This window comes from Pseudoclavibacter sp. RFBI5, from assembly GCF_002931395.1.
GTDB lineage: Bacteria > Actinomycetota > Actinomycetes > Actinomycetales > Microbacteriaceae > Pseudoclavibacter.
This window is the reverse complement of the sequence record NZ_PSYA01000002.1, coordinates 56,005-111,628: the sequence shown is the minus strand read 5'-3', so window position 1 is coordinate 111,628 and position 55,624 is coordinate 56,005. Positions and strand designations below refer to the sequence as shown.

Genomic DNA, 55,624 nt, shown 5'->3' with positions numbered 1-55,624 from the left:
GCTCGAGCCCCTCGACCGCCGCACCGACGGTGACATCGCGCGGCTCGTCGAACGCCTCGAATGTGCCCTGCGCGCGCCAGCGCGGGTTGGGGAGGTAGGTGGGGGTGCCCGAGTAGGCGGCCAGGTAGTCGTAGTCGGGGTCGCGGGGGCGCACGATCGTGAAGCCTCCCCGCTTGGCGATCTCGATGAGCACCCTGCCGGCGCGGGCGGTGACCCCGTCGCGCTCGGCGATGCACGGGAACCGGTGCAGCCGGGGCCCCTGCAGCAGGAGGCCGTCAGCCTCGAGGGTCTCGCCGTCGGCAAGATCGACGATCGCCTGCCCGTCCTCGAGCGACCAGGAACCGGGGATGCCGTCGATGGCCTGCGGATCCTCCGACAGGAAGTTCAGGCTGGTCACGGCTAGGAACCCGTGGCCATCGGTGCGCCGCTTCTCGTGCTCGACGTGCCACGCCTCCCAGTCGCGGTTGAACTGGGCGCGGTCGACGTCGCGGACAAGGGACGGGGAAGCCGAGATGCTCATGCCGGGATGGTAGGCAGACGCCGCCTGGAACCGTAAGACGGGGGCTGCGCCGGACTACTCAGGGCGTCACATTGTGCAAGGCGGGCGGTGCGTTTCAGGGGACACACCGGAAACACGACTGCAACACACTTCGTTCGTTCGCGTAACACCACCGCCGCGCAGGCGAAACAGCACGAGCGCACCATGAGTGCACCCCGACGCCCCACGTGCGTCCCTTGCAGAGAGGTCTACAACGATGGATCAAGGAAATACCGCATTCATCCTCTTCGCGGCGGCGCTCGTGCTGCTGATGACACCAGGACTGGCGTTCTTCTACGGAGGCCTGGTCAAGGCGAAGAGCGTGATCAGCATGATGATGATGAGCTTCGGAGCGATCGGCCTGATCGGCGTGCTCTGGGTGCTCTTCGGCTACTCGATCGCCTTCCCGGCGGCTGAGGGCCTGAGCCCGCTCTTCGCGATCGACCCGTCCGCGATGGGGCTCTCCAGCCTCCTCGAGGTGCCGGAAGACGCCGCCTACCCACCGCTCGCGTTCGCCGCCTTCCAGGCGACCTTCGCGATCATCACCGTCGCCCTCGTCTCCGGAGCCATCGCCGACCGCGCGAAGTTCGGCTCGTGGATGATCTTCGCCGGCATCTGGGCGACCGTCGTCTACTTCCCCGTCGCGAGCTGGGTCTTCAACTTCGGCCTCGCCGATGACGGCTCCTTCGCCTACGGCGGATGGACGACCTACGGCCTGCAGGAGACGTTCGGCCTCGGCGTCATCGACTTCGCCGGCGGCACGGCAGTGCACATCACGGCCGGCGCGGCAGCCCTCGCCCTCGCGATTGTCCTCGGCCGCCGCGTCGGCTTCGGCAAGGGAGCCCACGTCCCCCACAACCCGCCGTTCGTGCTCCTCGGCGCCGGCCTCCTCTGGTTCGGCTGGTTCGGCTTCAACGCCGGGTCCGAGCTCGCCGCTGACGGCGTCGCAGCCCTCGCCGTCGTCAACACGATCGCAGCCCCCGCGGCCGCGCTCCTCGCCTGGCTGGTCGTCGAGAAGATCCGCGACGGCAAGCCCACCTCGGTCGGCGCAGCATCCGGTGCCGTCGCGGGCCTGGTCGCCATCACCCCCGCCTGCGCATCCCTCGACCCCGTGTGGGCGATCCTCCTCGGCGTCATCGCCGGAGCCGTCTGCGCCATCGCGATCGACCTGAAGTTCAAGCTGGGCCTCGACGACTCGCTCGACGTCGTGGGCATCCACCTCGTCGGCGGCCTCATCGGAACCCTCTACCTTGGCTTCTTCGCCAACGGCACCGGCCTGTTCCTCGGTGGAGACGGCACGCAGCTCCTCGTGCAGGCCATCGCGGCCTTCGCCATCATGGCGTACTCCTTCGTCGGAGCCCTGGTCATCGGATTCATCATCCACAAGACCATCGGCTTCCGTGTGAAGGACGAGGACGAGATCGCCGGTCTCGACACCGTCTCGCACGGTGAGGCTGGCTACGTGCTGGAGGACACGCGCGTCTAGCGTCGCCCCGTTCACCGACCTCGAAGGTGGCGGCACAGTTCACAGACTGGCCGCCACCTTCTGGCCTTCCCCCACCAGGGCAGCGCCAACCCCAACTGAGCTACACGCAGATTGGACGCCGTTCGATGAAGATCGTCACGCCGCAGTCGCTGCCCCGGGAACGACTCGGCACCGACCTCCGCTCGGGAAGCGTGCACGAGATCTGGCGCGACCCGGACGACGAGGTCGACCCCAGGTGGAGCCTCTCCCTCGTCGACGTGAAGCGAAACGTGAAGTCGCTGCACCGACCTGAGGGAACGGTCGACCACTGGCTCGGCATCAGCGGGCCGCAGCTGCGACTCGTGGATGGGACACGGCAGGAGAAGGTGCGCGCCGACCACCAGATCGTGGTCGAGTCGACGACGCCGCTCCTCCTGCTGCGCAGCTCCATCGGACGCGCGAAGAGCACCCGGCTGCTGCGGGTGACCCGCAAGTCGGAGATGCAGCCCATCATCCTCGGCCGCGTGTTCGTGAGCGACCCCGTCGAGTTCGACCCGGACGTGCGGGCCATCTACCTGATCAGCGGGCGCCTCCGCGTCGCCGACACCGACCTGGCTGAGGGCGAGGCGGCGATTTTCGACGACACCGTCCCCCCGGTGATGCACTCGGATGGCGCCTTCGTCGCGACCATGGCGATCCCCTGCGTCGAGGTGCCCCAGGGCTCGTGACCGGGCTGTGACAGGTACGCGCTTGATCGTGCCGAACCGTTATCGCAAACGTCGCCGCGCATCTGCTCGCTCCCCATACGGTGGTGAGCGACAGCTGGCAGAGAGCCGGCAGACGGGGAGCATCAATGCGCGTCGACTTCTTCCGTCTGGCATCCCTCGTCGCTGGGCTCGCAATCGCCCCACTAGCGCTCAGCGGTTGCACGGCGCTCGATACTGCACAGGAGGCAGAGCCCAGCCCGACCGCGACGCTCGTCGCGGAGTACACGATCGAGCCCGCGCTTGAGCTGACTCGCGAAGAGGCGATCAGCAAGTGCGTGACCGCGATCAAAGACAAGTACGCCGGGCCGATCTTCGGTAGCGACCCGGAGGTGTCTTCCTACGAGGCGATCTTCGGACACCTCGCGCCTCAGGTGCACCAGGACGGAATGAATTGGGTGGTCTCCTACTCAGGCGCAGAAGCGTTCTCCCTGAAATGCACGACACAAGGCGATCAGGTCAAGATCTCACTCCCCGGCAACTGAGCCCGCATTCCGCTCCCCGTTCGACGCATTCTCGCCTCCCTCCGCGGTTGCTCTGAACCCCTACGGGGCGTAGAGCACGGCGTAGCCGGCGACCTCGCGTGCGTACTCGGCCGGGAGGTTGTAGGCGGAGATCGCGGTGTTCCAGCCGTCATCGCTCGTGAGCTCGCCACCCCGCTCGCACAGGTAGGCGGCCGCCGTCTGCACGGCGTCGTCGATGTGGTGCGGGTCGGCGACCCCGTCGAAGTTCGCGTCCTGCCCGAACTTCGCCCACGTCTCCGGGATGAACTGCATGGGGCCGACGGCGCGGTCCCATTCCGTGTCCTCATCGAGGGCACCGCCGTCGGTGTCCGGGATGGCGAGGAACCCTGCGCTGCCATCGAGCGGCACGCCGATGATGCGCGGCTCGACCTGACCCGAATCCAGTACCTGAGACCCGCCGTACGTGCCGTGTCGGGACTCGACGGCCCCGATACCGGCGAGGGTGTTCCAGCCGATGCCGCACTCCGGACGTGTCTCCGAGACGCGGATCGCGGCTCCCGCGTACGCCGAGAGCGCCCTGGTCGGGATGCCCGTCGCCTCCGAGGTCGCCTGCACCCAGGCCGGAGCTGCGAGCTCGGCGAGCGGCACATCCCAGATCCCGTACCCCGCCGACTCGGGCAGGGCCTGCGCAGGCGCCGCCGGGTAGCCCTCGGCCGCGGGGTCGAGTTCCGGCTCCGTCTGCACCTGAGCCTCCCCGCTGCCGACCTCGTCCTCGCCGTAGGCGGGTGAGAAGAAGGACCCGGCGCATCCCGTCAGCAGCGAAGCGGACGCGACGCCGACACCCAGGGTCATGAGCAGACGGGTGCGAGCGGGGGTGCTGGCAGACGAGGCGATGATGCTGGCCCTTCCTGGGGTCGGCGGCGGGGGTCGGCGGCTGGCTGGGGCCGAAAGGCTCAGCGTACGTGCGACCACGGACACCCGACTGGATGCGCGCCGAACGCGCTCAGGCGCGTTCGGCTTCTTCGGCCAGCCCAGCCTTCTTCTCCGGCACGAGCTTCAGCCCGATGACGGCCAGGATGATGCCGGAGATGAACACGGCCTTCCACGGAGAGAACGCTTCGTCGCCCGTCGCCATCGCGTAGATGACGGTGAGCGCCGCCCCGATGCCGACCCACACGGCGTAGGCGGTGCCGATCGGGATGCGAGCCGCGGCCCACCCGAGGCCCAGCATGCTGAGCACGACCCCGACGAAGAAGACGATCGTCGGGCCGAGCTGCGTGAACCCGTCCGACTGGCCGAGGGCGGTGGCCCAGACGGCTTCGAGGATGCCGCTGATGACAAGCGCGATCCACGCCATGGTCAGCTCACCACCTTGAGGCCGATGACGGAGCCGACGAGCAGGAGGAGCAGGAGGACTCGGGCGACCGAGACGCGTTCCTGCTTCGTGACCATGGCCCAGACGACGGTGAGGGTCGCGCCGATGCCGACCCAGACCGCGTAGGCGGTGCCGGTGGGCAGCTGCGTCATGGCCCAGGCGAGGCCGGCCATGCTGATCGTGAGCGACACGAGGAACACGACGACGGGGACGGGCTTCTTGAAGCCCTTCGAGGCGGAGAGCGCTGAGGCCCAGACGGCCTCCAGCATTCCAGACAGAATCAACACGAACCAAGCCACGACGGCTCCTTCTGAGTCAGTCTTGTCGTGGTGCGGGTACTGCTCCCTCGTCCGCAAGCCCGATTCCGGGGCTTCAACATCCAAGGGTAGCAACAGCCAGGACCATTGGCCAGGCCTGAGGCGCGGTCGCTGCGGATGCACAGGGGCTGCCGATCCACACCGTCGGATGCACACCACGGCGCACCTGACAAGGGGCGGGGGCATCCATCCCGACGCGGCACAGACTCTGAGCATGTCCCCAACCACGCAGCCCCCATCGCAGACTCCGGCACTCAAACGCGACGTCACGGGGCTGCTGCTCTTCGTGTTCATCCTCGGCGACGTGCTCGGGGCCGGGATCTACGCCCTCGTCGGCACGATCTCAGGCGAGGTCGGCGGCGTCACCTGGCTGCCGCTGCTCGTCGCCCTCGGCCTGGCCTTGCTCACAGCGGCGTCGTACGCGGAGCTCGTCACGAAGTACCCGAAGGCGGGCGGCTCCGCGGTGTTCGCGCAGCGCGCCTACCGCTCGGAGTTCGTGTCCTTCATGGTGGGCTTCTGCATGCTCGCGGCCGGCGTCGTGAGCGCGGCGAGCCTCGCACTCGCGTTCAGCGGCGACTACCTGGCCACGTTCGTCGATCTGCCGCCCGTGGTCGGCGCATCCCTGCTGCTTGTGCTCATCGCCCTCGTCAACCTCCGCGGCATCAAGGAATCGCTGCGCTCGAACATCATCATGACGTGCATCGAGCTCACCGGTCTCGTCTTGGTCGTGGTCCTCGTGGGGGTGCTCGTCAGCAACGGCGGTGGTGACATCGGCCGGGCAGTGTCATTCGGCGACGGCATCAGCCCGCTCCCGGCCGTGCTCGGCGCGGCCCTGCTCGCCTACTACTCCTACGTCGGATTCGAGACCTCGGCGAACCTCATCGAGGAGGTGCGCGAACCGTCGAAGGTGTACCCGAAGGCTCTCTTCTTCTCGCTGCTCACCGCCGGCTTCATGTACATGCTCGTCGGCACCGCAGCATCCATCGCCGTGCCAGCTGGCGAGCTCGCCGAGTCCACCGGCCCGCTGCTCGACGTCATCGAGGCGACCGGTGTGCCGGTTCCGGCTTGGCTGTTCAGCGCGATCGCCCTCATCGCGGTCGCCAACGGAGCGCTGCTGACCATGATCATGGCGAGCCGCCTCACCTACGGCATGGCGGGGCAGGGCCTGCTGCCCCGGATGCTCGGGCGTGTGCTCCCCGGGAGGCGCACCCCGTGGGTCGCCATCATCGTCACCACCGTCTGCGCCATCGTGCTCACCGCAACCGGCGGCATCGCCGTGCTCGCCGAGACCGTCGTCATCCTGCTGCTCATCGTGTTCATCAGCACCAACCTCGCCGTGCTCGTGCTGCGTCGCGACAAGGTCGAGCACGCCCACTTCCGAGCCTGGACGGCGCTGCCCGTGCTCGCGATCATCTCCTGCATCGTCCTGCTCACGCAGCAGAGCGGCGAGGTGTGGCTGCGCGGCGGGATCATCGTCGCGGTCGGGCTCGTCACGTACGTCGTGCTGCGCTTCGCGCGGCGAACACGGACGAGGGACTGAGGTTCTACACCCCCGCGGGCATTCGCGATACCCCCACGGGGAAACACAGGGCGGCTTGGTCTGGTTGCGACAGCGGCGTCTTCTTGGCGTCGCGCTCGATGACGAGGAGACACCCATGTACTTCCACGCACAGACCTGGATCAATGACATCGCCGACGGCGAGCCAGACCCCGCAGCGGCGAACGCGCTCCAGGAGGGGCTCGGTGGGCAGTTCGGCGAGATGCGCACCATGATGCAGTACCTCTTCCAGGCGATGAACTTCCGGGGCCCCACCGCGAAGCCCTACCGCGACCTCATCCAGGGCATCGGCACGGAGGAGATCAGCCACGTCGAGCTCATCGGGACGACGATCTCGCGCCTCCTCGACGGCTCCCCCGAGTACACGGGCAAGCTCACCGACCCAGTCGACAAGCCGGGCTCCGGCGGCGCGACGCCGCTGAAGATCGCGCTCGACACGAGCAACATCCACCACTATCTCGTGGGTGCGCAGGGTGCGCTGCCGGTGGACGCGGCCGGCAACCCGTGGAGCGGCAGCTACGTGTACAACTCCGGCAACCTGCCCCTCGACCTGCTGTACAACCTCATGCTCGAGTCGACGGGGCGCCTGCAGAAGTGCCGCATCTACGAGATGACCGACAACCCGACGGCGCGCGGCACGATCGCCTACCTCATCGTGCGCGATCAGGCGCACGAGAACGCCTACGCGCGGGCGCTGGAGACGCTCGGCGTGAGCTGGAAGTCGCTGCTGCCCATCCCCAAGACGAACGCCGAGGCGTTCCCCGAGGTGAAGGAGCTCCTCGACCTGGGGTTGCAGAGCAAGCAGTACTCGTTCGACCTCGACGGCAAGTCGGAGGCGGGCAAGATCTTCCAGGGAGCGTCGCCCTCGAACGACGGGACGACGCTGGACGCCTCCGAGCAGTCGCCGGCAGGTGCCCCGTCGTTCATCGCCGACGCGCGTCTCGAGGAGTTCGCGCCGGGGCTCGACGCCGAGCTGCTCGCCCTCATCCAGGCGACGGCCGAGCTCGAGCTGTCGGAGGTCAACGGGTTCTACGGGCCGACAACGAAGTAGAGCGAAGACAGGGCAGCGCGACCGGCCCCGGTCAGAACGGCGGAGGGTCGACGCCAGAGGCTGGGTCAGGCGACGGGCCGGTCGCCGGGCCAGAAGCCGGGCCGGGCGCCGGGCCAGCGGACGGGCCGGTCGCCGGGCCAGCGGACGGGCCGGGCGCCGGGCCAGCGGACGGGCCGGGCGCCGGGCCGGTCGCCGGGCCAGCCGACGGGCCAAGCGCCGGGCCAGAAGCCGGGCCGGTCGACGGGCCAGAAGCCGAGTCAGCGTCTGGGCCAGCGACTGGACCAGAAGCCGGGCCAGAGAACGGGCCGGAGAACGGGCCAGGCGCAGATCCCGGCGGTTGCACCCGGTAGGTGCTCCCGCGGATCTCGATGCCGGGCGCACCGCCCGGCGAGGGCCCGAAGGTGACGCCGCGCGGTTCAGGAGCGTCGACCAGGACGATGCCGCTGGGCGAGGTCCACTCGAGGACCCCGCCCGGCAGCTGGCGGACCCGCCAGGCCGTGTTGCCTTTCACCGTGTGGTTCCAGCGACACAGCCCGGCGAGGTTGACGAGGCTCGTCGGCCCGCCCTCGGACGCCGGGATCGTGTGGTCGAGGTCGCATTTGTCGGCGGGGAGGCGGCACCCCGGGAACCGGCAGTGCACGTCTCGAGCGCGCAGCCACGCACGCATCTCCTTGGTCGGCCGATAGCGGTCGACCTCGACGACCGTTCCCGTGATCGGGTGGGTCAGGATGCGCTCGAAGCTCGGTGCGTTGGCGGCGAGGGCCTTGGCGACGCTCATCGGGATCGGCGTCACGCCGTCCAGAAGCGCGGGAGTCGTCTCGAGCGAGCTGCCGTCGCCTGCCCTGGCGTCGAGCATCGTCAGCACCGGCATCGTGACCGATGCCTTCGCGGTGATGCCTGCCGCAGCCGGGCAGGACGTCAGCTCGCCGGTGAGGAGCAGCTCGGCGAACACGTCGGCCCGCACCTGGTGGAAGGTTCGCGGGTCGTCGGATTCGCCGCCCCTCGCCGCGATGATGGACTTCGCAATTTCGGACAAGCGCCCGTCGATCGCCGTGAGCACCGGCAGCGAGTGCCGCGCGCCAAGCGACGCCATGCCGTCCGCCTCGCGCGTGACGAGCACAGCCCGCGACCCCATCGCCTGGTCGTAGCGTTCCTCCAGCGACGAAGCCGTCAGTCGCTCGGCCTGCTTGATCGCGAAGTCCTTCAACCTGCCCGGCGACGTCGACCGGGCCTTCTCGAGCGCAACCTGCACGAGCAGCTCACGCCGCGCGGCCTGTTCCGCTGGGTCTTCGTGCACGATGATCGTGCCCGCCTCGCACACGATGCGCGCGTGCGCCATCGACACCTCACCGGCCGCGAGCGCCGCGTGCACAAGCGGGAAGTCCTCCGTGAGAACCGCCGAGCGGCCCATGATGCTCGCGACGGCCTGCCTCGAGGTGTTCGTGACCGCCGCGATCTCCGCCTTCCACGACCGCAGCGCCCACTCCTGCTCGAGGGTGCCCGCTCGCTCATCTTCAGCGACCCCGGTTCGTGCCGCCAGCGCGTAGACGCGCGCCTGCTCTGCCTGCGCGCGGGCCACGTCGGCGTTCGCCTCGGCGATCAGGGAGACCAGCAGGAAGCGCTCGAGGTTGCGCACGCGCTCGACCATCTGGGCAGGTGGCATCCACCCTTCCGGGATCCTCGTTGCGAGCGCTTCATCGATCATGCGACCAGCTTCCCCCGAACCACCGACATTCTTGGTCCGGTCCGACGACACGCTCGAAACTCACCGCTGAAGATGAGGAGTTCTGCTGCGCTCCCTTCCCCGACGCCGACGCCGACGCCCGACCACGCCAACGGCGAGGTCGACCAGCAGGAACGCGGCGAGGCTGGCTCCCATGAGCGGCAGGAACACCCCGACCGCTGCCGCACCCGCCAGCACGAGCAGGACGCCCCACCACGGCGCGCGCCGGAGCGCTCCCCGCGGTGGAGACGCGCCGACACGACGCGACGGGTCGTGCTTCGGGCGCCGCTGCCACCACATGGCGTAGCCCCACACGACCATCGCCGCGATGCCGATGGCGACGGCGAACAGCACGAGCTGGTTGGCGAGGCCGAACATGGAGCCCATGTGCAGGTCGATGCCCCACCGACTGAGCTTCGCGACCGGCCCGAACTCGGCGAAGTCGACCCGGTCGACGACCTGCATCGTCGCGCCATCGATGGCCACCGCATCCACCTCGGTCGGGAAGCTGCGCTGGATCTCCTGCACGACCCACGCCGTGCCCGGCTCGGCCGGCGGCCTGATCTCCACGAGCCCCGTGTTGACGTTCACCTCGTGCGCGACCGACAGCACCGAGTCGTAGGCGCGCGGGCTCAGCGCTGCGACGTCGGCACTCGGCGTCGGCGCACCGTGACCGTGCCCGTGCCCGGCGTGCTCGTCGTGCTCGTCGTGCTCGCCGGCAGCAGGGCTGCCCGCGCCGTCGAGGCTCGTACTGACCGACGGCGTCGTCCAGCCCACGGCGGCGCGCAGCTCACTGAAGTTCGCCCCGCCGTACTGCGACCAGGTGATGCCCGTGACCGACAGGAAGAGGGCCCCGACGAGCACCCAGATGCCGGTGGATGCGTGCAGGCTGCGCGTGCGAACGAACCCTTTCGCAGCGAGGTTCGGCCGCAGCAGCTCGCGCTGCTGCGACGTCCGCTTCGCACGGCGAGCCCGCCGATACCTGGTGGCCCAGAGGCCAGCTCCGGCGAGTGCGACGACCCCGAGCCAAGACGCCGCGAGCTCGCTGTAGAGCCTGCCGGCATCGCCGAGGTGGAGGCTGCGGTGCAGGTCGGAGACCCAGGTTCGGAACGGCAGGGAGCCCGAGGTGCCATACACGGGCAGGTCCCCGCGCACCTCGGCGGTCGCGGGATCGACGAAGACGGCTCTGGTCGTGCTCTCCCCCAGCCCGGCATCCGCGTACATGACTCGCGTCGTGTCGCCGGGTTCCGGGGCCGGCCGCACCGCGACGATCGCCGGGGCTGCACCGTCCGCACCGGCCGCACCGGCCGCACCGTCCCCGATGTAGGCGTCGGCCGCCTCGATCTGCTCGGCGAGCGGCAGGTACTCGTCCGCCGTCGGCGCGTGCAGCTCGCGGTCGTACACGAGCTGCTCGATCTGCGGTGTCAGCGCGTACAGTGCGCCGCTCAGCGCCGCGATGAGGATGAACGGGCCGACGAACACGCCGGCGAAGAAGTGGAGGCGCATCAGCAGCTGAGCGAACCAGCCTCGCCGTGGAGTCGGACGCGCAGCGCTCACGCGAGGATCCCCTCTCCGATGTAGCCGCCTTCCGCGCATCCGGGTGGGATGGCGAACACCGCGGAGCCGATCGGCGTCGTCCACTCGTTGAGCAGATCGAGCTCGTCGAGGCGCCGCTGCACGGGCACGAACTGCGCGTCCACGTCCGCCTGGAATGAGATGAAGAGCAGGCCGGAGTTCGAGATCTGCTCGCCGCTCGGGGCGTCGTCGTAGTTGTAGCCGCGGCGGAAGAACCGCTCCGCCGTGTTCTCCGACCGCGCCCGCCGCAGGTGCGAGAACTCGGCGATGACGGGGAATCCCGCGGCGTTCTTGGCGGTGAAGTCGGGCTCGTCGTGCTCCTGGGTTCCGGTGAGCGGGGCCCCGTTCGCGAGGGTGCGCCCGACCGACTGCTCGCGGCCGCTGCGGTCGAGCCTGTCCCACTTGTCGAGGTCCATGCTGATGCGCCGCACCACCATGCCCGTCCCTCCCGCGAACGCGCCTTCCGTGATCCACACGAGCTGCTCGAAGTCGACGGTCGGCGGCGCGGGGTTGACGGTGCCGTCGACCTGCCCGAACAGGTTCCGCATCGTCGTGCCGGATGCCTCGGAGCCGCGTGCCCGGCGGAATCCGGGCTGCGTCCACCGCACGGTCGCGAAGCTGCGGGTGTCCTTCAGCAGCATCCGCAGCGCGTGGGCGACGGTGAACGGGTCGTCGGCGGCGACCTGCAGGAGCAGGTCGCCGTCGTTCCACGCGTCCTCGAGGCGGTCGATCCCGAAGGCGGGGAGTGGCCTCAGCCAGGCGGGGGCCTGCGTCGAGGAGGTGGAGGCGCGGCGGACGAACTCCGGCCCGAACCCGAACGTGACCGTGAGGTTCGCGGGCACCTGCGCGAGCTCGGGTTCCGAGTCGGCGAGCGCCGGTTCGCCGCGTGCGAGCCTCGCCGCGTCGTCGGTGAGGAGCTGCATGAGGCGGCGCAGCGCGTCGCGGTCGGTGCCGTCGCGCAGGTAGAGGGCCACGAGTGTCGCGTGCGCCTGCGGCGGTGTCGCGATGCCGGCCTGATGCTGGCCGTAGAACGGCACGGTGTCGTCCCCCGGCAGGGGAACGGGAACGCTGTCGTCCTGGCTCGCAACGGGTGCCGCGAGGCGGAGCGCCTGGTCTGCGCCGATGGCCGCGGCCGCGCCGAACCCGGCGACAGCTCCTCCGAAGAGGAGCTGCCGCCGGGTCGGGCGGGTGCGACCAGGGCTCTGGTCGCCGTGCATCAGCTGTTGTCCGCGTGGTCGCTGTGGTCGGCGTGGTCGCTGTGGTCGGCGTGGTCGCTGTTGTCCATCTCCATGTTGCCGCCCATGTCATCCATGTCGCCGTCTTCGTAGGTCTCGTTGGCGCCCGCGTAGTCCTTGGCAGGGGCGGTGAAGTCGAGCGTCGAGTCGTCCGAGAACGTGAGGGTGAACGTGATCTCGTCCCCCGCGACGATGGGCTCCGGCAGGTCCATGAGCATGATGTGGTTGCCGCCGGGCTCGAGGGTGAGCGCTTCGCCGGCGGCGATCGTGAATCCGCCGCCCTTCTCGCGCATCGTCATCTCGCCGGTCTCGTTCGCGACGGTCTCGTGCAGCTCGAGGGCGGTGGATGCCGGGCTCGCGACCGAGACGATCGTCACGTCCCCGGCCCCCGTGTTCTCGATCTCGCCGAATGCGGCGGACATGCCGGAGTCCTCGGCCTTGACCCAGGTGTTCTCGACGGTGACGGAGTCGGCGGCGGGCGTCGCCGAATCGGCATCAGCCCCGGTCGCGGTGCTTGCCGTCGCGCACCCAGTGAGGGTGAGTGCGGCGGCCGCGAGGAACGCCGCTGCTGCGAGGGGGCGGGTGGTGGTGGTCGTCATGCTGGTCGTGCTGGCCATGAGTGGGGTTCCTTTTCGGGAGGAGAAGTGAAGGTGTTGGGCGGCCGAGTCAGCGCGCATCGGCGTCGCCGTCCTGCTGGGCGCCCTTGCGGGAGCGGACGATCACCCAGGCGACGCCGAGCGCGACGACCGCGCCCAGCCCGCCGATGAGGAGCAGCCGCGGCACGTCGAACGCCGACCGGGAGGTGACCTCGGCCGTGGGCCCGGTCGTCGCGCCGGAGTCGGACTCCGAGGCAGGGGCCGAGTCGGCGTCCGGCACGGCCGCCTCGCTCGGCACCGGTGTGGCGGCCTCGGCGGCGAGCGCATCCGCTGCACTCGCATCGCCGACCGTGAACGGGATCGTGCCAGTGATCGGGTGCCCGTCTGACGAGACGACGCGCCAGTTGATGGTGTAGGAGCCGTCCGGCAGCGCGTCGTCGATGGTGCTCGTGACCGCGGAGCCGTCGATGACCGGTTCGCCGGTCGCCCAGGCGGTGCCGTCGGCGTCCTCGAGGACGATCATCGGCCCGATGTCCATGATGTCGGCGGAGTAGCGGAGCGTGACGTCGGCGGGTGCCGCGTCGAGCGCCGCCCCCGGCGCTGGTGCGCTCTCGATGAGCTGGTCGTGCGCCTGCGCGGGGGCCGCGCCGGCAAAGCCCAGGAGGCAGGCCACGAGCAGCGCGAGCACTGCGGCGGCCGCGCGGAGGGCGCGCTTCGGTTCGGTGGTCGGTGGGAGGAGTGCTTGGGTCGTGGAAAGGGAAGTTGAGTCGATTGACATCTCGAGAATTCCTCGGGTCTGTCCGACCGCACGCGAACCGAGCGCGCAGTGGGCGCGCGGCTGCCGCGGACGGAGAAAGTTCGACGCCGACCCGCACCGGAGTGCCTCCCCCGTGGAAGAGGAGGTGAGGGAATGCGGTGCTAGCTCGGGGTCGCGAACGTTGAGGGTCGCTGGGGCGCGGGCGGGCCGCGTCGCGGCTGCGTGCGCCCGGCGCGAACCGTCAGCGACGGCACCCAGGGCAGGTCGAGTGGCGCCGAGTCGACGGTCGCCATGGGGCGCGCGCCTCGGGCGAGGAGGAGGAAGATCGTGCGCAGCAACGGCAGCAGCAGTTCGACTGCCGCGTCCTTCGCCCTGGCGAGGCTCGCGACGAGCGTCTCGCCGAAGAAGAGGGCGAGGGCCGTCAGCACCGCGGCCACGGCGTGCATCGCCCACATGAGCGCGCCGTCGTGGGCCAGGTGCAGCGCCGCGCCAGAGGGAACCGCGCTGCCCGCGCTCGACGCGAAGTCAGCCATGGCGGAGGCTGCGGCGAGCTGGCCGTGGCCGGCGTGCGCATCCGCCGCCGACCCCGCGCCGACGGCCGCGGACGGCGTGCCGAGCACGAAGAGCGTGTGGAAGAGGAACTGGCTGGCCCCGACCGACAGGGCCAGGCGCAGCGAGTCGGTGCGGATGCGCGCGAGCAGCAGGCACGCGAGCACGGCAAGGCCGAACGGGAAGGCGACGCCGAGGAGGCCCGGCATCCCGCCACCCGCGAGGACGTGCGAGGCAAGCGCGATGAACGTGGAGACGGAGGCAGCGACGAACGCGAGCTGCACGCGGCGGACCCGGGCGGCATCGCGCGGGCGCTGATCGACGGGCGCGGCCAGGCCGGCCTCGACGTCGAGATCGGTGCCGAAGTCGAGATCGGTGCCTCGCAGCTCCACTTCACCCATGGCGGGTGTCAGCAGGCCGGTCGAGGTCACCCCTCAAGTCTAGGCGGCTCTTCTACGCCTCGTAGACGCGGCCCTTCCATGCGACACGGCGTCGCCCGGCCAGCGCGTAGACGGGCAGCACGAGCAGCGGACTGATCGGGCCCAGGATCCCCTCCGCCAGGTCGAGCGGCCGGTATCTCCCCGTGATGACGCTCACGAGGGTGCGATCGAGGAGCCCGGCGATGCGGACGAAGTGCAGGATGCGGGCAGTCGCGCCCCTGCCCGCGCTGGCTTGGGCACCCGGCCACACGCGCAGCACCCAGGGCAGCGTGTAGACGCAGACCGTGAGGAGGCTCGTCACCGCCATGAGCGCTCGCGAGCCGTGGTGGAGGCCGAGGAGCGACTTCGCGAAGCCGCGCACGGAGCTGCCGTAGCCGTCGTACATGCGCACGGCGATGGCGGTTCCGCCGCGCGCGACGACAACCCGCCCGCCAGCGGCGCGCATCCGCTCGGCGAGGCGCATGTCCTCGACGAGCTCCCCGCTCACGGCGGTGTGGCCCCCGATGCGGTCGTAGGCGGCGCGGGTGAACGCCATGACCTGGCCGTTCGCGACGACCGGCGCGCGCCGGTGCTGCAGGGCCACGGGCACCGAGCCGAGCACGACGGCGTCGTTCAACGGGGTGATGAGCCGCTCGCCGAGCGTCCGCGTCTCCTGGCGCGGGAACACCGTGAGCAGATCGGCGCGGGACTCGCGCATGGTGGCCAGCAGCGCATCGAGCGCGCCGGGGCTCCAGCGCACGTCGGCGTCGGTGAACACCAGCACGTCGCTCGGGTGCCGCGCGACGGCGTCTGCGTCTGCGTCTGCCTCGGCTGCTTCAGGATCTCCTGACCAACATCGGTGCGATTCCGAGTGTTCTCGGCCCGCAGCGGGCGTTGCGGGCGGATTCTGCACCGAAGTTGGACACTGGCTTGCGCGACCAGCGGGACCGGGAGCGGCACGACCGGGAAAAGGAGCGGGAGCGGGAGCGGGAGCAACTGCCTCTGCGAGCTGCGCGCACGACCAGTTCTTGCCCGTCCAGCCGTCGGGGCGGGGCGCGCCGCCGAGCACTCGGGCGCCCGCCGACTCGCTGAGGGCCCTCGTCGCATCGCTCGACTCGTCGTCGAGCACGACGACCTCATCGGCGCCCTGCCCGAGGAACCCTGGCAGCGTCTCCTGCAGGGTCGCCTCCTCGTCGCGGGCGGGGATCAAAAGCGAAACGCGAGGAGCAGGCTCCCGAGCTGGTGCGCCGGCCCGCAGGCTCGGCTGCGTCAGCAGGTTCGCGAGCAGCACGACGGACCGTGCACCGAGGTAGGCGAGCGCGATTCCAGCGACGGCGCGGCTCGCGAGCCCCCGGTTCACCCGCGCCCCCTGCCGCGCGCCCCGCCGCGGCGCATCCCGAAGCCCTCGGGCCTCGTCAGGTAGGCGAGCATCCGCCCGGCGATCCCGACCCGGTCTCGGCGGAAGCGCTGCGCGTCGAACACGACCCGGTACCCGGGGAGCGGGCGGGCGGGATCGGCGGCGTCGAGCGCCCGGTCGAGCTCGTCGAGCATCGACGCGAGCGCCGCCCGGAGCTGCTCCGGGCGCACTGGTGCGCCGAAGCGGATGAACGCCTCCGGCTTCGCGGCGCCCCGCAGGACGACGCGGATCGCGACGGGCACAAGCGGCACCCCAGCTCGCTCCGCGACCCACTCGGCACCAGGGTGCAGGGCGGACAGGCCGCGTCCGGCGCGCAACTCGCCCTCGGGGAAGATCAGCGCCCAGTCGCCCGCACGGGCGCGGGCGACGAGGGTGCGGAGCGCGCGCGGAGGCACGGCCCCGACCAGCCTCAGGAACGGGAAGCGCTGCAGCTGCTCGTCGCCCATCATGACCGCCACGTCGGAGCCGACGTTCCTGGCGAAGAGGCCGATGAGATAGGCGTCCCACCAGGAGCCGTGGTTCGCGGCGAGCACCGCCCCGCCCGCCGGGGGCGTGCCCGTGACGGCGATCGAGAGCAGCCCCGTCCGCACGTCGCGCACAGCGCTGCGCACGAGCAGTGCGCGGGCCAGGCGAAGCATCATGGTGTGCTCGACGCTATCGCAGGCGAGGGAGCGACAGGCCGGTCGGGTGGATGCTCACCAGCCGCGCAGGCCGGCGGCGACGATGCCCCCGACGACGAGCAGGAAGACCAGCAGGTCCGTCCAGGTGGCGACGAGCTCGTTCGTGCTCTTGCCGCGCTTCGCGAGGTGGCGCAGGCCCGCGAGGCCGAGGTAGATCGCCCCAGGGAGCGCGCCGATGAGCCCCCAGCCGGGGACGAGCGACGAGACGAGTGCGACCACGCCGAGGCTGAGGTTGGCGAGGCCGAGCTCTTGCACGACCTGCGCGGTCGCCGCTCCGGTCTTCATCATCGTGTCGGTCGCGGCACCGGTTCCGGTTCCGGTTCCGGTTCCCGTCTCGTCCCGCACGGCGGCGTCGTCGTCGTCGTCAGGAGCGTCTTCCGCGTCGTCGTGCGCCGCCCCGAGAATCGTCTGCGTGGTGCGCCGCGGGTTCGTGAGCTGGCTGATGCCGGCGACGATGAGGCGTATCCCCACACCCCAGAACGCGAACCAGATCCCGAACACGATGGCCGGGTTCCCGCCCGCGACGCCCAGGTGGACGCCGCCGAAGATCAGCGGCAGCACCACTGTCTGGAGGATCACGAGGAGGGCGTACATGCACGGTCCGATCGGCGTCGGGATGCCCGCAGCACCACTGCCGATCTGAGCGGTCAGTGCTGCATCGCTGCATCGAGGGAGGGGTGATCTGCACGCTATTGCATGCCGAGTACCGCCGACAACACGGCGACGTGCGTTTACATGGACCGCGGTACTGAAAGAATGGCCGGGTGAGCATCCACCCGAGTGTCACGCCGAAGAAGCCCTGGTACCGCCGGAAGAGCAGGACGGTGCCCCTCGGCGTGCTCTCGGCCGGGCTCGTGGGCGCGATCATCTGGGTGTCGACCCCCTGGCCAGCTGCCATGCTCATCCGCGCCCTGTTCGAGCTCGACGCGAAGCGCACCATCACCGAGATGGAGGCGTTCGCGCCGACCGCCGACACCCTGCAGGCGCAGCTCGACGTCCCCTACGGCGACGACGGATCGGACACGAGCTTCGACCTGTACTCCCCCGCTGGCACGAGCGAGGCACTGCCGACGGTCGTGTGGATCCACGGGGGCGCGTGGATCTCCGGCGGCAAGCAGAACGTCGACCCGTACGTGCAGATCCTCGCCGCCGAGGGGTTCACGACGGTCGCCCTGAACTACACGGTGGCCCCCGAGGCCACGTACCCGACGGCGCTCACGCAGCTGAACGACGCGCTCGCGCACCTCATCGAGCACGCAGCCGAGTACAACATCGACCCGAACCGTATCGTCCTCGCCGGCGACTCCGCGGGCGCGCAGCTCGCGAGCCAGCTCGCGACGCTCGCCACGAACCCCGACTACGCCGAGCTCGTCGGTCTGACGCCAGCGCTCGCCGGCGAGCAGATCGCCGGGATGGTGCTGAACTGCGGCATCTACGACGTGAGCGGCATCCCGGACGCGCCTGGCCTCGGCGGCTACGGCTTCCGCGTCGCGCTGTGGGCCTACCTGGGTGAGAAGGACTGGTCGCAGACGCCCGGCGGCCTCGAGATGTCGACCCTCGACTCGGTGACCGCCGACTTCCCGCAGACGTGGATCTCCGGCGGAAACGCAGACCCGCTCACCTCGAACCAGTCGCAGCCGTTCGCGGCGAAGCTGCAGGGGCTCGGCGTGCCGGTCACGACCGTCTTCTACCCGGACGAGCACCAGCCCGCGCTGCAGCACGAGTACCAGTTCAAGCTCGAGGGGGCGGATGCGCAGAGCGCGCTCGCCTCGACGATCGACTTCCTGAAGTCGGTCACGTCGGCTGCCTGACCGCCGCCGCGCCGCCCGCCGCCCGCCGCGCCGCCAATAGGTCGCTTTCACCCCGTTCTCGGCGTCGAAATGGGGCGAAGCTGACCTATCCGGCGGCGTGGTTGGCGGCGGCGGCGGGGGTGGCGGCGGCCGAGATGAGCAGCGCCCCGAGCGATGCGGCGATCGTGATCGACGCGGCCGCCCCGAACGCGAAGCTCGCCGGCATGTTCGCCCCCACGGCGAGGTAGGTGCCTGCGTAGACCGAGAGCGCCAGGGCCGCCGCGAGGCGTTGGCTGAGCTGGAAGAATCCGGCCGCGACCCCATTCACCCCTGGCGGTGCCTCGTTGAGCGTCAGCGATTGATTCGATGGGATGAAGAGCCCGGAGAAGAACCCCTGCAGCGTCCCGGCGCCCAGGATCCCGAGCACGATGAGCGGCTCCGATCCGGTCGTCACCAGGGCGATCTCGACGGTCACCACGATGAGCGCCAGGCCGAGGACCCACGTGATCCCGCTGCGGCCGAAGCGCCGCACGAGCCGCCAGCTCAGCATCGACCCGACGACCATGCCGAGGGCGCGGGGCGTGAGCAGCAGCGCCGCAGCGAACGGCGAGTAGCCGAGCCCCTCGATGAGGAACAGCGTGGTCAGCAGTCCGATGCCGAGGGCAGAGCCGAACGTGAGCGCGGCGACGGCGGTCCCGAGCAGGTAGCCGCGGTTGCGGGCGAGCTCGGGATGCAGCACCGCGGCGCCACCCCGCGCGTATACGTGACGCTCCCAGAGGGCGAAGAGCACGAAGAGCGCAACCGCAGCCGCAGCCAGCGCTGCGAGGAGGACCCCGTCGCTCACCGCCGCGACCAGCAGCGCGAGCGTGCCGGTGCCGAGCAGCACGACGCCCACCGCGTCCACCTGTCGCAGCGCACTTCGCACACCGCCCGGCACGGCAGACGGCCGCGGCAGCACGAACACCGCCGACACGATGAGCACCACGGCCAGCGGCACGGCGAGCAGGAAGACGAGCCGCCATCCCGTGTCGTCGGGGAGGACGGTCAGCAGGATGCCCCCGCCGAGCGGTCCGACGAGCCCGGCGGCCGAGCCTGCGGTCGTGTACCCGGAGAGCGCGCGCGAGCGCATGATGCCGCGGAAGGTGTCTTGGAAGAGCCCAAGCACCTGGGGGTTCACGACGCCGGCTCCGAACCCCTGCACGAGGCGGGCGATGATGACGGTGGTCGTGTCGTCCGCGAGCGCGGCCGCGAACCCGGCGACCGCGAACAGCGCGAGCCCGAGCAGGTACAGCGAGCGTCGCCCGAGCAGGTCGCCCAGCCTCCCGGCGCCCACGAGGGCGAGCCCGAACGCGAGTGAGTACGACGACGTCAGCCACTGCACCTGTGCGCCATCGGCGTCGAGGGAACGCTGGATGCTCGGCACGGCGAAGCTGAACACGGCTTGATCGAGGAGGGTCGTGAAGGCCGTCGCGACGCCGAGCGCCAGTATGAGCCCGTCCGGGCGCCCTCGACGACGGAGAGCTGAGGGCGCGGCGAAACCCGCCGCGCCCTCAGCCTTCGAGGACGCGACGGGTTCCGTCGCCATGGGGTGCGCGGCGATGGCTACTCCTCGCGCGGGAGGCCCGCGGGGTTCACCTCGGAGACGTCGATGCGCTCATCCTGCAGTCCCCAGCGGTCGAGGATCGCGTCGTACTGGCCGTTCTCGATGGCGTGGTTGATGACGATCGAGACGGCTTCGATGAGGCCGTTGTCCTTCGCGGTGCCTGCTGCGATCTGCGCGTTGGCGGGGAAGCCGCCGTTGAGGGTGCCGACGAGCTTCGTCTCGCCGTCGCTCGCAGCCTTGAACGCGGCGGTCGCGTTCGGGCCGAAGTTCACGTCGACTCGACCAGACTGCAGCGCGAGAGTGCCCGCCGCGTCGTCTTCGAAGTACTGGAAGTCGACCGGCTCGAGCCCTGCGGCCTTGTTCTCCTCGTCCCAGGCGACGAGGATCTTCTCCTGGTTCGTGCCGGCGCCGACGATGACGGAGAGGCCCGCGACGTCCTTCGCCTCGGTGATCGACTCGATCTCGCTGTCGGCCTTCACGTAGAAGCCGAGCACGTCCTCGCGGTAGGTGGCGAAGTCGAAGAGGTCCTTGCGCTCTTCCGTGACCGTCACGTTCGAGGTGATGAGGTCGTACTTGCCGGACTGGATTCCGAGGGGCCAGTCGGCCCAGGCGGCGACCTCGCCCTTCAGCTCGAGGCCGAGCCCGTCGGCGATGAGCTGCGCGAAGTCGGCCTCGCTGCCGAGGCGCGTCACGTTGTCGTCCTCGGCGAGGAAGCTGAGCGGCGGGATGTACGCGCTGCCGACGACGGTGAGCTTGCCGGCCTCGGCTGGCTGCCATCCGGAGGCCTCGAGGGCGGCGATGGCTTCGGGAACCGGGTCGATCTGCGGGCGGCCGTCGACGTTCGCGCTGGTCAGGTCGAACTGGATGAGGTCGCTCGCGGGGGCCGCGCCGTCTGGCTCTGCTGCCGTGACGGGGGCCGACTGGCCGTTGACGATGAGGGTCGTGGCGACGACGCCGATGACGGCGAGTGCTGCGACACCGCCGGCGATGACGCCGACCTTCTTCTTGTTGAGCTTTGCCATGGGTGGCACCTTTCGGGTACGTGCGTTGCTGAAGTTGTGGGGTGGGAGATGAGCGACAGGCCAGGGTGTGGCTAGAGCACCTTGCGGATGAAGTCCTGCGTGCGCGGATGCTGCGGGTTCGTCAGCACCTGCTCCGGTGTGCCCTGCTCGATGACGCGGCCGGCGTCGAGGAACACGATGCGGTCGGCGACCTCGCGGGCGAAGCCGATCTCGTGCGTCACGATGACCAGCGTCGTGCCGCCGTGGGCGAGCTCGCGGATGACGTCGAGCACCTCCCCGACCAGCTCGGGGTCGAGTGCGCTCGTCGGCTCGTCGAAGAGGAGCACGTCCGGCTTGAGCGCAAGCGCTCTGGCGATCGCGACGCGCTGCTGCTGGCCGCCGGAGAGCTGCCGCGGGTAATGGTGTTCCTTGCCCTCGAGGCCCACGCGCTGGAGGAGCTTGCGCGCCTGCGCCTCTGCATCCGCTTTGGATGCTCGCTGCAGCGCCACCGGCGCAGCCGTGATGTTCTGCAGCGCCGTGAGGTGCGGGAACAGGTTGAAGTTCTGGAAGACCATGCCAACCCTCGTCCGGCGGCGAAGCGTCTCAGCTTCGCGCAGCTCGAAGAGGCGGTCTCCCTTCCTGACGTAGCCGATGTACTCGCCATCGATGAGGATCGATCCGCCGTCGACGGACTCGAGGTGGTTGATGGTGCGCAGGAGCGTCGACTTGCCGGAGCCGGAGGGCCCGAGGAGGGCGACGACCTCGCCTGGTTCGATCTCGAGGTCGATGTCGTGCAGCACCTCGTGGGTGCCGTACGACTTGCTGACGCCGCACACGCTGACCTGCCCGGATGCTGCGCTGCTGCGCTCGAGTTCCGCTTCGGCGTTCCGGTTGATGGTTGCCTGGCTCATGCTCCGCTCACGTCCTTCCGTGCTGGTGTTGGCGCTGGTGCTTCTGTGGGGCGGGCTGTCGCGCCCGCGGGGATGCCGTGCTTCTTCCGGTCGAGCGCCTTCGCGCTCTCGGCGCTCTCTCCGTCCGGCTTCTCTGGGTCCTCGCGCTGTTTCTCTCTGCCTCCGCTTTGCTCACCGTCGTCGAGCAGCGCCCACTTCTCGGAGATCCACGCGCGCGCCTTCTGGATGGGCGTCGGCGGCAGTTCCCGGTGCGCGCCCTTCGAGAAGTGCCGCTCGATGTAGTACTGCGCGATCGAGAGGAGCGTCGTGATGATGGCGTACCAGACGACCGCGACGAGGAGCAGCGGGATGATGCGCTGGTTGCGGTTGTAGATGACCTGCACCGTGTAGAACAGCTCAGGCAGGGCGACGACGAACACCACGGAGGTGCCCTTGACGAGGCCGATGATCTCGTTGAAGGCGTTCGGCGTGATGGCGCGGGCCGCCTGCGGCAGGATGATGCGGAAGAAGCGGTACCGGCGGGGCAGGCCGAGCGCGGCGGATGCCTCGAGCTGGCCCTGGTCGACGGACAGGATGCCGGCGCGGATGATCTCCGCCGAGTAGGCGGCCTGGTGCAGGGAGAGGCCGAGCGTCGCCGCGGCGAACGAGGAGATGAGCTGCACCGTCGGGAACTCGACGAGCCAGAAGTCGGTCGTGAAGGGCGTCCCGAGCCCGAGCGTCGGGTAGAGGTAGCCGAGGTTGTACCAGACCACGAGCTGCACGACGAGCGGCACGGACCGGAAGAACCAGATGAAGCTCCACGAGAACGAGTTCAGGAGGGGCGACTTCGAGAGGCGTGCGACCGCGAGCAGGGCACCGAGGATGAAGCCGATCGCGCCGGAGAGCACCGTCAGCTGGAGCGTCAGGACAAGCGCGTTGAGCACGATCTGGCTGAAGAAGTACTCGCCGAAGACGTTCCACTCGTAGCGCTGGTTCGTGACGAGCGACCACGCGAACTGGGCGACGGCGAACACGGCGACGGCGGAGAGGATCCACAGCACCCAGTGCTTGGGGTGGACGACCTTGAGGTGCTCGCCCGGCCCGAGCGTCTGCATCCGCCGGCTCGCGAGTGGCTTCGCGTCGTCTGGCGGCGTCGACGACGGGCTGTCGGTGGTCGGTGCGGTGTCGAGTTGTGACATCGCGTTCTCCTCTCGGCGGACCCTCGATTCGAGGGGCTCACCCTCGATTTCGAGGGCATGTCGAGAAGGTATGGGCACGCGGATGCGGGGGCGACGGCCTCCCTTCACGGAAGTTCCGACACGGTCGCGCGGCGAAGCTCCGCGTCACATTCGGTCACCTGCTCGTCAGGTGAGGGGCCAGCGAGGGGTGCATCCGCGGCGTAGCGTTGAGGTCTCCCCCCTCCGGCCGCCCCACCCGCACGACAGGAGCCCCCGCATGCCGACCGTCCTCCTCACCGGCTTCGAACCCTTCGACGGCAACACGAGCAACCCGTCGTGGACGGCCGTGCAGGAGGTGCGCGATCGCTGGGACGGCGACGCGGAGATCCACGTGCGTCAGCTCCCCGTTGACTTCGCGAGGGTGGACGACGCGCTGCGGGCCGCCCTCGCCGAGGTCGACCCTGACATCGTGATCGCCGTCGGGCTCGCCGGCGGCACCGACACGATCAGGGTGGAACGGGTCGCGATCAACGTCGACGACGCGCGCATCCCCGACAACAGCGGCTTCCAGCCGATCGACGAGCCCATCGTGGGCGACGGCCCCGCCGCGTACTTCAGCACCCTGCCCATCAAGGCCGCGGTGGAGGCCGTGCGCTCGAGCGGCATCCCTGCCGTCGTCTCCCAGACCGCCGGCACCTACACCTGCAACCACGTCTTCTACCTGCTCCTGCACGAGCTCCGGCAGCGGGCCGGCGCACGAGGCGGCTTCGTGCACATCCCGTACTCCGCGGAGGAAGCCGTCGGCACCGACCGCCCCTTCCTGCCCATGGACCAGCTCGCGAGCGCGCTCACCGCCGTCGTGCGAGCGACCCTCGCGCACGAGAGCGACGTGCGGGTCGGCGGCGGCACCCTCGACTGAGCAGGGCCTCAGAGCCGGTACGCGATGGCATCGGAGGCGGCGAAGGCGAACCACACGCGAGTGCCGGGCGCCAGGTCGAGCTCAGCGACCCTGCCAGGCGGCACGTCGGCGGAGAACTCGGCGCTCCGGACCCGGATGATGTCCCCTCGCGGCTCGAGGTCCGTGACGATGCCGGGGAGCACGTTCCGTGAGGCACTCGGCTCCGCCGGGTCCTCGGTGGTGACGGCGACCTGCGTCGGCCGCACGGAGATCCCGACCCGCGTGCCGGCCGCGAGCGTTTCGACGAAGCTCGCCGCGAGGCGCTGCCCACCGTCGGCTCTGACGGAGGCGGCGTCGAGGGCGGTGCCGGTCACGAGGTTGAGCGCGGCGAGGCCGGCCGCGAACTGCGTGGTGGGCCGCTCGAGCACCTCGCGCGTGGGGCCGACGTCGACGATGCGCCCGCCCTCGAGCACGACGACGCGGTCGGCGAGCATGAAGGCGTCGAGCACGTCGTGCGTGACGATGATCGTCGTCTGATCCGCCAGGACGTCTCGGAGCATCCGTCGGATCGCCGGCGCGACCGACACGTCGAGGGCTGCCATCGGCTCGTCGAGCAGCAGCAGAGCGGGGTCGGACGCGAGCGCCCGGGCGACGGCGATCCGCTGCGCCTGGCCCCCGGAGAGCTGAGCGGGCCTGCTCTGCGCCAGTCCTCCCGCATCGACGCGGTCGAGCCAGCCGGATGCGCGCGAGTTGGCCTCGGCACGCGAGCGTCCCTTGCTGCGCGGACCGAAGGCGACGTTGTCGAGTGCGGTGAGGTGCGGGAAGAGCAGCGCGTCCTGCGCGAGCATCGAGACGCCACGAGCATGAGGTGGCAGCCAGCGTCCACGGCCGCGATCGCCGATGTCGAAGAGGACCTCGTCGTTGAGCCGGGCCGTGCCGGTGTCGGGGCGGACCAGGCCCGCGATGAGCGTGAGGAGCGTCGACTTCCCGGCGCCGTTCGGCCCGAGCACCGCGACGGTCTCGCCGTCGGCGATCGTGAGCTCGACGTCGAACGCCCGCGCGCGCACGGTGGCGGCGAACTCGAAGCTCACGACGCGCTCCGCCGGAGCCTGAAGCCGTTGGCCTCGCCGGCCTGGTGGGCCACCGCGACCACGATCACCGCGACGGCGACCAGGACGAGCGACAGGGCGACCGCGGCATCTGGATCGGTTTCACGCTGGAGGTAGATCTCGAGCGGGAGGGTGCGCGTGACGCCCTGCAGCGAGCCCGCGAAGGTGAGAGTGGCCCCGAACTCGCCAAGCGCGCGCGCGAAGGAGAGGACCGCGCCGGAGATCACGGCGGGCAGCACGAGCGGCAGCGTGATGCGGCGCAGCACCGTGGTGGGCCGTGCACCGAGCGTGGCGCCGATCGCCTCGTAGCGCGTTCCGACGGTGCGCAGCGCCCCCTCGAGGCTGAGCACGAGGAACGGGAGCGCCACGAAGGTCTGCGCGAGGACGACGGCCGTCGTCGAGAACGCGATGGTGATCCCCATGGCCTCGAAGCTCTGGCCGAGGAGCCCGCGCCGACCGAAGGTGGCGAGGAGGGCGATGCCGCCGACCACGGGTGGCAGCACGAGCGGGAGCAGCACCAGGGAACGGAGGAGCTTCTGCCCCCAGAAGTCGGTGCGGGCGAGCACGATGGCCATGGGTACCCCCAGGAGGACGCAGAGCACTGTCGCGCTGAGGGAGGTGCGGAGGCTCAGCAGGAGCGCGTCGATCGACGACTCCGACGTGACGAGCGGAACGAACTCGGCCCAGTTCACGCGGGTGACCATCCCGATCAGCGGAAGCAGCACGAAGGACGCGCCGATGATCGCGACGGTCAGCACCCAGCTGGGCACGGCGGCAGCGGCGGAGCTTCTTCGGGGCACTGGATGCGTTCCTACGGCTGGCCGAACCCGGCGGTCGCGAGCACGTCCTGGCCCACTGCTCCCGTGACGAAGTCGATGAACGCCTGGGCGACCTCGGGGTTCGTCGACGCGGCGACCGGGGCGATCGGGTAGGTGTTCACGGCCTCGCTCGACTCGGGGAACCGGATGCCGGTGACGGCGTCTCCTGCGGCGATGATGTCGGTGACGTAGACGAGTCCGGCGTCCGCTTCTCCGGAGGTGACCTTGCCCAGCACGTCGGTGACCGACGACTCCTCACTCACCGGGGTGATGTCCACACCGGTCGCCGTCTCGACGGCGAGCGTCGCGGCGCCGCACGGCACCTGGGGAGCGCAGACGACGGTCTTCGCCTCCGGCTTGGCGAGGTCCGCGAAGGTGGCGATGCCGGCCGGGTTGCTCGGCGGGACCGCGATCTCGAGCACGTTGGTGGCGAAATCCACCGGAGCGTCTGGCGCGATGAGGGTGGCGTCCGTGAGCTTCGCCATGTTCTTCTCATCGGCCGAGGCGAACACGTCGGCCGGGGCGCCCTCGGTGATCTGGGTGACCAGGTCGGAGGAACCGGCGAAGTTCAGCTCGACCGTCACGCCCGGGTTGCTCGACTCGAACTCGTCGGCCAGCTCCGTGAACGTGCTCTTGAGCGACGCCGCCGCGAACACCGTGATGGATCCCTCGAGGGCGGACGCGCTCGCCGGGGCAGTTTCCGCGGCGGGAGCTGCGGGGGCGCCACTGCCCGCGCAGGCCGAGAGGCTGAGAGCAACCGCCGCCGTCAGCAGCGTCGCCGCGATCTTCCTGGTGGGGGTCATGCGTCGAGACCTTTCGGGCAGTGGTTCGAAGATCGAGGCACGGGAGCTTCTGAGTGATCCTGGATCTGAGGAACCAGTTTGGCCCAGGGCCCGAATTTGCGCCACGAAGCCAACTCTACTGCCGCAGCTGCGGTTCTGCCGTGCCTGCCGGAGACCCGAGGGCACGCCGGCCGAAAGCACCCACGCACGACACCCCGCACCTCACGACCACCCCTAGGGCTGTGCGACCTGGATGCTCCAGGGCTGCGGGGTGCCGTCGATGCGCCTCGCCTCTTCGACCTCGACCACCATCGGACCCGGCTGCCAGGTGCGCGAGACGGTCTCGGGAAGCTCGACCTGCGTCAGCTCGGGCGTCGCCCCGTGCGTGGTGATCTGCAGCTTCCCGTAGTCGCCGGCACTGATCGCGGCCTCCCCGCCAGCCCCCGTATAGAGGTACAGACCGGCGCCCTCACCGGAGAGGGTCGCATCGAACGTCGGAAGGACGTCGACAGCGGAGAGCGTCATCTCCCACACGCCACCCGAGATGACCTGGATGCTGTTGGTGGCCACGGGCGTCGGGTCTTCGCCCCGAGCCGCGGCGTCCGCACCAGCCGTGTTCACGAGCCATTGCGTGGTGTCCCCCGGGATGCCGCTGCTGAACTCCACGTCCTCCGTGGCCTGCGGGTTCGCGACCAGGAAGGTGACGTCGCCCATGGTGTCGACGACCTCCAGCACCGCGAGCTCTCCGGCGCCGGAAGGAAGCAGGACGTCGATGTTCGCCTCCCCGTATCCGCTGAGCGGCACCCCTGGCTCGAGCGTGAGCTCTGGCACCGGATCGGTCACGACGGCGTCGCCCTCCAACCCGACCGGCGTCGACGTCGCGCTGCTCTCGGCGGCAGAGCTCTCCCGCGAGTCGGAGGCGAACTGCAGCAGCTGGATGCCGGCGGCCACCACGAACAGGAGGATTGCGAGGATCGAGACGGCGACGCCCTTGGCGCCCGAGCGGAAGCCGCGCCTGATGGACGGGGCCGCGAAGATCAGAGCCAAGACGATCCCGAACCAGAGGCCCACGAGGGCCGCGACGATCGCGGCGACGCCGGCACCCACGGCGAGGCCCGGCTTGAGCCCGGGTTGATTGCCGGTCGGCCTGCCACCCTGGCGAGCCGCGCGACCAGACGGCGCCGGCGGGAGTGGGGGTGGCGGGGCTTGCCCCGCGGTGGTGGGCTGCGGTGCGTCGGCCGCCTCGAAGGGAGCCGACACCGAGGGAGACGCGGGCCCGGACCCGCGCCGCAGGGCGTCCTGCGAGCCGCCGTGCGTGTAGGCGAGGCCGCGCTTCGCCTCCTCACCGAGCCGGTCGAGGTCGTACGTGGCGCGCGCTGCGGTGCTCGTCGCGGCGCGCCCCTCATCGCGGGCGAACTGCTCGGCCGCGCGCTGCGCATCCCGCGCCGACTGGCCAGCCGAGCGCTGGGCGTCCTGCGACGTCTGATCGAGGGCACGCTGTCCGTCCTGCGCGCGCTGCGCGGCGGCCCGCTCGGCGTCCCTCGCCCGCTGCTCGCGCTCCTGCTCGATGCGGTCTGCGCCGCGACTCGCGGTGTCGGCCCACTGCCGCACGAAGTCAGGCGCCTTGTAGTCCGCCGGCGGCGTGTACCCGTTCTTGCTCTCCACCACGGTCGCACCCCTTTGTCACTGTCTGCGCCCATTCAACACCACACCCCCGACAGGCGAGCCGTTGTCACCCGGGCACCCCTGACGTAGCCTTGTCCTGTCATTAGAACGAATCACAGCAGCGCAGAATCGAGAGCACCATGAGCGCGTCCACCCCCGCACGCATCGGCGTCGTCGGCTACGGGGCTGGCGGCCACCGCTTCCACGTGCCCTACATCCAGGCCGTCAAGGGCTGGGAGCTCGCCGGCGTCGTCACCCGCTCAGCGGAACGCCGCGCGATCCTCGCCACCGAGGCACCGGGCGTGCCAGCCTTCGATTCGCTCGACGCCCTCCTCGACGCCGGCGTCGACGCGGTCGTCATCACCACCCCACCGGACACACGCCGCGAGCTCGTCCTGCGAGCCCTCGAGCGCGGCGCGCACGTCGTCGCCGACAACCCCTTCGCGCCCACCGCGCAGGGAGCGCGCGAGCTGCAGGCAGCCGCGGAGCGCAGCGGTCGCATCCTCACCGCCTACCAGAACCGCCGCTGGGACACCGACCTCGTCACGCTCAAGCAGGTCATCGACGAAGGCCAGCTCGGGGACATCTGGCGCGTCTCCTCCCGCATGGACCAGGACGACTCCGGCACCCTCGAGACCGGCCCAGCCCACGGACTCCTGCGCGACCTCGGCAGCCACCTCGTCGACCAGATGGCCTTCCTCTTCGGCCCCGTCGAGCGCGTGAGCGCCCACCTCGACATCACCGAGGTGGACGGCGTCGAGGTCGACTGCGGCTTCGACGTCGCCCTCCACCACGCGAACGGCGTCTTCACCCGCGTCGCCTCCAGCAAGATCAACCACCTCGACGGCCGCGAGCTCATCGCGTACGGCGACCTCGGCGCCTACGAGTCGCGCATGGACGACGTGCAGACGGCGCAGATCGATGCCGGCCTGCGCCCAGCATCCGCCGCCGCCGGCTGGGGAGTCGAGGCCGAAGCGCGCTGGGGCACCCTGCACACCACCGAGGGCAGCCAGCAGATCCCGTCCGCGCGCGGCGACTACGCCGAGTACTACCGGATGCTCCTCGCCGCAGTCCGGGGCGAGTCCGCTCCCCCGGTTCCCATCGAGCAGGCCGTGCACACCGTCGAGATCCTGGATGCGGCACGCGAGAGCGCGCGCACCGGACTCACCGTGGAGATCTGAGCCGCACCCCTCGCCCCTCCACCCCGCTACCATCAAGGCACGGGGTGCGACGGCGGGCCAATGGGGGCTCGCCTGCGAAGGGGGAAGCATGATCCACGGAACCGAGTTCACCGGACTGCGCGAGGCGCTCGACGACATCGAGCCGAGCTTGCGGACCGGACTCGAACGGCTCATCGACGACGTCGACGCCGACGACATCGCCACGCGCGAGCCACGCGACATCGTGGGCGCCGCGGCGACCATGCGCCGGCTCGCCACACGACGCAAGACGGGCGAGACCCTCATCGCCGTGTTCACGCCGACGCTCAAGGAAGAGGGCTGGAGCTCCCGGCGCACGATCGTCGACATCTGCACCGCGGATGCGCCGTTCCTCGTCGACTCCGTCACTGCGGCGATCGCGCGCCAGGGCCTCGCCGTGCACCTGCTCGCGCATCCCGTCGTCTCGGTTCGCCGCGACGACGCCGGCGAGCTGCTCGAGATGCACGCCCACGGCGGCACCCTCGAATCGTGGATCCACCTCGAGGTCGACCGCATCCCCACCGAGGAAGGCCGCGACGAGCTCGCCGACCGGCTGCAGCACGTGCTCGACGACGTGCACACCGCGGTCGCCGACTGGCGGCCCATGCGCCGAGCCTGCCTCGACCTCGTCACCGACCTGCGCACGGAGCCGCCCACGAGCGTCGACGACGGCGAGGTCACCTCCGCCGTCGAGTTCCTGACCTGGCTCGCGGAAGACAACTTCACGTTCCTCGGCTACCGCGAGTACTCGCTCGAGACCGATGAGCGGGGCGAGGAGGTGCTGCGCCCGCTGCCGCACACCGGGCTCGGCATCCTGCGCCGACCGTCCACCGCGACCACCCATCTCACCCCGGAGGCCCAGCGCACCGCCCGCGAGCCGCGACTCCTCACCATCACCAAGGCGAACTCCCGCGCCACCGTGCACCGCGACGTGTACCTCGACTACATCGGCGTCCGCAGCTTCGACGAAGCGGGCAACGTCACCGGGGAGCTGCGCTTCCTCGGCATGTTCACGTCCGTCGCCTACGCCGCCTCCGTGCTCACCCTGCCCATCGTGGGTGCCAAGGTGCGATCCGTGCTCGCCGCATCCGGCCACGCGCCGAACTCCCACTCCGGCAAGGACCTCCTGCAGATCCTCGAGCAGTACCCGCGAGACGAGCTGTTCCAGGACAGCACCGAGCACCTCCACGCCGTCGCGTCCGAGATCAGCCGGCTGCGAGAGCGCAGGCGCTACCGCATCTTCCTGCGCCGCGACGAGTTCGGCCGGTTCGCGTCCGCACTCATCTACCTGCCGCGAGACCGCTACAACACGACCGCGCGCCTCCGCATCGAGCAGGAGCTCCGCACCGCCTTCGACGCGAGCCAGGTCGATCACGCGACGAAGGTCGGCGACTCCCCGCTCGCCCAACTCCACTTCGTCGTGCGCGCCGCCAAGGGCGTGCACCTGCCAGAGGTCTCCGAGCAGGACATCCAGCCCCGCATCGAGCGCGCCATCCGCGGCTGGGATGAGGAGCTCGTCGACGCCCTCCACCTCGACCACGATGAGGAGCGGGCAGCCGAGATCCTGAGCACCTACGGCTCGGCCTTCCCCGAGGGATACAAGGAGAACATCCCCCCGAGCGACGCGGTGAAGGACATCGCCCTCCTCGAGCAGCTCGACGAGGACACCACCTTCGCCGTGCACCTCTACGCGCCGGAAGAGGACGAGCCCGGGAAGCGCTACTTCACGTTCGCGTCGCACGACGTGTACCCGCTCACGATGGTGCTCCCCACCCTCACCGATCTCGGCGTCGACGTCGTCGACGAGCACCCGTACGTCGTTACCCTGCCGGACGGGCGCAACCTGCACATCTCCGACTTCGGGCTCACCGCGCCGAGCGCGTCCGTGTGGAACGACGCCGAATGGGGTACCGAGCTCGAGTCGGTCTTCAGCGCCGTCTGGTCGGGGGCCGCAGAGAGCGACCGCCTCAACTCGCTGGTCCTCCTTGGCGGGCTGCGCTGGCGGCAGATCGTGATCCTCCGCGCCATCAGCATGTACCTGCGGCAGGTCGGCACCACGTTCTCCGTCGACTACATCGAGCAGGCCCTCATCGCCAACCCCGTCATCGCCGCCGACATCGTGCGGTTCTTCGAGACGAGGTTCGACCCGGACTTCGCCGGCGACCGAGAAGCGGCGCTCGCCGCGCTCGCCGAGCAGCTCCAGGAGGCCCTCGACAACGTCGCCAGCCTCGACTACGACCGCATCCTCAGCTCCATGATCGGCATCGTCGACGCCACCTGGCGCACCAACTTCTACCAGGTGGATGCGCAGGGCGAGCCCAAGTCGTGGGTGTCGATGAAGCTCGACTGCACCCGCGTGCCCGGCCTCCCGAAGCCCCACCCCATGGCCGAGATCTGGGTCTACTCGCCAGAGGTCGAGGGCGTCCACCTCCGCTTCGGCCGCGTCGCCCGCGGCGGGCTGCGCTGGAGCGACCGGCGCGAGGACTTCCGCACCGAGGTACTGGGCCTCGTTAAGGCGCAGATGGTGAAGAACGCCGTCATCGTGCCGACCGGATCGAAGGGCGGCTTCTTCGCGAAGCAGCTCCCCGCGCCGAGCGACCGGGGCGCGTGGCTCGAGGGCGGCCGATCCGCCTACCGCACCTTCATCCGCGGGCTCCTCGACATCACCGACAACCGCGACGGCACCGACATCGTGCCGCCGCCACGGGTCGTGCGCCACGACGGGGACGACTCCTACCTCGTCGTCGCCGCCGACAAGGGCACGGCCTCGTTCTCCGACATCGCGAACGGCATCTCCGAGGAGTACGGCTTCTGGCTCGCGGATGCCTTCGCGTCTGGCGGCTCGGCCGGCTACGACCACAAGGGCATGGGCATCACCGCCCGCGGCGCGTGGGAGTCCGTGAAGCGGCACTTCCGGGAGCTGGGCCACGACACGCAGACGCAGGACTTCACGGTCGTGGGCGTCGGCGACATGTCGGGTGACGTGTTCGGCAACGGCATGCTGCGCTCGGAGCACATCCGCCTCGTCGCGGCGTTCGACCACCGGCACGTGTTCGTCGATCCGACCCCGGATGCGGCGGCCACGTTCGTGGAGCGTCAGCGGCTCTTCGACCTCCCCGGCTCCTCGTGGGACGACTTCGACCGCAGCGTCATCTCGGAGGGCGGCGGCGTCTTCCCGCTCTCCCAGAAGTCGATTCCGGTGACGCCGCAGATGCGGGAAGCGCTCGGCCTCGACGCCGACGTGCGGCGCCTGACCCCGCTCGAGCTGAAGAAGGCCGTACTGCTCGCCCCCGTCGACCTCCTCTGGAACGGCGCCATCGGCACCTACATCAAGGCCAGTGACGAGACGAACGCGGAGATCGGCGACCGCGGCAACGACGCGGTCCGCGTCGACGGCCATCAGCTCCGGCTACGCGTCGTCGGCGAGGGCGGCAACCTCGGCGTGAGCCAGCGCGGTCGCATCGAGGCGGCCCTCGCCGGGGTGAGCCTCAACACCGACGCGATCGACAACTCCGCTGGCGTCGGCACCTCCGACCGCGAGGTCAACATCAAGATCCTCCTCGGCGCCGTGGAACGCGACGGCCGCCTCGACCGCGACGCCCGCAACGAGGTACTGCGCGCCATGACCGACGAGGTCGGTACGCAGGTGCTGCGCGACAACTACGAGCAGAACGTGCTCCTCGGCAACTCGCGCTCGAACGCCGCCAAGATGCTGCCTTCCCACAAGCGGCTCATCACGTGGCTGGAGGAACGCGACGAGCTCGACCGCGACCTCGAGTTCCTGCCGAGCAACGCCGAGATCAGGCGCCGCATCGACGAGGGACGCGGCCTCACGAGGCCCGAGTTCTCGGTGCTCGTCGCCTACGCGAAGCTCGCGCTCAAGAGCGACCTCGCCGAGACCGACCTCGCCGAGGACCCGTGGTTCGCGAACACCCTCGCCGAGTACTTCCCGGCCGAGGTTCGCGAGCGCTACGCGGACGACCTGCACGCGCATCCGCTGCGCCAGGAGATCATCGTGAACTCCGTCGTGAACTCGATGGTCAACCGCGGCGGCATCACCTTCGCCTACCGCGCCCAGGATGAGACGGGCGCAACGAGCGAGGAGATCGCGCGCGCCTACGTCGCCGCCCGGGAGATCTTCGACCTGCGCGGCTTCGTCGTCGAGATCGAGGCCACCGACAACCTCGTGCCGGCGTCCATCCAGACCGAGCTGTACCTCGGCTTCCGTCGACTCCTCGACCGGGCGACTCGCTGGATCGTGCAGCACCGGCCCGACAGCATCGACGTCGGTGCGGAGATCGAACGGTTCAGCGGCCCGGTCGCGCAGTTCGCCAGCCGGATGGGCGAGCTGCAGCAGGGCGAGGAACGCGAGCGCTTCGACGCCCGCGTGCAGGAGTTCGAAGACGCCGCCGTCCCGCGTGCGCTTGCGCTGCGCGGGGCCGGCCTCCTCGAGCTCATGCCGCTGCTCGACATCATCGAACGCGCGGACCAGCACGGCTGGGACCTCGAGGAGTTCGTCGGCCTCTACTACGTGCTGTCGGCGCGCGTCAGCTTCGACGACATGCTCGTGCGGGCGACGGCACTGCCGCAGGACGACCGCTGGGGGTCCATGGCGCGCGCCGCCATGCGCGACGACCTGTACGCGGTCATGATCGAGCTCGCCGCCTCCGTCATGACGCAGACCGAGCCGGCCGAGCACACCGCGCGCATCGACGCGTGGATCAGCCAGCTCGGCCCCAGCGCCGCCCGCGCGCTCGACGAGGCTGCGGATGCAGTGCACGCTGGCGACGACACGGGTCTCGCCACGCTGTCGGTCGCGCTGCGGCGCCTGCGGTCGCTCGTGCGCTGACCGCGGGCGCGGGCGCGGCCTCGACGCCGGCCCTCATCGCTCAGCGGCGAGCGCGCGGAATACTGGCACGAGCGAGTCGGGCACCGGCTCGTAGGAGAAGCGATCGGGACCGGAGAATCGTGATCCCTCGTTCCACATGGCAGCCGTGACACCTGACGTTGCGGGGTCGTAGTCGATCTCGAAGCGACTCAGCTCCGAGACGTGCTGCATGAAGAGCTTCGATGCGCGCCCGTTGCCTTCACGGAACGGATGCGCATGGTTGACGTACGCGAACACCTCGGCAGCCGCGGCCGCGAACTGGTCGATGTCGAGCTCCGACCAGTCGAGCTCGTCGATGATCCGGGCGGCGTCCTCGAGGTATCTGGGGATGTCGTCGAGCTCCGCGAACCCGAACTGGTCTTTGTAGATGGGCACCGTGCGGTACTCCCCTGCCCACTCGTAGATGTTCCCGAAGAGCTGCCTGTGGAGCGCTTTCACGTGTGCAGCGTCGTATGTCTTCGGGATCGACAGCAGACCCTCTTCGACGAGCGCCTGCTGCGCATTCGCCTCGGCGAACTCCGCCCTCGCCAGATCGGCCTTGTCCCGCAGCCCGAAGAGGTTGCGCAGCACGGAACCGCCCGGCTCCCAGAGGTACGAATCCCAGGCGGCGCAGTCGGCCGCCATCAGCTCGCGGCAGCGTGCGCGTGCGTGCGCTCGATCGCACCGGCGACTCGACGGTCGTACTCGGCCTTGTCGATCGCTCCGCGCAGCAGGTCAGTCAGGTTCTCGACGTCTTCGCGATTCGGCACCCAGCCCTCGTGCCAGCTGGAGGCGAGCGCGTTCACGACGATCTTGCGCTGCTGTGCGCTCAGCGGGGCGAAGAGCTCCGGCCAACGCTCCTGGATGTCGAATTCGACGGCCATCTCGAGCCTCTCGCTCAGTGGGCTCCAAGTCTACCAAGCAGCCCATCCCGCACCCTGGCTTTACCGATCGATACAGCGTACCCTCTGTACCAATCGGTAAAGAGCCGGTGGCGACATCGAGGAGCTTCCATGGACGAGCGTCCACCCCTTCCCCCGTTCACAGCAGAGACCGCTGCACGCAAAGCGCGAGCGGCCGAAGATGCCTGGAACACGCGTGATCCCGAGCGGGTCTCCCTGGCCTACACCGTCGAGAGCGCCTGGCGGAACCGTGATCGGTTCGTGAACGGGCGCGCCGAGATCGTGGCGCTGCTCACAGAGAAGTGGAGCCGGGAGCTCGACTACCGGCTCATCAAGGAGGTCTGGGCCTACGAAGGGAACCACATCGCCGTCCGCTTCGTCTACGAGTCCCACACCGCGACGGGGCAATGGTTCCGCTCGTTCGGCAACGAGAATTGGGAGTTCGATGAGCACGGCCTGATGCGTCGTCGACTCGCGGCGATCAACGACGTTGCGATCGACGAGGCCGACCGACTCTTCCACTGGCCCCTCGGCCCGCGACCGAGCGATCACCCGGGGCTGACCGAGTTGGGCATCTGAGCGTCATGGCCAAGCCGTCGACGACTCGTGAAGCCGTGATCCCCCTCCTGACGGAGACATTCCGCGAGCACGGATACGAGGGGGCCAGCATGGCCATCCTCCAGGACGCGACCAGCCTCGGCCGCGGGAGCCTGTACCACTTCTTTCCCGGTGGCAAGGAAGAGATGGCGGCGGCAGTCCTCGCCGACATCCAGGCATGGTTCGACGAGCGCATCTTCACACCGCTGCGCGCCACCAGCACCAACGCGGAGGAGGCGCGACAGGGCATCCACGCCATGATCGACGAGGTACGGGCCTACTTCCGCTCCGGTCGGCGCGCGTGCCTCCCCGGCGCATTCGCCACCGGCCGCGAGCGCGACCAGTTCGATGAGGCCGTGCGCGGCTACTTCACCGAATGGGTCGACTCGCTCACTGCCGCCCTGGCCGCCGCGGGGTCGCCGGAGCCCCGCTCGCACGCGCTCCAACTGGTCGCTGCCATTCAGGGCGGCATCGTCCTCGCCCGCGCACTTGATGATCCCAACGCGTTCGACACCGTTCTCGACGCAGCATCGCCAGCGCGCAGGCGCTAGCGGCTCACTGCCGCTGGCGGTCACTCATCCTGAGTTCGGCCCGCGCCTGCGGCGATGCGATCGTGACGATCGTCTACTCGTCGAGCGCCCGCAGCGCGCGCAAGTGCACCCCTGCCCACGAGCGGAACGGCTTCCATGCCTCGGCGATCTCGTCGATCGAGCGATCAGCGCCGTAGCGCTTCATGACCTCCTCGCTCAGTCGACCCTCGTTGCGCGGCAGCACATCGGGGAAGTTCGCGCCGCGAATCACGACGAGCTCGGCCGAGAACGGCCCCATCCCCAGGATGCTCTGCACCTGGACGAACGCCTCGGACGACTGCAACGAGCGCAGGTAGGAGCCGGAGAGCTGGCCGTCGAGCGCGGCCTCGGCGATCGCGTGCAGGTACTCCGCCTTGCGCCCGGGCAGGGTGAGTGACGCCGCCCGCAGCGTGGCCGGAGACGGAAAGGCTCCGTCGTCGCCGAGCTGCAGCGTGAGCCGCGTCTTGATCGCCACCGCCTGGCGCATCTGCAGCCGTTGCGACAGCACCGACCACACGGCCGCCTCGTATGGCGAGAAGAAACCGCACGGCCTGAACCCGGGGAGCCGAGCCTGCGCTTCCGCGACGACCTCATCGCGCGCCGCGACATCGGGCCAGCCGCGCGCATCGATGTCTATCGACAGCAGCCGACGGACTTGCTCGGTCGCGGCATCCAGATCACCCGGGCCCTCCACCACGATGCGGACGGATGGCCCGTCCTGGGTGATGACGGCATCCACTCGCTGCCAGTCGGTATCGCAGAGAAAAGTGGTCTGGATGCCCGCGGTCTCCGTCTGGGAAGCGAGCCTGCCGGGGGCGACCCCCTCCCAGAAACGCTTGCTGGTGGCGAGCGACCAGGGCCCGACGATCTCGTGAACCGTCTCGAGTCGAGTCATGTGTCCGACCTTGTCGTGGAGAGTGATGGCAGTGCCGCCGGGCTCGGTGGAGGTCAGCGTGCGGCCAAAGGCTCCGTCGACGGGCGCTGGGAACGATCGCAAATATAGGGCCATCCACCTGGATCGAGACTCGGAGGCGGCCGACATCGGCCACCACCAGTCGATGGGCACGCCAGCAGGGAGGGCGCCGCTGAGCCGACGACGCCTTCCCTGCCCAATGCACCTCAGCGCCGAGGCTGGTCAGCCGATGCGCAGTGACAGAGGATCGTTCACGGCATAGATCGGGCTTTCACCGCGCAGTGCCCTCGCAACGTCGTCGAGCGCCTTGGACTTCGTCTCGGCGAGCGACTCCACGCTGTAGTGAGCAGAATGCGGGGTGAGGACCACGCGCTCCAGACCACGCAGCGGATTGGTTACCGACATGGGGGCCGGTTCGCCCTCACGAGCGTCGATCCCTGCCCCGGCGAGGCGCCCGGAACGGATCGCAGCAGCAAGCGCGCCCTCATCGACCAGGCCGCCTCGCGAGACGTTGATGAGTGCTGCGCCGGCGGGCATGCGATCGATGACGGCACTGCTGATGATGTTTCGCGTGGACTCGAGGAGGGGGACGTGCAGCGAGAGGATGTCCGACGTCTCCACCAGCTCGTCGAAGCTCACGGGAACGAATCCGAGCGCTCGGATGTCGTCGGCCGAGACACCCGGATCGTAGGCCTGGACGTGATATCCGATCGCCGAGGCCATGCTGGCCACGCGTCGGCCGATCCGTCCGATCCCGAGCAGCCCGAAGGTCTGGTCATCCGGTCGCCTGGTTCCGGCCGCGAGAGCGAGCGACGCCGTCCCGTCTCGGTGCATCGCCTGGTCGAGCGAGGCGATCCGCCGCGAGACTGAGAGCGCGAGCGTGATGGCGTGAACGGCCACTTCGCGGTAGTTCGAGTCCGGCACGTTGGTGACCCACATCCCATTGGAGGTTGCCGCATCGATATCGACACCATCCAGGCCGATACCGAATCTCGTGATGGATCGGCAGCGGGAGAGGCTGTCGATCACGCGGCGGCTCAGGGGCTCCGCCAACGCGATGATCGCGTCGGCGTCCCCGGCAACCCTGATCAGCTCGTCTTCAGTGGGTGCATCCACCGTCACGAACTCGACATCCATGCCGAGGAAGGCCTTCTCTGCTTCTTCGGCCAGCGGGACAGCGCTGTTGGTCAGGACCACTTTGTAGGACGCCATCAGCGGGTACCTGCGGTTTCTGCCTCGGTCGAGAGGCTCTGGATAGCGTGCCACTCGGACATCGCGCCGCTGACGGCCCAGTTCAGGTCGCCACCCGACAGGATCACCCGTGCTCCGCTCGCGAGGTACCGCTGCGCATCCGGAACCGTGAAGCAGAACGCGCCCGTGCCGACGCCGTGGGCGGCAGCGCTGCTCAGCACGCGATCGATGGCTGCCCAGTGCTCGTCCGATCCCATGCGAACGCCGAGGGAGAGGGCGAGATCGCCCGGGCCGATGATGACCGCGTCGAGGCCAGGAGTGGCAAGGATCTCATCGGCCGCTTCGACACCTTCCGCGGATTCGATCTGGATCGCGACGAGGACGCTGGCGTTGGTCACGGCGGAGTAGTCCGGGGATGCGAGGCTGGCTCCATAGGCAGCACCACGGCCAGGACCGCTTCCTCGCTTCCCCTCCGGGGCGTATCGAGCTCGTTCGACGACTTCAGCTGCCTGAGCCGCCGTCTCGATACGGGGAACGATGATGCCGGCGGCGCCTGCGTCGAGCACGCGGGAGATGTAGTGACCGACTTCGGGCACCCGCACGAGCGCGGGAGTCCTGTGCACGTCAGCAGCACGGACGAGCTGCTCGAGCTGCTCGATCGTCGTGGCGGAGTGCTCGAGGTCCATGCAGAGCACTTCGAAGGGGGTCGCGGCGAGGGCTTCGACGAGCGTGGGGGAACCGGTGAGGATCGTGGTGCCGATCACGGGTGCGTCTCGCACACGGGACCGGAGGTCGTACTGCGGCATTGCTGCTCATTTCTTTCTGGTGGTGCTGGTGGGATGTGTGCAGCGCGGAGTGCGGTGCATCGGTGAGACGTCGAGGATCATGCGGAGGACTTCACTCCGAGCCCGCGATGGGCAGATGCTGATTCCACTTCCTCAGCGGTGAGAGTCGGGCGGGCGATGAGCATTCCGACGATCGTCATCGTCTGAGCGAGCACGATCATGGCGGCGACGAGCCACGGCGCACCGCCGAGTGCGAGGACGAGAGCCGTCGCTATCAGCGGAGTAGGACCGGCGACCAGCGCCCCCTGCAGCTCACGCGAGGAGGTGAGACCTGATGATCGATATTCCGTGCGGAAGATGGCCGGGAGGATGATCAGCTGGGCGGCATTCCCAGCGGCCCAGCCGACAGCCCAGATGAGGACGCTCGCGACCACGATGAGCGGGAGGTTTCCCGTCTGGAGCGCCATGAAGTACGGGAACGCGAGGATGATGCCGCCGATCGCTCCCGCGTACAGGACGAGCTTGGCGCCCAGCTTGTCGGTCAACCGCCCCCAGAGTGGCAGGACCAGAACGCCGACTCCCATCATCACGAAGATCGTGAGCAGGGTCTCATCGGCGCTGAGCCCGATCTGACCCGAGAGGTAGCTGATGCCGAATGCCTGCGCGACGAAGCCGGTGACGTTCAGCCCTGATGGCAGGAGGAAACCGGCAATGAAGTTTCTCGGGCTCGCCTTGAACGCGTCCCCCATCGCCGCGAGCGGATTCCTGCGCGCCATCGGGGCCCGGCCGGCGTCACGCTCACGCTGGACTCGCTCGAACTCGGGCGATTCACCGACCTTTCGGCGCAGGAGGAGACCGATCACCGTGAGCACGGCCCCGAGCAGGAAGGGCACACGCCATCCCCACTCGAGGAACGCTTCGGAGGTCAGCGCGGCGCTGAGTCCCGTGAAGAGCACGAGCGAGAGGATCGCGCCCATCATGGATCCGACCAGCAGGAAGGAGGAGTGATAGCCCTTGGCCTTCTGCTGAGTGGATTCGTTGACGTAGATCATCGCCGAGGCCAGTTCGGCTCCTGCTCCGAATCCCTGCATGAGGCGGAACAGGACCAGGAGCGCTGGTGCCCAGATGCCGATCGCGGCGAACGGCGGGAGGAGACCGATGCTTGTCGTTGCGACTCCCATCAGGATGATCGAGAAGATCAGAACCGGGCGCCTGCCCCATCGGTCGCCAGCGGCGCCGAGGACGATGCCGCCGACCGGGCGGGCAGCGAAACCGACCGCGAACGTTGCGAAGGTTGCCAGCACCGCGACGGAACCCGCCCCTTCGGGGAAGAAGAGGGGCGCGATGACCAGGCCCGCGACGTAGGTGTACAGGCCGTACTCGTACCACTCGATGAATGTGCCTGCCGTCGCTGCGGCGATGGCGCGAAATGATCGCGCTCGGGTAAGTCCGTCTGCCGGCGATGTTGGGGACGCCACGACATCTTGGTTGGACACTAGAGCTCCTTTGCTCGGTTGAGGTCAGAGTATTGCGTACTGTCGACAATCGCAAGTCGCCTGTACTCTAAGAACATGGCCTCACGCAGCGACTTCCAGAAGATCAGACCCATGTCGCTGACCGATGAGGCCCAGATGCAGATTAAGGAGCAGATCCTGAACGGCACGCTCCGGCCGGGCGACACGCTGCCGGACTCGGTGATCGCCGAACGCATGGGGGTCAGCCGTTCGCCTGTGCGCGAAGCGCTGCGGCTGCTCGAGCAAGTCGGGCTGGTGGAGAAGGCGACCCATCGCGCATATCGCGTGCTCTCGATCGACCGCTCCGACCTCCCGGAGCTGGCCGCGCTGAGGGTTGCCGACGAACTCCTCGCCGTGCGACTCATCGTGCAGAACCGCACCCCGGTTGATTCGCTCCGCGTGCACATCGACGAGATGCGCACGGCGGAAAGCTCCGAGGAGTTCGTCGCAGCCGACACTGATTTCCACGCCGGCGTCGTCGCCCTGGCCGGGCTGCCGCGGCTGTCGAGTCGCTACGGGGCTTTGCGCGACCAGATCCGACTCGCGCTGAGCGTGACGCCGCACCCGTCCGGTCTTGGGACTCCCGAGTTCCTCCGGTCTCACGAGGAGTTGTATGACCTGCTGGAGGCGGCTCTGGCCCACGGGCAGACACGCGAGCTGCTCCGAGCTTGGGAACTCCACGTCCTGGCGGGCATGTCATCGACGGGAATGCTGACGCCGCAGGACTAGGCCGACTTCGGCGCAGCACGCGGTGCTGCCCAGCAGAACGCTGTGCACATGCGGCCTCCCCCACGGCCCCCTAGGAGAACTTGCGGCCCTCGTCGCGCTTGTACAGGAACACGGCGAGGAAGCCGAGGACCGCAGTCCAGGCGAGGATGCCGAGCAGCGCCCACACGGGGAACTCGCTTCCGGAGACGGTCGCGATGACGAGCTCGCGGGCCTGGCGGACGGGCAGCACCTTCGACGCCGAGTCGAGCCAGTCGGGGAACAGGAAGGGCGGCAGGAACAGGCCCCCGCCGAACGCGAGCAGGAACATGAGCACCTGCGTGATCGCGATGGCGGCCTTCGGGCCGGCCGTCGTGCCGACGATCGCGCCGATGAGGGCGGAGGGAACCGCGGTGAGCACGACGGCGACGAGTCCGAGCAGCACGCGCATCGGGGTCGGGTCGGCGGCCGTGAACAGTCCGCCGACGACGAGCAGGGGGATGATGGCCAGCGTGGCCATGACCAGCGTGCTGATCACGAGACCCGCGATGCGCGCCGACGGCTTGCCGGGCAGCGTGCGCAGGTAGGGCACCCACGGCTTCGACCGCTGCTCCGCCAGGTCGAGGCCGAGGCTGAAGAGGCCGTTCGTCATGAATGCGAAGACGATCATGGACGCGGTGGCCTGCGTCGCGAACGCCGGGTCGTCGACGATGGCGCTCTGCGGCAGCACGAAGAAGCAGAACGCGAGCGTCGGGAAGACGAGCGAGCCGATCACGGCGATGGGCACGCGTGCGGTCTCGATGAGCGAGTACTTGACGTGCGTGGCGATGAGTCCTGCAGTGGACATGGTCCTCAGCTCCTGTTCTGGGCGTTCTGCGTCATGGCGAGGAACGCCTCCTCGAGCGTGGCTCCGCGAACCGTCAGGTCCGTGAAGGGGGCACCGGATGCGACGAGCGAGCGGATGAACGCATCCGAGTCGCGGACGAGTGCCGTCACGAGCCCCGCATCCGCTGTCCGCCCACCGGACGCCGAACCCTCGACAGCTTCGGTGAGGGCGTCGGCGTCGATGGCCTGGATGCGCGCGACGTCCACACCGCGCATCGTGACGCGTCGCCGGGAGACGCTGCCGACGACCGAGGCGAGGCTGCCGTCGGTGATGACGCTGCCGTGGTCGATGACGACGACTCGCTCGGCGAGCTGCTCGATCTCCTCGAGGTGGTGGCTCGTGACGATGACCGCGCAACCGCTGCGGTGCTTGGCACGGAGGGCATCCCAGAGGCTGCGCCTCGCATCGACGTCGAGGCCCGTGGTCGGCTCGTCGAGGAGCACGAGCTCGGGGTCGCCGACGAAGGCGAGGGCCACGGCGAGCCGACGCTGCTGCCCGCCAGAGAGCGAGCCGCACTGCTTGCCGAGCAGGGGGCCGAGGTCGAACGCATCCACCAGCCCTCCCCTCGCCGCGGGTCTCGGGAAGTGCGCGGCGACGTAGTCCAGCACCTCCCCGACCTTGAGGGCCTCCGGCAGCGCGCTCGCCTGCGGTGTCGAGCCGACGCGGGTGCGGGTGCGCACGTCGAGCGGGTCGCCGTCGAAGAGACGGACCGTGCCGGTCGTGGGCGAGCGGAGGCCGAGCAGGAGCGACAGCAGCGTCGTCTTGCCCGCGCCGTTCGGGCCGAGGAGACCCACGCACTCCCCCGCCCGGACGTCGAGGGTGACGCCGTCGAGGGCCGCGTGCTGGCCGAAGCGCTTCACGACGTCGGTGACCTCGACGATGGATCGTGCCGGCGTGGTGGCGCGCTGTTCGCGGGTGGGCTGTGCGTCCATGTCATCCTCCGAGGAGCTTCAGGAGCGCCGTCCGGTAGCTGCGAAACGCTGCGCGTCCGGCGGGGCTGATGGTCAGATACGTGATGGGCTTGCGGCCGGCGAAGGCCTTGTCGATGACGACGTAGCCGGCGTCCTCGAGCTTCGAGAGGTGCGTCGTGAGGTTCCCGGCGGTCATGTCGAGGAGGCTGCGGAGCTTCGAGAAGGTCATCTCGTCGCCGTCGTCGAGGCTCTCGGCGAGGGTCGTCATGATGCGCAGCCGAGCAGGGGCGTGGATGATCGGATCGAGGTCGATGCTCGTGTCGCTCATGCGGCCACCTCGTCTCGCAGCGTCGGCTCGCTCGAGATGACGCCCGTGCGCAGCAGCACGATGAACGTGATGAAGATGAGCGGACCCACAGTGCCGTAGACGAGGTAGTGGGTTGGGGCGCCGAGCGCCGTCGCCACGACCACGAGGGCGACGACTGCGGCGCCGAGCGCGAACTGCGCTTTCGATCGTGACATGGCAGCGCCCGCCATGTAGAGGACGCCGATCGTGAGGGCGAAGATGCCGGGCATGAGGAGCGGCGCGAGCAGGGGATCGTTCACCTGGCGCAGGAGCGACGCCGCGAAGAACCAGGCACCGATCATCGAGATCGACCAGGAGAAGCCGTAGAGCATTCCTGCGGTGTTGCTGCGGCCGCGCATCCCGCGGCCCATGGAGATGCCGGAGACCGCCGAGACGATGATGCCGATGACCATGAGCACCCCGAAGACGATGAATGCGGTCGCGGTCGGGATGCGCAGCGCCGGGTTGCCGCCGCCGTCCTCGGCACTCCAGAGGGCGAGGAATCCGACGAGCCAGGCGAGGGCCCACGTGGCGAGCAGGATGTAGAGGGCCCGGTCGAGGCGGGTGCGCGTGGTGCGCTGCTGCTCGCGCATGAGGGCCAGCATCTCGCTCGGCGCGAGGGCTGCCTCGTCGTCCTGCGACGGGGTGATGCCGGCGGGGGTCGAGCTTCCGTTTGTCTCCATGCAAAGTAGTTTGCGTTACAAACTGGTTTGCGTCAACCGCGATACCTGGGCGATAGCCTTGATCGCATGCGCATCGCCACCTGGAACGTCAACTCCATCCGGGCCCGCTCGGGCCGAGTCATCGACTGGATGGTGCGGGCCGACATCGACGTGCTCGCGATGCAGGAGATCAAGTGCAAGCCGGAGCAGTTCCCTCGCGAGGTGTTCGAGGAGGCCGGCTACGAGCTCGAGATCCACGGCCTCAACCAGTGGAACGGCGTGGCCTTCGCGAGCCGCCTCCCCATGAGCGACCCTGAGATCACGTTCGCCGACATGCCCGGCTTCGGCAAGACGACCCCGGAGGGCACGCTCCCCCTCGAGGCCCGCGCGCTCGGCGTCACCGTCGAGGACCTCCGCCTCTGGTCGCTCTACGTGCCGAACGGGCGCGAGCTCACGCACGAGCACTACACCTACAAGCTCGCCTGGCTGAAGGCGCTGCTCGCCGACATGACCACGTGGCGGCAGGCGCATCCGGACACCCCGCTGGCCCTCATGGGCGACTTCAACATCGCGCCCCTCGACATCGACGTGTGGGACCTCGCCGCCTTCGTCGACTCGACGCACATCTCGGCCCCCGAGCGTGCCGCGTTCGAGGCGTTCCTCGAGGCCGGCTTCGTCGACACCGTCCGCTCGCGTGGCGTCGAGGGCTACACGTACTGGGACTACAAGCAGCTCCGCTTCCCCCGCAACGAGGGCATGCGCATCGACTTCATCCTCGGGAACACCGAGTTCGACGACCTCGTCGTGGATGCATCCATCGAGCGCGACGAGCGCAAGGGCGACGGCCCGAGCGACCATGTGCCCGTCGTCGTGGAGCTCGACCTCGAGACCTCCCTCGACGACGACCGCCCGATGATCTTCTAGAGCCGGCACCGGGATAGGAACCTGGCTACTTCTCGGAGCCGGCGACCATGCCCTTGATGAAGTACTTCTGCAGGAAGAGGTAGGCCACGAACACCGGCAGGACGGCGAGCAGCGATGCCGCCGCGGCGGCCGGGAGGTTGCTGCTCTGCACCGAGAAGAACGAGGCGATCGCGGGGGCGATGGTCTGCATCTCAGGCGAGGTGAGGATGTACCCGGAGATCGCGAACTCGTTCCACACGGCGACGCCGGTGAGGATCACGACGGTCGCGGTGACCGGCTTGAGCATGGGGAACACGACGAGGAAGAGGATCTGCAGTCGGTTCGCGCCGTCGATGGTGGCCGCCTCCTCCACCGATTGAGGCAACGACCTCATGAACGCCGTGTAGAGGAAGATGCTCAGCGGCAGCTGGTGGGTGACCATGACGAGGATCGCGCCCCAGTACGTGTTGAGCGCTCCCATCTGGTTGAGCAGCGTGTACAGCGGAACGAGGATCGACAGCGGCGGCACCATGATGAGGCCGAGGATGCCGAACGAGACGATGCTGTTGAGTGTCGAGGCGCGTCGGGCGAGCGGATACGCGGCAAGTGCTCCCAGCACGCACACGAGCACCGTCGAGACTCCGGTGACAATGACGCTGTTGCCGATGGCGCGCAGGATGTTGCCGCTCTCGACGGCGATGGCGAAGTTGCCGAAGAAGATGTCCGTCGTCGGGAACAGCCATTGGGAGGAGCGGTCGGTGCGCTCTTTGAACGCCGTGGTGACGGCGATGAAGAACGGGAGCAGCTGCACGGCGGAGGCGACGATGAGGACGGCGCCGAGCCCGAGGGCCGTCCCCGTGGCTCGGCTCGTTCGCTTCGGGCGGCCGGTGCTGCGCGCACGCCCGCCGCTGCGAGGCGGCTTGGTCGGTGGGGCTGGATGCTCCACCTTCGATTCGGTCACGGTCGTTGCAGTCATGCGCGGTCCAGTCGTCGTCGGTTGAGCAGGGTGTTGAGCCCGAGGGTGAAGAGCACGATCACGAGGAACAGCACGATGCCCATCCCCGAGGCGTAGCCGGCGCTCTGGTTGTCGAAGTAGGCGACGCCGATGAGCGTCGAGACAGAGTTGGTCGAGTAGCCGGGGCCTCCGCCGGTGAGCACGACGATGACGTCGAAGAGCTTCAGCCCGCCGATGAGGTTGAGCACGATGCTCGTCGCGAACGCCGGCTGCAGGAGGGGCAGCGTGATGTGCCAGAACTGCTTCCAGTACCCGGCGCCGTCGAGGGTGGATGCCTCGTAGAGCTCGGTGGGGATCGATTGCAGCCCGGCGAGGTAGATGATCATGGAGACGCCCACGAACTGCAGCGAGTTGACGAGCACGATGATGGCGATCGCGGCGCCCGAGTCGCTGAGCCAGGCGACGCGCTCGCCGCCGAGCCCGACGACGATGTCGTTGAAGGCGCCGTTGTTGTACTGGAAGAGCAGGTAGTACATGGTGCCCATGACCACGGGCGAGACGAGCACCGGCAGGTAGATGATCGCCCGGGCCAGGTTGCGGCCGCGCACCTTCTGGTCGAGGGCGAGCGCGAGCCCGAGCCCGAGGGCCTGCTGGATGATGGTCGACCCGAAGCCGTAGATGAACGTGTTGATGAGCACGAGCCGGAACGTCTCGTCCTGGAAGAGGCGAGTGTAGTTCGAGAAGCCGACGTCGCTGCGGTCGGCGCTGTACCCGTTCCAGTTCGTGAAGGAGATGGCGGCGCCCGTCACGAGCGGGTAGATGGTGAAGACGGCGAACAGCAGGAGGGCCGGCACGTAGAGCAGGTTCATCCCTGCTCCGGCGAGAGGGGAGGACCCCCTGCTCCGCCGCGCCCTTGGTGCTCTGGCTGGCAGCTTCTGCGGCGTTCTTGCAGTGTCAAGCGAGCTCATGGGGATCTCCTCTCAGCATCCGCTCGCCGTTCAGCTCTGGCCCCAGAGGCTGGTGAAGTCGGCGTCGACCTGGGTCACGGCCTGGTCGACGCTGGACTGGCCGGTGATGATCGAGTCGGTGGTGGTCACCATCGTGTTCCACATGCCGTTGGGCAGGTAGACGCGGTCGAAGTACGGCACGAGCGGCGCTGAGCCGGAGATGACGTGGGTGTCGAACGACTCCTGCAGCGGGCCGAGGTCGGCCGAGGCGTCGGTGAGTCCGGGGAGGTTGCCGACGGATTCGGCGAGCACGGTGATGTTCTCCGGCTGCGCGAGGAACGCCAGGTAGGCCTTCGCGTCGTCGAGGTGCTCGCTCGTCTTCGAGATGCCGAAGGCGTTGAACTCTCCGCCGACCAGGTACGGGTCTTCGTCCGTGAGGGAGGGGACGGGCATGAAGCCGAGGTTGGCGTCTGGGTTGTACTGCAGGGCGTTGTTGGCTGCCTGGTTCTGGCTGAAGACGAAGGCGGTGTTGCCGTCGGCGAGCGCGCGCGACACGTCGTCGGAGGTCGCCGAGGAATAGTCGGGGTTGAAGTAGCCGGAGGTGCGCCACCCGTCGATGAGGTCGAGCGTCGTCGCGTAGGGCGCGTCGACGAACGAACCGGCGCTGAGCTCGTCGAGCTGCTCGGGCGTGTAGGCGCCGGCGACGATCCAGTCGGCGAGGTTGCCGGCCGGGCCACCGTCCTTGCCGGACACTGCGATCGGGGCGATCCCGCTCGCATCGACGGCCGCGGCGGCTTCGGCGAAGTCGTCCCAGGTGGAGATGGAGGCGGGGTCGACGCCGGCCGCGGTGAGCACGTCGGCGTTGTAGATGATGCCTGCGACGTCGGTGTCGATGGGGAGGGCGAAGAACTCGCCGGCGTCGTTGCGCATGGCCGAGTCGAGGGCTGGGTTGAAGTTGGCGGCCCAGGCCTCGTTCTGGAGGGGCTCAAGGAACTCGCTGTAGCGGAGGAGCGACCATCCGTGGGTGGCGAAGATGTCCGGGGCGTCGCCTGCTGCGAGCCTGACCTTCATGTCGGCCTCGTACTGCGAGCTGGGCGCGACGAGGTCGATCGTGACGCCCGGGTTGGCTTCTTCGAAGGCGGCAGTCACTTCCTCGAGGGCGATCATGAGCTTGGAGTCGACCGAGGCGTTGGTCTGGAACTCGATGGTCGTGCCGGATTCGGCGGAGCCGCCACTGCAGCCGGTGAGGGCGAGGAGGAGCGTCGCTGCGACGGAGGCTGCCGCGACGGTGGTAGCGCGAGACTTCATTGTCATTCCTTCGTGTGGGCGATGGATCCGGCCGACCGCAAGGACGCGGATGGCTCCATCGCTATCTGCCGACAATTTATGCGAGTAAATATTTAACCGCAAGGGCCAATAATTCAGACACATAACGTGTTGACGCGAGTAAATACTCATGCGATGCTCGAGGTCCGCGCCCGACTCCCCACCGTGGTGGAGCCAGGGTTTTCCTGTCACCTTGAAAGGTCACCAATGTCGCTGTCCCTGGGAATCGTCGGAGCCGGTCAGTTCGCCGGCCAGTTCGCCACCCTCTTCAAACTCCACCCCGGCGTCGACCGGATCCTCGTGACCGACGTGCTGTCCGAGCGCGCGGAGGCGCTCAACGCATCCGCCGACCTCGACGGAACCGCCGAGAGCTTCGAGGCCCTCCTCGCCGACGACTCGATCGACGCGATCGCCCTCTTCACCCAGCGCTGGACGCACGGTCCGCTGGTGCTCCGCGCGCTGCAGGCTGGCAAGCACGTGTACTCGGCAGTGCCCATGGCCATCTCGGAAGACGAGATCGCCGCCATCATCGAGGCGGTGCGCGAGACCGGCCTCACCTACATGATGGGCGAGACCAGCTACTACAACCCGGCGACGATCTACGCGCGCAACCAGCTCGCCGACGGGAAGTTCGGGCGCATCTTCTACGCCGAGGGCGACTACGTCCACGACATGGACCTGGGCTTCTACGATGCCTACGCCTACTCGGGAGGCGCCGAGTGGAAGCGCACCGCGAGCTACCCGCCCATGCTCTACCCGACCCACTCCATCGGCGGCGTCCTCGGCGCCATCCCGGGCCACGCCACCAGCGTGAGCTGCATCGGCGTGGTCGACGATCGCCAGGACGGCGTCTTCGACCGCGAGATCAGCATGTTCGACAACAACTTCTCGAACGCGACGGCCCTCTTCGAGCTCTCCGAGGGCGGGTCCATGCGGATCAACGAGATGCGTCGCGTCGGCTACCCCTCGCACATCCGCGAGAGCCGGTTCCGCTACTTCGGCACGGAGGGCAGCTTCGAGCAGCTCGCCGAGGTCGCCGTGTGGCAGGACAAGCAGGGCGTCACGGATGTCTCCGACCTCATCGCGACGGATGCGACTGCGGATGCCGACGACCCGTCGCTCGCGCACGTCGCCCCCGCCCTGCGCGACGCGTTCGTGTCCGGACACTCGAAGGTGCACGACACCTCGCGGCTCCCCGCGGAGTTCTCAGGTGTCCACAACGGACACGAGGGCAGCCACCACTTCCTCGTCGACGACTTCGTCACCGCCGTCAACAACCGCACCCTCCCGCCCGTCAACGCCTGGGTCGCCGCGCGCTTCACGCTGCCAGGCATCGTCGCGCACCGCTCTGCCCTGGCGGGTGGAGAGCGACTCCCGATCAACGACTTCGGCGACGCACCCGCGGCGCTCGGTGCAGTGAGCGCCGACGCCGCACGCGCCTGACGGAGCGAGCGATGAAGATGCGGGCGTCCGAGGATTCGGGCGCCCGCATCGACCGTAAGATCGACTCGAGTGAACGAGGAGTAGTGATGCCCGAAGGTGCACCCCGGAAGGTCACGCGCCGGGACGTTGCGCGCCACGCAGGTGTCAGCGATGCCGTCGTCACGTACACCCTCAACGGCCGCGCCCCCGTCGCGCCGGCGACCGCGGCGCGCGTGCGCGAATCGATTCGCATCCTCGGCTACACGCCGAACGCCGCGGCCCGCGCACTGAAGATGGGGTCCTCGCGGCTCATCGGCATCATCGTGCCGGACACCACGAACCCCTTCTGGTCGGAGCTGTGCCAGCAGGTCGAGAACGTGGCGGCACGTGAGGGCTACGCCGTGCTCGTCGTGAACTCGCGCGACGACGACAACCGGGCCATCGCACTCGCCCGGTCCCTCGCCTCCCGGCAGGTCGACGGATTCCTCGTCGCCTCCATCGTGCACCCGAACGAGGTCACCGCCTTCAACGCGCTCGGCATCCGCTGGGCCACCCTCAACAACCCCCACCCCATCGCAGGCACCATGGGTGTCGGCGTCGACCTCGATCAGGGCGCACGCGACGCCACGCGCCACCTCATTGACCACGGCTACCGCAGGATCGCGTTCGTCGGCTCGACGAAGGATGCCCGCTACGGCGGGTGGACCGCCGAGCTCGCCTCCGCCGGCCTCGAGCCCGGGCTCGTGTTCCCCGCCGACTTCGAACGCCGATCCGGGTACCTCGCCGGCCGCAACCTCGCCGCCGCGAGCGCCCAGGTCGACGCGGTCTTCATGAGCTCCGACCAGCTCGCGATCGGAGCGATGCGGGCGCTCCACGAGGCCGGCGTCGACATGCCGGGCGACGTCGCCGTCGTCTCGTTCGACGGCACGGACGACGCCGAGTACGCCTGGCCAGGGCTCACGACGCTCGCCCAGCCCATCGCCGAGCTCGCCGAGCAGGCCGTCTTCCGGCTGCTCGGCGTCGGGAGCATCCCGGACGAGCGGCCTCGGGGCGAGCTCGTCATCCGGAGGTCCTGCGGCTGCGAATGAGCCCACCGACTCGGCGGTCGCGGCCTCGCGCCACGCCGATTCGGGCGACTGGCGAGCTCAGGCGTCGGGGAGCTCGAACTCCCGCGCCTGGTCCCAGGGCTCGGTCCAGCCGAGGCGGTCGAAGATGCCGTCGAGCAGCATCGCCGTGAAGCCCCAGACGAGGTGCTCGCCCGATTCGTTCCGCACCATGAACGCCGGCCCACGCCATTCCTCGCCGTCGCGGCGCAGCACCGTGGTGCCCCGATTCATGGGGTCCAGCAGCTCGGCGACGGGGGCCCGGAACACGGCCGCCGACTCCGCCTCATCGACGACACCGACCTCGGACGCACGCCGCCACCAGGCGAGCACGGGCGTCACGAGATGCCGCGAGTAGGTGAGGGGCACGGGCTCGAGGGGGCCGAGCACGTCGATGCCATCGGCATCGAGCCCCGTCTCCTCCACCGCCTCGCGCAGCGCGGCCGCGACCGCATCCCTGTCCTCCGCGTCGACCCGGCCGCCCGGGAACGCGACCTGGCCCGGGTGCGAGCGCAGCGTCGAAGCTCGCGCCAGCAGCAGCACGTCGAGGTCACGGGAGACGGCGCCGGCCTGTGCTTCGCGATCGCTGGGAAGCGAGTCGAGGACGCCGAAGAGGATGAGCACCGCGGCCGAACGGGAGACGCGCACGAGGCGCTCATCGACGGGCGACAGGTGCACGGCAGGCTCTCGCCCAGCAGCCGCGCACTCGGCGAGCTCGGTCAGCTGCGCTCGCGCCGCCTTCGTCACGGGTTCAGGATGCACGGCTTCAGCGTACGCGGCGCTCGCCGGCTCAGCCCTGCACCGCGGCGGTCACCAGCTCGACACCGATCTCGCGCACAGCCGCCGCGTCGGCCTCGGAGATGCCCTCGTCGGTGATGACGGTCGAGAACCGATCGAGCCCGCAGACGCGGTAGATCGAGTAGCTGCCGAGCTTGCTGCTCGTGGCCAGCAGCACCGCGCTGCTCGCCACCTCCATGGCGGCCAGCTTCACATCCACCTTCTCAGCGCTCGGCGTGGTGACTCCACGCTGGGCGTCCCACGAGCTGGCGCTCACGAACGCGATGTCCACCGCGAGCTGGCGCAGCACGCCTGCCGCGAGGTGCCCCACGCTGGAGCGGTTCGCGTGGTCGAGCTTGCCGCCGATGTGCACGACCTCGACGTGAGCGTCGCCAATGAGGGAGCTCACGATCGTGAAGTCGTTCGTGACCACCGTGGGCGCGGCCAGCGCCCGGATCGCGGGGAGCAACGACGAGGTCGTCGTCCCCGCGTCCAGGTAGTAGACGCCGTCGTCGCGGAGCAGCTTCCCCGCGGCGAGGCCGATGGCCGCCTTCTGCGCCCGCTCCGAGCTCGCCTTCGCGTCGAAGCTGGGCTCGACCGCGACGGAGCGCGCCGAGCGCACTCCCCCTGGCACCACCGCGGCGACGCCCTGGCTCACGAGTTCGCCGATGTCCCGGCGCACCGTCATGTGCGACACCCCGAGCAGCTCCGTGAGCTGATGCACGCTCAGCACCTCGTGGGCACTCAGCAGCTCGAGGATCTTCTGACGTCGCTGGTCCGGAATCAACGGCGGCTCCTCGGTGTGGCTTCTCATGCGACCTCTAGATCAGTCCTGCGTAGTACAGCACGAGAACGATAGCGAATCCCGTCACGCCCGAGATGATCGAGGCGACGCCGATCGACCTGATCCCCTGGCCGACCGTCATATTCGACAGGGTCGTCGTCACCCAGAACCCGGACGAGTTGGCGTGCTTGAAGATCTGCGCGCCCGTGCCGCAGGCGAGGTAGACGGCGAGCGCGGACACACCGAGGTCGTCGATGAGGGGAGCCATGATCGCCGACGCGGTGAGCATCCCGAGGATGTTGGAGCCCGTGATCGTGCAGATCGCTGCCGCGACGAGGAAGGGCACGATGAGGGGCGGGATGCCGACCTCCTGGATGACCTCCGACATGCGCTCGGCCACCCCGGTCTCGCGGATGAGGAGGGCGAGCGCGCCGCCGACTCCGGTCAGGGCGAGCGGCATGGCGGCCGTGCGCAGGCCATCCTCGAACATGCCGTTGACGATCTCCTTGCGACGCCACGCGCCACCGAAGAGGGGCAGGGTCGACAGCACGCCGATCGCGAGCGCCATGATGGGCGCTCCGACGAATCCGACGAGCTCCTGGATGAACGAGCCCTCCGGAAGCGTCGGACCCAGCAGCGAGTCGATCATGATGAGCGAGATCGGCAGGTAGATGGGGAGCAGCGCGAAGCCGAGCCGGACGGGGAGCCCCGTGAACGGGCTGAGCGCGAGCGTGCGGCCGACGCCGCCGTTCTGAGCCGTGAGCGTCTTCGTGGTGCCGGAGCCGCCTTCGCGCTGCTCCTGCTCTGCCTGCTCCGCCTTGGCGATCGACTCGATGAACTCCGCCTTGGGCGCGACGTAGGTCTTGATGCGCGTCAGGTAGAACGTGGCGACCGCGATGCCGGGCAGACCGACGAGCAGTCCGTACATGATGGACATGCCGAAGTCGAGGCCGAGCACTCCCGCCGCGGCGAGGGGGCCGGGCCCTGGCACGACCAGCGAGGTCATCACGTAGGCGCCGATGTAGAGGATCGGACCGAACTTCATCATCGACTCCTTCGACCGGTAGGCCATGGCGGAGACGATCGGGATGAGCATGATGACGGTCGTGTCGGCGATCAGGGGGATGCCGATGATGGTCGAGGCGAGGGCGATGCCCCATGGCATCTTGCGCTTCGTTCCGAGCATCTTCTCGACGGACTGCGTGATGCGCAGCGCCCCGCCGCTGATCTCGAGCGCCTTGCCGAGCACGCAGCCGAACACGATGAGGAGGCCGACGTTCGCGAGCGTGTTCCCGAAGCCCTCGTTGATGAGGGAGACGGTGCCGGCGCCGCCCTGCCCGAACATGAGGCTCAGCACGGCGACCACCACGAAGAGCACGAACACGGGATGCACCTTGAACCGTCCGATCATGAGCACGAGGCCCACGATCGCGAACGCGAAGGAGAGGAGGATGAAGACGTCAGACATGGCTGCCCTCCCGGACGTCGTCGCCAGCCCACGCGGCGAGGAGCTCGGCGTCGTGGTCGGCGAGGTCATCGATGAGGATGAGCTCGCCGGCACGCACGTCCCGGGCGAGCGTCGCGCGCGACGCGACGTAGAGCGGGGCCACCTTCTCGGACTCGGGACCCGCCTCGAGCAGCACGGCCTGCACGCCGGTCACGTCGTGGTGGTGTCCACCCATCTCGAGGAGCGTCCCCGCGGCCAGGTCCGCTTTCGCTCGACCTGCCATGAGGATGCTCCTCGTCGGCTCCGGACTGCCGTACGGCGCCCCGAGGTGCACGGCGAGCAGCAGCGTCATCGGCGTCTCGACGCCCATGAAGTGATACGGCAGGTAGATGCAGGCGTACTCGCCGGAGCGACTGACGACGTGGCCCTTGCCGCGCAGCACCTCCCAGGTCTGCGCGTCGTAGGTGCGCACGACGACGAAGACGCCGCCGCCGAACGATGCCTCGTCCGGGGTTCGCAGCACGGAGAACACGTCGACGACGCCGGTCCGCTCGAGGACTCCGCCGGAGGACTTCGGCGCGTAGATGTCGGCGAGCTCGCTGATGCGGGCCACCGGGTAGTGCATGAGCTCGTCGTCGACGACGAAGCCGGTGTGGTTGGCGACGACCGCCATCTCGCAGTAGTCGGCCGTAGCGCCGGTGGGGAGCGCCGCGACGGCTTCGGCGCGAGCGCACAGCGTCGCGGGGATGTCGTCGCCGAGCGTCAGGTGCTCGCCGAGCTGCGGTGCGTGGATCTGCTTGTCGAGGTGGGTGACGGTGCCGGCGGACGGGTCGAAGACGAGGTCGTACTCGCTGGACTTGCCGATGGCGACGATGTCGAGTCCGAGGGTCCGCACCCAGGAGACCAGGGCGATGAGGTTCGCGGGCTGGTCTCCGCTCGCGGGCGTGTAGACGACGCCGTTCTCGCGGGCGATCGAGGCGAGCTCGATGCCAGCGACCGAGTCGACCTCCTTCGAGACCATGGCGACCGGCCTCGACGCGCGCAGCGCATCCGCGGCCACCCGGTAGCCGAACCCCGGGTCCCCGGTTGCCTCGACGAGGATGTCGAAGGCGTCGGGAAGCAGGAGCTCGCGACTCGCGACCACGGCGGTCTTTCCGGCCGTCACGACCTCGAGTACTTCGCCTGGTGTGCCGCAGACGACGACGGAATCGGCCGTAAAGCCGACCTCGAGGGCGAGCTCACGCGCACCCTCCGGGTCGAGGTCGCAGAGCACGCTGGCGTGCAGGTCCTCGATCTGCGTGGTCTGCGCGAGCAGGGTGCGAGCGAATCCGCCCTTGGCCCCGGTGAGCGCATACTGCACGCGGGTCCCGCGATGCGCGGCGAGAAGGTACTCGATGTTCATTGGTCTCCGTTTGGCGTCGTTGCCAACGACCGGCAGGTCGTCGTGCTGACATCATGTATAAAGGATTCACAGATCATGTGCAAACACTCACAGATATTCACACTGTCTCGTTCGAGTGCTGCAGCAGGAGGGAACCCAACTTGACGATTCTTCACGGCTGCGTGGCCGACGACTTCACCGGAGCAGTCGACCTCGCGGGAAACTTCGCGGCACGAGGGCTGAACGCAGTCGTCATCACCGAGCCCGACGCAGCGCTGCACGAGCTCCCCGGCGACACCGAGGCGGTCATCATCG

54 protein-coding genes and 1 riboswitch (2 of these 55 running past the window's edge) are annotated in these 55,624 nt (G+C 69.2%); of the genes, 16 read left to right on the top strand and 38 right to left on the bottom strand.

The features are described from left to right. On the bottom strand, window positions 1-520 hold the 5' portion of the coding sequence (locus C5E06_RS01145) for a DUF1684 domain-containing protein (protein ID WP_104305727.1). 347 nt of this gene lie to the left of the window's left edge; only the first 520 of its 867 coding nucleotides appear in the window; the start codon lies at window positions 518-520; the stop codon falls past the left edge of the window. 235 nt (window positions 521-755) lie between these two features. Between C5E06_RS01145 and C5E06_RS01140 the strand changes: the two genes are divergently transcribed. The 3 genes from C5E06_RS01140 (at window position 756) to C5E06_RS01130 (ending at window position 3,252) form a co-directional block, all read left to right on the top strand. After that, entirely contained in the window at window positions 756-2,024 is a 1,269-nt protein-coding gene (locus tag C5E06_RS01140; RefSeq protein ID WP_104240025.1) for an ammonium transporter, read from the top strand. Window positions 2,025-2,149: 125 nt separating this feature from the next. Then, window positions 2,150-2,731 carry a hypothetical protein gene (locus C5E06_RS01135; RefSeq protein WP_104305726.1) on the top strand — a complete coding sequence of 194 codons (582 nt, stop codon included), beginning with the start codon at window positions 2,150-2,152 and terminating at the stop codon, window positions 2,729-2,731. 125 nt (window positions 2,732-2,856) lie between these two features. Next, the gene (locus tag C5E06_RS01130; protein WP_104240023.1) at window positions 2,857-3,252 is read left to right on the top strand and encodes a hypothetical protein; all 396 of its coding nucleotides are present in this window, start codon (window positions 2,857-2,859) and stop codon (window positions 3,250-3,252) included. A gap of 60 nt (window positions 3,253-3,312) precedes the next feature. Here the strand turns inward: C5E06_RS01130 and C5E06_RS01125 are convergent, their stop codons facing one another. From C5E06_RS01125 to C5E06_RS01115, 3 genes are all read right to left on the bottom strand, one after another. Continuing rightward, window positions 3,313-4,083, bottom strand: coding sequence for a lytic transglycosylase domain-containing protein (locus tag C5E06_RS01125; RefSeq protein WP_146081268.1), 771 nt, complete (start codon window positions 4,081-4,083; stop codon window positions 3,313-3,315). A 151-nt stretch (window positions 4,084-4,234) separates the two neighbouring features. After that, entirely contained in the window at window positions 4,235-4,588 is a 354-nt protein-coding gene (locus tag C5E06_RS01120; RefSeq protein WP_104305725.1) for a multidrug efflux SMR transporter, read from the bottom strand. Between the two features lie 2 nt (window positions 4,589-4,590). Then, the gene (locus C5E06_RS01115) at window positions 4,591-4,905 is read right to left on the bottom strand and encodes a multidrug efflux SMR transporter (protein WP_104240021.1); all 315 of its coding nucleotides are present in this window, start codon (window positions 4,903-4,905) and stop codon (window positions 4,591-4,593) included. A 10-nt stretch (window positions 4,906-4,915) separates the two neighbouring features. Continuing rightward, window positions 4,916-4,982, bottom strand: a riboswitch (guanidine-III (ykkC-III) riboswitch). Between the two features lie 155 nt (window positions 4,983-5,137). Between C5E06_RS01115 and C5E06_RS01110 the strand changes: the two genes are divergently transcribed. Continuing rightward, the gene (locus C5E06_RS01110) at window positions 5,138-6,463 is read left to right on the top strand and encodes an APC family permease (protein ID WP_104305724.1); all 1,326 of its coding nucleotides are present in this window, start codon (window positions 5,138-5,140) and stop codon (window positions 6,461-6,463) included. Window positions 6,464-6,578: 115 nt separating this feature from the next. Further along, the gene (locus tag C5E06_RS01105; protein WP_104305723.1) at window positions 6,579-7,532 is read left to right on the top strand and encodes a manganese catalase family protein; all 954 of its coding nucleotides are present in this window, start codon (window positions 6,579-6,581) and stop codon (window positions 7,530-7,532) included. A 31-nt stretch (window positions 7,533-7,563) separates the two neighbouring features. Here C5E06_RS01105 and C5E06_RS01100 read toward each other — a convergent pair whose 3' ends face one another. The 9 genes from C5E06_RS01100 to C5E06_RS01060 form a co-directional block, all read right to left on the bottom strand. Then, window positions 7,564-9,237, bottom strand: a complete 1,674-nt coding sequence (locus C5E06_RS01100) for an HNH endonuclease signature motif containing protein (RefSeq protein WP_104305722.1) — start codon at window positions 9,235-9,237, stop codon at window positions 7,564-7,566. 60 nt (window positions 9,238-9,297) lie between these two features. Beyond that, window positions 9,298-10,851 (bottom strand): PepSY domain-containing protein, encoded by a 1,554-nt coding sequence (locus tag C5E06_RS01095; RefSeq protein WP_104305721.1) that lies wholly within the window; start codon window positions 10,849-10,851, stop codon window positions 9,298-9,300. Next, on the bottom strand, window positions 10,809-12,047 hold the full coding sequence (locus tag C5E06_RS01090; RefSeq protein ID WP_104305720.1) for a Dyp-type peroxidase: 1,239 nt from the start codon (window positions 12,045-12,047) through the stop codon (window positions 10,809-10,811). Before C5E06_RS01090 ends, C5E06_RS01095 begins: the two co-directional genes overlap by 43 nt. Beyond that, complete coding sequence (locus C5E06_RS01085; RefSeq protein ID WP_258067457.1) at window positions 12,047-12,682, bottom strand: copper chaperone PCu(A)C; 636 nt, start codon at window positions 12,680-12,682, stop codon at window positions 12,047-12,049. The genes C5E06_RS01090 and C5E06_RS01085 overlap by 1 nt, the downstream gene beginning before the upstream one ends. 49 nt (window positions 12,683-12,731) lie before the next feature. Beyond that, entirely contained in the window at window positions 12,732-13,439 is a 708-nt protein-coding gene (locus tag C5E06_RS01080) for a copper resistance CopC family protein (RefSeq protein ID WP_104305719.1), read from the bottom strand. 140 nt (window positions 13,440-13,579) lie between these two features. Next, a complete protein-coding gene (locus C5E06_RS01075; RefSeq protein ID WP_104305718.1) occupies window positions 13,580-14,398 on the bottom strand; it encodes a hypothetical protein in 819 nt (272 codons plus the stop codon). A 22-nt stretch (window positions 14,399-14,420) separates the two neighbouring features. After that, window positions 14,421-15,746 carry a glycosyltransferase family 2 protein gene (locus C5E06_RS01070; protein ID WP_104305717.1) on the bottom strand — a complete coding sequence of 442 codons (1,326 nt, stop codon included), beginning with the start codon at window positions 15,744-15,746 and terminating at the stop codon, window positions 14,421-14,423. Then, entirely contained in the window at window positions 15,743-16,444 is a 702-nt protein-coding gene (locus C5E06_RS01065; RefSeq protein WP_104240012.1) for a lysophospholipid acyltransferase family protein, read from the bottom strand. Before C5E06_RS01065 ends, C5E06_RS01070 begins: the two co-directional genes overlap by 4 nt. Window positions 16,445-16,498: 54 nt before the next feature. Continuing rightward, window positions 16,499-17,077: a hypothetical protein gene (locus tag C5E06_RS01060; RefSeq protein ID WP_104305716.1), complete on the bottom strand. Its 579-nt coding sequence runs from the start codon at window positions 17,075-17,077 to the stop codon at window positions 16,499-16,501. A gap of 170 nt (window positions 17,078-17,247) precedes the next feature. On the opposite strand from C5E06_RS01060, the gene C5E06_RS01055 reads away from it, so the two are divergent. Beyond that, complete coding sequence (locus tag C5E06_RS01055) at window positions 17,248-18,294, top strand: alpha/beta hydrolase (protein WP_258067456.1); 1,047 nt, start codon at window positions 17,248-17,250, stop codon at window positions 18,292-18,294. An 85-nt stretch (window positions 18,295-18,379) separates the two neighbouring features. Here C5E06_RS01055 and C5E06_RS01050 read toward each other — a convergent pair whose 3' ends face one another. The 4 genes from C5E06_RS01050 to C5E06_RS01035 form a co-directional block, all read right to left on the bottom strand. Next, the gene (locus C5E06_RS01050; RefSeq protein WP_104305715.1) at window positions 18,380-19,858 is read right to left on the bottom strand and encodes an MFS transporter; all 1,479 of its coding nucleotides are present in this window, start codon (window positions 19,856-19,858) and stop codon (window positions 18,380-18,382) included. Window positions 19,859-19,875: 17 nt separating this feature from the next. After that, on the bottom strand, window positions 19,876-20,898 hold the full coding sequence (locus tag C5E06_RS01045; RefSeq protein WP_104240009.1) for an ABC transporter substrate-binding protein: 1,023 nt from the start codon (window positions 20,896-20,898) through the stop codon (window positions 19,876-19,878). 71 nt (window positions 20,899-20,969) lie between these two features. Further along, complete coding sequence (locus C5E06_RS01040) at window positions 20,970-21,788, bottom strand: amino acid ABC transporter ATP-binding protein (RefSeq protein ID WP_104240008.1); 819 nt, start codon at window positions 21,786-21,788, stop codon at window positions 20,970-20,972. Beyond that, entirely contained in the window at window positions 21,785-22,882 is a 1,098-nt protein-coding gene (locus C5E06_RS01035) for an amino acid ABC transporter permease (RefSeq protein ID WP_104305832.1), read from the bottom strand. The genes C5E06_RS01040 and C5E06_RS01035 overlap by 4 nt, the downstream gene beginning before the upstream one ends. 340 nt (window positions 22,883-23,222) lie before the next feature. Between C5E06_RS01035 and pcp the strand changes: the two genes are divergently transcribed. After that, a complete protein-coding gene (pcp, locus tag C5E06_RS01030; RefSeq protein WP_104305714.1) occupies window positions 23,223-23,864 on the top strand; it encodes a pyroglutamyl-peptidase I in 642 nt (213 codons plus the stop codon). A gap of 8 nt (window positions 23,865-23,872) precedes the next feature. Here the strand turns inward: pcp and C5E06_RS01025 are convergent, their stop codons facing one another. The 4 genes from C5E06_RS01025 to C5E06_RS01010 form a co-directional block, all read right to left on the bottom strand. Then, window positions 23,873-24,934 (bottom strand): sulfate/molybdate ABC transporter ATP-binding protein, encoded by a 1,062-nt coding sequence (locus tag C5E06_RS01025; RefSeq protein WP_104305713.1) that lies wholly within the window; start codon window positions 24,932-24,934, stop codon window positions 23,873-23,875. Further along, a complete protein-coding gene (locus C5E06_RS01020; RefSeq protein WP_258067455.1) occupies window positions 24,931-25,752 on the bottom strand; it encodes an ABC transporter permease in 822 nt (273 codons plus the stop codon). Before C5E06_RS01020 ends, C5E06_RS01025 begins: the two co-directional genes overlap by 4 nt. An 11-nt stretch (window positions 25,753-25,763) precedes the next feature. Continuing rightward, window positions 25,764-26,573, bottom strand: coding sequence for a molybdate ABC transporter substrate-binding protein (modA, locus tag C5E06_RS01015; protein ID WP_104305712.1), 810 nt, complete (start codon window positions 26,571-26,573; stop codon window positions 25,764-25,766). 213 nt (window positions 26,574-26,786) lie between these two features. After that, window positions 26,787-28,220 (bottom strand): hypothetical protein, encoded by a 1,434-nt coding sequence (locus C5E06_RS01010; RefSeq protein ID WP_146081267.1) that lies wholly within the window; start codon window positions 28,218-28,220, stop codon window positions 26,787-26,789. 137 nt (window positions 28,221-28,357) lie between these two features. On the opposite strand from C5E06_RS01010, the gene C5E06_RS01005 reads away from it, so the two are divergent. Both C5E06_RS01005 and C5E06_RS01000 read left to right on the top strand, forming a co-directional pair. Beyond that, window positions 28,358-29,398: a Gfo/Idh/MocA family protein gene (locus C5E06_RS01005; RefSeq protein ID WP_104305710.1), complete on the top strand. Its 1,041-nt coding sequence runs from the start codon at window positions 28,358-28,360 to the stop codon at window positions 29,396-29,398. Window positions 29,399-29,486: 88 nt separating this feature from the next. After that, complete coding sequence (locus tag C5E06_RS01000) at window positions 29,487-34,265, top strand: NAD-glutamate dehydrogenase (RefSeq protein WP_104305709.1); 4,779 nt, start codon at window positions 29,487-29,489, stop codon at window positions 34,263-34,265. 33 nt (window positions 34,266-34,298) lie between these two features. Here C5E06_RS01000 and C5E06_RS00995 read toward each other — a convergent pair whose 3' ends face one another. Together C5E06_RS00995 and C5E06_RS00990 are read right to left on the bottom strand one after the other, a co-directional pair. Next, the gene (locus tag C5E06_RS00995) at window positions 34,299-34,928 is read right to left on the bottom strand and encodes a Fic family protein (protein WP_104305708.1); all 630 of its coding nucleotides are present in this window, start codon (window positions 34,926-34,928) and stop codon (window positions 34,299-34,301) included. Continuing rightward, complete coding sequence (locus tag C5E06_RS00990) at window positions 34,928-35,167, bottom strand: antitoxin VbhA family protein (RefSeq protein ID WP_104297985.1); 240 nt, start codon at window positions 35,165-35,167, stop codon at window positions 34,928-34,930. Before C5E06_RS00990 ends, C5E06_RS00995 begins: the two co-directional genes overlap by 1 nt. Before the next feature lie 129 nt (window positions 35,168-35,296). On the opposite strand from C5E06_RS00990, the gene C5E06_RS00985 reads away from it, so the two are divergent. Then, window positions 35,297-35,764: a nuclear transport factor 2 family protein gene (locus C5E06_RS00985; RefSeq protein WP_104305707.1), complete on the top strand. Its 468-nt coding sequence runs from the start codon at window positions 35,297-35,299 to the stop codon at window positions 35,762-35,764. A 5-nt stretch (window positions 35,765-35,769) separates the two neighbouring features. Continuing rightward, window positions 35,770-36,333: a TetR/AcrR family transcriptional regulator gene (locus C5E06_RS00980; protein WP_104305706.1), complete on the top strand. Its 564-nt coding sequence runs from the start codon at window positions 35,770-35,772 to the stop codon at window positions 36,331-36,333. 73 nt (window positions 36,334-36,406) lie between these two features. On the opposite strand, the gene C5E06_RS00975 is transcribed toward C5E06_RS00980, so the two are convergent. From C5E06_RS00975 to C5E06_RS00960, 4 genes are all read right to left on the bottom strand, one after another. After that, a complete protein-coding gene (locus C5E06_RS00975) occupies window positions 36,407-37,090 on the bottom strand; it encodes a DNA-3-methyladenine glycosylase (protein ID WP_219820167.1) in 684 nt (227 codons plus the stop codon). A 396-nt stretch (window positions 37,091-37,486) separates the two neighbouring features. Beyond that, window positions 37,487-38,476: a C-terminal binding protein gene (locus C5E06_RS00970; protein WP_104239995.1), complete on the bottom strand. Its 990-nt coding sequence runs from the start codon at window positions 38,474-38,476 to the stop codon at window positions 37,487-37,489. Next, entirely contained in the window at window positions 38,476-39,261 is a 786-nt protein-coding gene (locus C5E06_RS00965; protein WP_104239994.1) for an HpcH/HpaI aldolase/citrate lyase family protein, read from the bottom strand. The genes C5E06_RS00970 and C5E06_RS00965 overlap by 1 nt, the downstream gene beginning before the upstream one ends. Before the next feature lie 77 nt (window positions 39,262-39,338). After that, window positions 39,339-40,736 (bottom strand): MFS transporter, encoded by a 1,398-nt coding sequence (locus C5E06_RS00960; RefSeq protein WP_104305705.1) that lies wholly within the window; start codon window positions 40,734-40,736, stop codon window positions 39,339-39,341. A gap of 75 nt (window positions 40,737-40,811) precedes the next feature. Here C5E06_RS00960 and C5E06_RS00955 point away from each other — a divergent pair, with 75 nt between their 5' ends. Further along, on the top strand, window positions 40,812-41,483 hold the full coding sequence (locus C5E06_RS00955; RefSeq protein WP_104305704.1) for a GntR family transcriptional regulator: 672 nt from the start codon (window positions 40,812-40,814) through the stop codon (window positions 41,481-41,483). A gap of 70 nt (window positions 41,484-41,553) precedes the next feature. On the opposite strand, the gene C5E06_RS00950 is transcribed toward C5E06_RS00955, so the two are convergent. From C5E06_RS00950 to C5E06_RS00935, 4 genes are read right to left on the bottom strand one after another with little or no spacing between them, the layout of a single operon-like run. Beyond that, window positions 41,554-42,306: an ABC transporter permease gene (locus C5E06_RS00950; protein WP_104297982.1), complete on the bottom strand. Its 753-nt coding sequence runs from the start codon at window positions 42,304-42,306 to the stop codon at window positions 41,554-41,556. A 5-nt stretch (window positions 42,307-42,311) separates the two neighbouring features. Then, window positions 42,312-43,277, bottom strand: coding sequence for an ABC transporter ATP-binding protein (locus tag C5E06_RS00945; RefSeq protein ID WP_104305703.1), 966 nt, complete (start codon window positions 43,275-43,277; stop codon window positions 42,312-42,314). Between the two features lies 1 nt (window position 43,278). Beyond that, window positions 43,279-43,584 carry a transcriptional regulator gene (locus tag C5E06_RS00940; RefSeq protein WP_104239989.1) on the bottom strand — a complete coding sequence of 102 codons (306 nt, stop codon included), beginning with the start codon at window positions 43,582-43,584 and terminating at the stop codon, window positions 43,279-43,281. Then, window positions 43,581-44,285, bottom strand: coding sequence for a hypothetical protein (locus tag C5E06_RS00935; RefSeq protein ID WP_104305702.1), 705 nt, complete (start codon window positions 44,283-44,285; stop codon window positions 43,581-43,583). The genes C5E06_RS00940 and C5E06_RS00935 overlap by 4 nt, the downstream gene beginning before the upstream one ends. Window positions 44,286-44,351: 66 nt before the next feature. Between C5E06_RS00935 and C5E06_RS00930 the strand changes: the two genes are divergently transcribed. After that, complete coding sequence (locus C5E06_RS00930; RefSeq protein WP_104297979.1) at window positions 44,352-45,188, top strand: exodeoxyribonuclease III; 837 nt, start codon at window positions 44,352-44,354, stop codon at window positions 45,186-45,188. A gap of 25 nt (window positions 45,189-45,213) precedes the next feature. Here C5E06_RS00930 and C5E06_RS00925 read toward each other — a convergent pair whose 3' ends face one another. The 3 genes from C5E06_RS00925 to C5E06_RS00915 all read right to left on the bottom strand — a co-directional run bounded on the left by C5E06_RS00925 (window position 45,214) and on the right by C5E06_RS00915 (window position 48,377). After that, on the bottom strand, window positions 45,214-46,143 hold the full coding sequence (locus C5E06_RS00925) for a carbohydrate ABC transporter permease (RefSeq protein ID WP_104239986.1): 930 nt from the start codon (window positions 46,141-46,143) through the stop codon (window positions 45,214-45,216). Beyond that, window positions 46,140-46,991, bottom strand: a complete 852-nt coding sequence (locus C5E06_RS00920; protein ID WP_219820166.1) for a carbohydrate ABC transporter permease — start codon at window positions 46,989-46,991, stop codon at window positions 46,140-46,142. The genes C5E06_RS00925 and C5E06_RS00920 overlap by 4 nt, the downstream gene beginning before the upstream one ends. Window positions 46,992-47,120: 129 nt before the next feature. Next, window positions 47,121-48,377 (bottom strand): ABC transporter substrate-binding protein, encoded by a 1,257-nt coding sequence (locus tag C5E06_RS00915; protein WP_104239984.1) that lies wholly within the window; start codon window positions 48,375-48,377, stop codon window positions 47,121-47,123. A 225-nt stretch (window positions 48,378-48,602) separates the two neighbouring features. Here C5E06_RS00915 and C5E06_RS00910 point away from each other — a divergent pair, with 225 nt between their 5' ends. Both C5E06_RS00910 and C5E06_RS00905 read left to right on the top strand, forming a co-directional pair. Further along, on the top strand, window positions 48,603-49,838 hold the full coding sequence (locus C5E06_RS00910) for a Gfo/Idh/MocA family protein (protein WP_104305700.1): 1,236 nt from the start codon (window positions 48,603-48,605) through the stop codon (window positions 49,836-49,838). Window positions 49,839-49,924: 86 nt separating this feature from the next. Beyond that, window positions 49,925-50,905: a LacI family DNA-binding transcriptional regulator gene (locus C5E06_RS00905; RefSeq protein ID WP_104239982.1), complete on the top strand. Its 981-nt coding sequence runs from the start codon at window positions 49,925-49,927 to the stop codon at window positions 50,903-50,905. A 57-nt stretch (window positions 50,906-50,962) separates the two neighbouring features. On the opposite strand, the gene C5E06_RS00900 is transcribed toward C5E06_RS00905, so the two are convergent. From C5E06_RS00900 to C5E06_RS00885, 4 genes are read right to left on the bottom strand one after another with little or no spacing between them, the layout of a single operon-like run. After that, window positions 50,963-51,682, bottom strand: coding sequence for a CoA pyrophosphatase (locus C5E06_RS00900; RefSeq protein WP_104305699.1), 720 nt, complete (start codon window positions 51,680-51,682; stop codon window positions 50,963-50,965). Window positions 51,683-51,710: 28 nt separating this feature from the next. After that, window positions 51,711-52,511, bottom strand: coding sequence for a DeoR/GlpR family DNA-binding transcription regulator (locus C5E06_RS00895; RefSeq protein ID WP_104297975.1), 801 nt, complete (start codon window positions 52,509-52,511; stop codon window positions 51,711-51,713). Between the two features lie 7 nt (window positions 52,512-52,518). Continuing rightward, window positions 52,519-53,949: a GntP family permease gene (locus C5E06_RS00890; RefSeq protein ID WP_104239979.1), complete on the bottom strand. Its 1,431-nt coding sequence runs from the start codon at window positions 53,947-53,949 to the stop codon at window positions 52,519-52,521. Next, the gene (locus tag C5E06_RS00885; RefSeq protein WP_104305698.1) at window positions 53,942-55,330 is read right to left on the bottom strand and encodes a homoserine dehydrogenase; all 1,389 of its coding nucleotides are present in this window, start codon (window positions 55,328-55,330) and stop codon (window positions 53,942-53,944) included. The genes C5E06_RS00890 and C5E06_RS00885 overlap by 8 nt, the downstream gene beginning before the upstream one ends. 140 nt (window positions 55,331-55,470) lie before the next feature. Here C5E06_RS00885 and otnK point away from each other — a divergent pair, with 140 nt between their 5' ends. After that, window positions 55,471-55,624, top strand: partial view of a 3-oxo-tetronate kinase gene (otnK, locus tag C5E06_RS00880; protein WP_219820165.1) — the 5' portion only. The gene runs 1,100 nt beyond the window's last position; the window shows 154 of its 1,254 coding nt (coding positions 1-154); the start codon lies at window positions 55,471-55,473; the stop codon falls past the right edge of the window.

Excerpts from the sequence above, each read along its gene's own strand:
- C5E06_RS01140 (WP_104240025.1), top strand. The coding sequence starts at position 756 with ATGGATCAAGGAAATACCGCATTCATCCTCTTCGCGGCGGCGCTCGTG.
- C5E06_RS01135 (WP_104305726.1), top strand. The coding sequence starts at position 2,150 with ATGAAGATCGTCACGCCGCAGTCGCTGCCCCGGGAACGACTCGGCACC.
- C5E06_RS01130 (WP_104240023.1), top strand. The coding sequence starts at position 2,857 with ATGCGCGTCGACTTCTTCCGTCTGGCATCCCTCGTCGCTGGGCTCGCA.
- C5E06_RS01125 (WP_146081268.1), bottom strand. The coding sequence starts at position 4,083 with ATGACCCTGGGTGTCGGCGTCGCGTCCGCTTCGCTGCTGACGGGATGC.
- C5E06_RS01120 (WP_104305725.1), bottom strand. The coding sequence starts at position 4,588 with ATGGCGTGGATCGCGCTTGTCATCAGCGGCATCCTCGAAGCCGTCTGG.
- C5E06_RS01110 (WP_104305724.1), top strand. The coding sequence starts at position 5,138 with ATGTCCCCAACCACGCAGCCCCCATCGCAGACTCCGGCACTCAAACGC.
- C5E06_RS01105 (WP_104305723.1), top strand. The coding sequence starts at position 6,579 with ATGTACTTCCACGCACAGACCTGGATCAATGACATCGCCGACGGCGAG.
- C5E06_RS01100 (WP_104305722.1), bottom strand. The coding sequence starts at position 9,237 with ATGATCGATGAAGCGCTCGCAACGAGGATCCCGGAAGGGTGGATGCCA.
- C5E06_RS01095 (WP_104305721.1), bottom strand. The coding sequence starts at position 10,851 with ATGCGCGGAAGGCGGCTACATCGGAGAGGGGATCCTCGCGTGAGCGCT.
- C5E06_RS01090 (WP_104305720.1), bottom strand. The coding sequence starts at position 12,047 with ATGCACGGCGACCAGAGCCCTGGTCGCACCCGCCCGACCCGGCGGCAG.
- C5E06_RS01085 (WP_258067457.1), bottom strand. The coding sequence starts at position 12,682 with ATGGCCAGCACGACCAGCATGACGACCACCACCACCCGCCCCCTCGCA.
- C5E06_RS01080 (WP_104305719.1), bottom strand. The coding sequence starts at position 13,439 with ATGTCAATCGACTCAACTTCCCTTTCCACGACCCAAGCACTCCTCCCA.
- C5E06_RS01065 (WP_104240012.1), bottom strand. The coding sequence starts at position 16,444 with ATGATGCTTCGCCTGGCCCGCGCACTGCTCGTGCGCAGCGCTGTGCGC.
- C5E06_RS01060 (WP_104305716.1), bottom strand. The coding sequence starts at position 17,077 with ATGTACGCCCTCCTCGTGATCCTCCAGACAGTGGTGCTGCCGCTGATC.
- C5E06_RS01050 (WP_104305715.1), bottom strand. The coding sequence starts at position 19,858 with ATGGCGACGGAACCCGTCGCGTCCTCGAAGGCTGAGGGCGCGGCGGGT.
- C5E06_RS01045 (WP_104240009.1), bottom strand. The coding sequence starts at position 20,898 with ATGGCAAAGCTCAACAAGAAGAAGGTCGGCGTCATCGCCGGCGGTGTC.
- C5E06_RS01040 (WP_104240008.1), bottom strand. The coding sequence starts at position 21,788 with ATGAGCCAGGCAACCATCAACCGGAACGCCGAAGCGGAACTCGAGCGC.
- C5E06_RS01035 (WP_104305832.1), bottom strand. The coding sequence starts at position 22,882 with ATGCAGACGCTCGGGCCGGGCGAGCACCTCAAGGTCGTCCACCCCAAG.
- pcp (WP_104305714.1), top strand. The coding sequence starts at position 23,223 with ATGCCGACCGTCCTCCTCACCGGCTTCGAACCCTTCGACGGCAACACG.
- modA (WP_104305712.1), bottom strand. The coding sequence starts at position 26,573 with ATGACCCCCACCAGGAAGATCGCGGCGACGCTGCTGACGGCGGCGGTT.
- C5E06_RS01005 (WP_104305710.1), top strand. The coding sequence starts at position 28,358 with ATGAGCGCGTCCACCCCCGCACGCATCGGCGTCGTCGGCTACGGGGCT.
- C5E06_RS01000 (WP_104305709.1), top strand. The coding sequence starts at position 29,487 with ATGATCCACGGAACCGAGTTCACCGGACTGCGCGAGGCGCTCGACGAC.
- C5E06_RS00995 (WP_104305708.1), bottom strand. The coding sequence starts at position 34,928 with ATGGCGGCCGACTGCGCCGCCTGGGATTCGTACCTCTGGGAGCCGGGC.
- C5E06_RS00990 (WP_104297985.1), bottom strand. The coding sequence starts at position 35,167 with ATGGCCGTCGAATTCGACATCCAGGAGCGTTGGCCGGAGCTCTTCGCC.
- C5E06_RS00985 (WP_104305707.1), top strand. The coding sequence starts at position 35,297 with ATGGACGAGCGTCCACCCCTTCCCCCGTTCACAGCAGAGACCGCTGCA.
- C5E06_RS00980 (WP_104305706.1), top strand. The coding sequence starts at position 35,770 with ATGGCCAAGCCGTCGACGACTCGTGAAGCCGTGATCCCCCTCCTGACG.
- C5E06_RS00970 (WP_104239995.1), bottom strand. The coding sequence starts at position 38,476 with ATGGCGTCCTACAAAGTGGTCCTGACCAACAGCGCTGTCCCGCTGGCC.
- C5E06_RS00965 (WP_104239994.1), bottom strand. The coding sequence starts at position 39,261 with ATGCCGCAGTACGACCTCCGGTCCCGTGTGCGAGACGCACCCGTGATC.
- C5E06_RS00955 (WP_104305704.1), top strand. The coding sequence starts at position 40,812 with ATGGCCTCACGCAGCGACTTCCAGAAGATCAGACCCATGTCGCTGACC.
- C5E06_RS00950 (WP_104297982.1), bottom strand. The coding sequence starts at position 42,306 with ATGTCCACTGCAGGACTCATCGCCACGCACGTCAAGTACTCGCTCATC.
- C5E06_RS00945 (WP_104305703.1), bottom strand. The coding sequence starts at position 43,277 with ATGGACGCACAGCCCACCCGCGAACAGCGCGCCACCACGCCGGCACGA.
- C5E06_RS00940 (WP_104239989.1), bottom strand. The coding sequence starts at position 43,584 with ATGAGCGACACGAGCATCGACCTCGATCCGATCATCCACGCCCCTGCT.
- C5E06_RS00935 (WP_104305702.1), bottom strand. The coding sequence starts at position 44,285 with ATGGAGACAAACGGAAGCTCGACCCCCGCCGGCATCACCCCGTCGCAG.
- C5E06_RS00930 (WP_104297979.1), top strand. The coding sequence starts at position 44,352 with ATGCGCATCGCCACCTGGAACGTCAACTCCATCCGGGCCCGCTCGGGC.
- C5E06_RS00925 (WP_104239986.1), bottom strand. The coding sequence starts at position 46,143 with ATGACTGCAACGACCGTGACCGAATCGAAGGTGGAGCATCCAGCCCCA.
- C5E06_RS00920 (WP_219820166.1), bottom strand. The coding sequence starts at position 46,991 with ATGAACCTGCTCTACGTGCCGGCCCTCCTGCTGTTCGCCGTCTTCACC.
- C5E06_RS00915 (WP_104239984.1), bottom strand. The coding sequence starts at position 48,377 with ATGAAGTCTCGCGCTACCACCGTCGCGGCAGCCTCCGTCGCAGCGACG.
- C5E06_RS00910 (WP_104305700.1), top strand. The coding sequence starts at position 48,603 with ATGTCGCTGTCCCTGGGAATCGTCGGAGCCGGTCAGTTCGCCGGCCAG.
- C5E06_RS00905 (WP_104239982.1), top strand. The coding sequence starts at position 49,925 with ATGCCCGAAGGTGCACCCCGGAAGGTCACGCGCCGGGACGTTGCGCGC.
- C5E06_RS00895 (WP_104297975.1), bottom strand. The coding sequence starts at position 52,511 with ATGAGAAGCCACACCGAGGAGCCGCCGTTGATTCCGGACCAGCGACGT.
- C5E06_RS00890 (WP_104239979.1), bottom strand. The coding sequence starts at position 53,949 with ATGTCTGACGTCTTCATCCTCCTCTCCTTCGCGTTCGCGATCGTGGGC.
- C5E06_RS00885 (WP_104305698.1), bottom strand. The coding sequence starts at position 55,330 with ATGAACATCGAGTACCTTCTCGCCGCGCATCGCGGGACCCGCGTGCAG.